The sequence below is a fragment of the Limosilactobacillus ingluviei DSM 15946 genome (assembly GCF_001435775.1).
Taxonomy (GTDB): domain Bacteria; phylum Bacillota; class Bacilli; order Lactobacillales; family Lactobacillaceae; genus Limosilactobacillus; species Limosilactobacillus ingluviei.
Map to the genome: position 1 here is coordinate 1 of NZ_AZFK01000004.1, position 57,671 is coordinate 57,671.

Below are 57,671 nucleotides of genomic sequence, written 5' to 3' on the forward strand. Positions count from 1 at the left end.
AAAAATGGTACTAACAGGATTTTACTCCCATCAGTACCAAATATTGTAGAACCCTTTTTTCTACATATCAGCCCAACGAGGCAGGAGGAAACGGCAATGCAGTATACCGGTGGTACATCTGTTTTAAATATTTTGGTCCAAGTAGGGTTTATCTTAATGACCTTACAAGCACTCAATTCCTTGCAACTGGCAAAATTATTTAAGCGCCCGCCCCAAGGGCTGCCCCTCTTGATTGTAATGGTTGCCATTGCCCTCGGCAGTACCTGTGCGAATTTCTTTTTAGACTGCTTTACGATCTTGCAGGGGGCCTTGCGAATGTTAAACTAGAAGTAACGGAAGCAGTTATTAATTAAATAGCAAGGGAGAGGAATGCCTTGGCAAAATTAAAAATAGTTGGTGGCAAGCCATTGCGCGGGAGCCTTGCCGTTGGTGGTGATGAGCAAACCGTTTTGGCCTGTCAGGCGGCGAGCTTATTGGCGACCAGGGGAACCGTTATTTTAGATCACGTTTCAAGTACGCCAGCAATTATGGCTACTAACCAGTGCTTAATGCAATTGGGCGCAAAAGTAATTTTCGAGCCGGCGACCGCGACACTCAAAATGGATGCGGGGTGGCACCTAACGCCTCTGCCCCTGCAAGTAAACAATTTCTTTTTGGCTGGCGCGATTTTAGCCCGGTGCCGGACGGTGACGTTAGTCAATTCCCCTCATGAGGCCCAGTTAGGTGAAGCCGGGACGCAATTATGCGAAAACTTAGCGGCGCTTGGCGCTCAAGTTCAAGTTGAGGGCGACCAAACCATTTTGCGCGCGGATTATTTGACGGGGCACACTTTTACCGTGACGGATTGGTCATGGCAAGTCATCGTCGCAACCTTGATGGTAGCTACGTTAACCCGGGGAATTACGGTATTTAAGGCGGTGCCCCAATTACCGGTAATTAATGAAGTGGTAGCGTTACTCAATAAGATGGGCGCTAAGATTCACCAAACGCAAGCACAAACTTTACGGGTTCAGGGGGTTAATACTTTACATGGGGCGGATTGGTACGTAATTGATGACCAAAAGCGAGCTGGCCTGTATTTATTGGCGGCCGCGGTTACGGCCGGAGATGTAGTCGTTTTAGGGGCCCATGCAGTTTATTTGCGTCCCTTGCTCCATTACTTAGAAGCTTGCGGCAACACGGTAGTAATTCAGCATAATGGGATTCGGTTAATTGGCACGCAAGTGTTGCTGCCAACGGAAGAACCGCCGGCCTTAAGGGCAATGTCACGCAGTACCACTTGGCAGGCGGCTTTATTGGCGCTGCATGCACGGCAGTTGGGGACCAGTTTGGTGACGTTGCCTGCAACGGTGGCAGAAAAAGCGATGGCGTGGCTGCCACTAACAACCAGTCAAGAGTCCCAACTTTACCAAGTAACGGGACCGGTGACTCAATTACCGGGGCAAATGGCTGTGGCTGAGCCAACGGAAGCGTTGGTTGCCTTTTGGCTCGCCCTTGCCGTTAAGCAAAATACCTGGTTGGCCCCTGCTGAGTTGTTGGGGGAAGTGGATGGAGCGTTGCTTGACGACTTATTAGCGTTAGGAGCTGAAGTAACGTTGGAATTTACTTAAGCAACTATTTGCAATTTGCTTAAGACCAAGCATAAAAAGCCATGCGTTCTTCGGGTGTGGTATAATAGCAAACGATTTAGAAAGTTTCGGAAGGAGCAACAAGATGGCAAAGGATATTGGAATTGACCTGGGGACGGCGAACGTGCTGATTTACGTCCAAGGCAAGGGGGTCGTTTTAAACGAACCTTCAGTAGTCGCGATTGATACGCAAACGAATAAGGTCTTGGCAGTGGGGTCTGAAGCTTACCGGATGGTGGGGCGGACGCCTAGTAATATTCGCGCAATTCGCCCGTTGAAAAATGGGGTTATTTCTGATTTTGATGTTACCCAAGAAATGCTGTCGTATTTCATTGGTAAACTAAGTGTCAAGGGGTTTGTTTCCAAACCAAATATCATGATTTGTGCCCCAACCAACATTACGGAAATTGAACGCAAGGCAATTATCCAAGCGGCAGAACAATCGGGGGGCGGTAAGGTTTACTTAGAATATGAACCAAAAGTCGCAGCGATTGGGGCCGGCTTGGATATCTACAAGCCAAGTGGGAACATGGTAATTGATATGGGGGGCGGGACATGTGACATTGCCGTCCTCTCTTTAGGTGACATTGTTTCTAGCCAATCGATTCGCCTGGCTGGGGATCAGATGAACCAAGATATTGCGGCCTACATTAAGGATCACCATGGTTTGGTAGTCGGGGAACATACCGCTGAAAAGATTAAGATTGAACTGGGCACGGCGTTGCAAGTCGAAGAACCAAAGACGATGCCAGTCCGGGGGCGTGATGTGGCCACAGGAATGCCCAAGCAAGTGGAAGTTAATCAAAACGAAGTTGAAGCAGCTTTGCATGACACCTTACAACAAATTGTCCGGGCGGCAATTTCGGTGTTGGAAACCATTCCGCCAGAACTGGCCAGCGACATTATTGATCGCGGGGTAATGTTGACCGGGGGGACGGCCCTTTTGCACGGCTTAGATCAACTGTTTAGTTCTTACTTAAAGGTTCCGGTCGTTGTTTCGCAAGACCCATTGGATAACGTGGCCAAGGGAGCTGGCGAGATGTTGGAACGGATGCAAGGTGATGATTCAACAGCCAAAAAACGCAAGAAGCATGGGAAGTAAGTTGATCATTCGATTGGTGCGGTGGTACCAGCTGGGCATTTCGGCCCGGCGGCCCTACCGCGTTTGTCGTTTTGAGCCGACTTGTTCGGAATACATGATTCAAGCGGTCCAACGCTTTGGCTGGCGGGGGGTCTGGCTTGGTGTCTGGCGCATATTGCGTTGTCAGCCCTTTAGCAAGGGTGGTTTGGATCCCGTTCCAGTTCGGTGGTTGCATTGGAAGAGAAAAGATTGGAAAAGGTGAAAAAGTGGCAAAAAAAGAAAAAACGATTGCGGTTAGTGTAAAAGATATTGAGCGGGCGGGCCAACTCGTCGAACAAGTCTTAATTGGGGACCGCGTAATTGGTGAAGTCGTGGCCAAAGGCGTCAAGTTTGAAGCCCATTTAATGGGTGACCAACAAACCTTTGTGGTCAAATCGCAAGAAGAAGGTTTGGAAACGATCTTGGCGCAATATCACTTGCACCAAGGTTAAAGTGAAGGAGCGAGGACTATGCATCGTTCGCAGCGCAATGAGAACGAGTCACGAATTGACTGGGGGATCATTTTTTGCGTGCTCCTGTTGGCACTGATTGGCTTGGCGGCCATTTTTGTGGCGGCAAGCCATGATAAAACACCGGTTAATGTCAGTCGAACCGTCTTGATGCAGTTTGCTTGGTACGTCATTGGGACGATTATGATCATTGTCATTATGCAATTTGATTCGGAGCAACTGTGGAAGGTGGCCCCAATTGCCTATTGGATCGGCTTATTTTTAATGTACGCAATTCTGGTCTTTTACAGTCGGGCGTACTATGTGAATACCGGGGCGAAGTCGTGGTTTGCGATTGGGTCGATCACCTTCCAACCGTCGGAAATCATGAAGCCGGCCTATATTGTGATGATGGCCCGGGTAATTACCACGCATAACAATCAATATAGTCGCCATACCGTTGAAAGTGACTGGCGATTAATTGGAAAGTTGTTCTTATGGTTGTTGCCAGTGTTGGTATCACTTAAGTTCCAAAACGACTTTGGGACCGGCTTGGTGTTTGTGGCCATTTTTGCCGGCTTGGTTTTGGTTTCGGGGGTTACTTGGCGAATCTTGGCACCGGCGATTACGATTGCGGCGGTTGTGGGGGGAAGCGCCTTGGCGATGGTAACCAGCTCGGTCGGCCGAACCATTTTGGAAAAAATTGGGTTTCAAGCCTACCAGTTTGATCGGGTTGACAATTGGTTGCATCCAGCCCAAGATACTTCCAACAGTGGTTACCAACTTTGGCAAAGCATCAAAGCGGTCGGTTCAGGCGGGATTACCGGGACGGGATTTAACAATTCTAAGGTGTACGTCCCCGTCCGGGAATCCGACATGATTTTTACCGTAATTGGTGAAAATTTTGGCTTTATTGGTGGGGTTTTATTAATTTTGCTCTACTTGCTCCTAATTTACCTCATGATCCGGGTAACTTTTGATACAAAGAATGAATTCTATGCCTACATTGCGACGGGGGTAATCATGATGATTCTTTTCCACGTCTTTGAAAATGTCGGGATGAACATTGGCCTCTTGCCGTTGACGGGGATTCCACTGCCGTTTATTTCGGCGGGGGGATCATCTTTGATTGGTAATTTGCTGGGGATCGGAATGGTAATGTCAATGCGTTATCACCACCATTCATATATGTTTAGCAATCAGAATCGGGAATTTCATTAAAAAGACTGGCAATTTGTTGCCGGTCTTTTTTTGCGGTTAAGCCTTTAAAGAACGGAAAAAATCGTGTAGAGTTAGATGCAAGCATATTCAGGTAAGTTTAAATTCAGTAAAGGGGCACGGAAAATGGCGAACGAAAAGCGGCGGCTTGTGGTTAAGATTGGGACTAGCAGTTTAATCCTTCCGAATGGTCGGGTGAATTTACGAACGGTGGATCGTTTGGCATATACCCTGGCTTCCCTAAACAACCAGGGATTTCAGGTGGCCCTGGTTAGTTCCGGGGCGATTGGGGCGGGGCTGGCAAGTTTACAATTGACCCAGCGGCCCCAAGAAATCGCTAAACAGCAAGCCTTGGCAGCAATTGGTCAGATGGAATTGATGCGGATCTATTCCCAGCGGTTTCTGGACTATCAAACGCAAGTGGCCCAAATTTTGCTGACCCGCGATGTGTTGGCCTTCCCGGTTTCCCGGCAACACGTTCTCAATACATTTGAAGTTTTGTTTGAAGAAGGGGTAATTCCGATTGTCAATGAAAACGATACCGTTGCCGTTGACGAATTGGATCATCACACCACCTTTAGTGATAATGACGAATTATCGGCAATGGTTGCCGTGCGTTTGCAAGCCGATCAACTGATTGTTTTGTCAGATATTGATGGCTTTTACGATCAAAATCCGCGGGAGAATCCGGCGGCTAAAAAGCTCGCCCGGGTAACCGAACTGACGCCGGCAATGCAAAAAGCCGCGGGTGGTAGTGGCAGTAATTTTGGGACCGGGGGGATGGTTACTAAATTACGGGCGGCGCAAGCAATGATGACAGCTGGCAAACAAATGGTGCTTTGCAATGGGGCGAATCCAACCGTTATTTTTGATGTAGTTGCTGGAAAACCTGTCGGGACTGTCTTTGGGTAGAATTTGAAAGGAAGGGAAAATGATGGAAACCTTAGTAAAAATGGGCCAAGCCGGCAAACAAGCAGCGCGGCAGTTGGCCTTATTGTCAACGGCAACCAAAAATCAGGCCTTGATAGCGATGGCCCAAGCGTTAGAAGTTCAAACTGCGGCTATTTTGGCAGCGAATCAAGCTGATTTACAGGCGGCGGCGACGATGCCGGCGAAGTTTGTGGACCGCCTAAAGTTAACCCCCCAACGGATTGCTGACATGGCAGCTGGCCTTCGTCAGGTGGCCCAATTAGCGGATCCGGTTGCCAAGTATGATCGTGGGTGGGTGACCAAAGACGGGTTACAAATTATGCAACGCCGGGTGCCATTAGGTGTCGTGGGGATTATCTTTGAAGCCCGGCCCAACGTCACGGTTGATGCTACGGCGTTGACCTTTAAGAGTGGGAATGCAGTTATTTTACGTGGGGGAAAAGAGGCAATCCAAACCAATACTTGCTTGGTCAGCATCTTACAACACACTTTAACGGCCCAAGGATTGCCGGCGGCGGCTGTCCAGTTAGTTGAAGATACTAGTCACGCTAGTGCGGAAGCAATGATGAAATTAAATGATTGGATTGATGTTTTGATTCCCCGGGGTGGAAAAGGTTTGATTCAACGGGTAGTCCAAACGGCAACGGTACCGGTGATTGAAACCGGGGCTGGCAATTGTCACGTGTATTTAGATCGCCAAGCGGATGAAGCAATGGCAGTTGCTATTGTGGTCAATGCAAAGGTGCAACGACCATCCGTCTGCAATGCGGCAGAAAAACTGTTGCTTCACCGCGAGGCAGCGGCCCGCTTACTGCCACCAGTGGCCAAAGCCTTATTGGAGCACGGGGTGGAATTGCGTGGCGATCAACGGGCTTGTCAACTAGTCCCTGAGATTAAGCCTGCGACCCCAGCCGACTGGGATCAAGAGTATAATGATTTGATTATGGCGGTTAAAGTGGTGGATTCCTTGGATGAAGCCATTGAGCATATCAATCGTCATTCGACTCACCATTCGGAAGCCATTATTACTCCTGAGCTTGCCCGGGGCCAAGCGTTCCAACAACAAATTGATTCGGCTTGTGTCTACGTGAATGCCTCAACGCGGTTTACCGACGGAAGTGAATTTGGCTTTGGGGCCGAAATTGGGATCAGCACCCAAAAGTTGCACGCCCGCGGTCCGATGGGGTTAGCCCAGTTAACGACTACCAAGTATGAAATTACTGGTAGCGGGCAGATTCGGAGCTAGAGCAAGAAAGGTGTAGATTTCCCTTGCCTTTCGCTGAAAAGCTTGCTAAGATAAGAAACAATCTTAATTCGTTTTGGGAGTAGTAGCCTGGAGTTTGTTTTACAGCGACCGTAGGGATGGTGTGACTACGGAAACAACCTTGGTGAACTGGCCTAAAAATCGTCACCCGCTGAAAAAAGTCAGTAGGCGCGTGCGTGTGGTCGCGTTAAGACTTTGAGCGCTACAATATTGTAGAATTACGGGTGGTACCGCGGAGAAGTTCGTCCTGTCGTTAGTAGTAACGCAGGGCGTTTTTGTTTTTTAATAGGCCGGCCGCAAACGAAGCAATCAGGATAAAGGAGTAAAGGTTATGGGATACGATCACTTAGAAATTGAAAAAAAGTGGCAACGTTATTGGCAACAAAATAAGACATTTAAGGCAACGGCCAAACCCGGCCAAAAGAAGTACTATGCCTTGGATATGTTCCCGTATCCATCCGGGCAAGGGCTGCACGTTGGGCACCCGGAAGGTTACACCGCAACCGATGCCATGGCCCGCTTCAAGCGGATGCAAGGGTACAATGTTTTGCACCCCATGGGGTTTGATGCTTTTGGTCTGCCAGCCGAGCAGTATGCTTTAAAGACGGGGCATAATCCTAAGGGGTTCACAAACCAAAATATTGATCATTTCCGCGATCAAATCCAATCCTTAGGTTTTTCCTATGATTGGGATCGGGAAGTGAATACTACGGATCCAAAATACTATAAGTGGACCCAATGGATTTTTGAGCAGCTTTACAAGAAGGGCTTAGCATACGAAGACGAAATCATGGTTAACTGGGCTCCCGATTTTATGGGGGGAACCGTCGTTGCCAATGAAGAAGTGATCGATGGTAAGACGGAACGTGGTGGTTACCCGGTTTACCGGGTGCCAATGCGGCAATGGGTTTTGAAGATCACGGCGTACGCGGATCGCTTAATTGATGACCTGGATTTGGTTGACTGGCCAGAAAGCGTTAAGGAAATGCAACGCAATTGGATTGGGCGGTCCGTTGGGGCAGCCGTCTACTTTAAGGTAGCTGGTCAAGAAGACAAACAAATTGAAGTCTTTACAACCCGTTGTGATACCTTGTTTGGGGCGTCTTACGTGACCTTGGCCCCTGAATTGGACTTGGTTGATGAAATTACGACGCCCGAACAAAAGGCGGCGGTGAAAGCTTATCAAGAAGCGGCTTCGCGGCGTTCAGACTTGGAACGGACTGATTTGAACAAGGATAAGACGGGGGTCTTCACTGGTGCTTATGCGATCAATCCGGTTAACGGAGCAAAGCTGCCAATCTGGATCTCAGACTATGTATTAGCCTCATACGGGACCGGGGCGGTAATGGCCGTGCCGGCGCATGATGAACGTGATTGGGAATTCGCCAAGAAGTTTGATTTGCCAATCAAGCGAGTTTTAGTTGGGGGCGACCTGATTGAAGGGGCCTACACGGGTGATGGTGAGCACGTTAACTCCGCCTTCTTAGATGGCTTAACGATTGAGGCCGCGAAGACGAAGATGCTGGAATGGCTGGAAGCCAACGGAGCGGGTCAAAAGAAGGTCAACTACCGGCTGCGGGATTGGATCTTCTCACGGCAACGCTACTGGGGGGAACCAATTCCGGTTATTCACTGGGATGATGGGACGACTTCCTTGGTACCGGAAGATGAATTACCGCTGACCTTGCCAGATACGGACGATATTAAGCCTTCTGGTACGGGGGAAAGTCCATTAGCCAACATTGAAGAGTGGGTCAACGTTTACGACGAAAACGGTCGTCACGGGTTACGGGACACTAATACGATGCCGCAATGGGCGGGCTCTTCGTGGTACTGGCTGCGGTATACGGATCCAACCAACGAGCAAGCCTTTGCGTCAAAAGAAGCGTTGGAATACTGGTCCCCAGTTGACTTGTACGTTGGGGGAGCTGAGCACGCGGTGTTGCACCTGCTGTATGCTCGCTTCTGGCACAAGTTCCTCTATGATTTAGGGGTGGTCCCAACACCAGAACCATTTATGAAGTTGGTTAACCAAGGGATGATTTTGGGTTCCAACCACGAAAAGATGTCCAAGTCGAAAGGCAATGTGGTTAATCCCGATGACATCGTGGCTGAATACGGGGCGGACACGTTACGGCTGTACGAAATGTTTATGGGACCACTGGAAGAAAGTGTGCCGTGGGATGAAAAAGGCCTGCACGGTGCCAACAAATGGGTTCACCGGGTTTGGCGCTTGTTGATTGATGAAAATAACCACTTGCGTGATCGGGTTTCCACCATTAACGATGGCAAACTGGATAAGGTTTACCACCAAACGGTTAAGAAAGTAACCGCTGATTACGAACGCTTGCACTTTAACACGGCGATTTCCCAGTTAATGGTCTTTGTGAATGAGGCTTATAAGGTTGATGACTTACCAGTTGAGTACATGGAAGGGTTAGTCAAGATGATTTCGCCACTCATGCCGCACGTGGCCGAAGAATTATGGCAAAAGTTGGGGCATGAAGAAACCATCACGTACCAAGCTTGGCCAACTTATGATGAGAGCAAGCTGGTTGAAGCCAACGTGGAAATGATTGTTCAGGTCAACGGTAAGGTGCGGGCAAAGTTGAAGATGCCAAAGGATGCCGATCAAGCGACGGCTGAGCAAATGGCTTTGGCGGATGAACACGTCCAGAAGTTTACAACTGGCAAGGAAATCAAGAAAGTCATCGTGATTCCTAACCGGATTGTTAACATCGTGGTTAAATAATCCCCAGAAGGTGTAACGGCAGTCTTGCTGTCCCGCCGGCCTTAGCGGCTCGGCAACAGAGCTCTTCTGCATTATCTGGCTTACATTTAAAAAGCAAACCGGCGGCTGGGAGAAAACCGAGTTTTCTTCCAGCCCCGCTTTTTTGGAGGAAAAAATAGTGGAACACAGTTTAGTTACCTACCCAGCGATTGTTGAACAAGGGGCCCAACAAACCCGGGTCCACTTTCCGGATTTACCGGCGGCGGATGTGGTGGATGCCGATTACTACCAAGCTTTAATGCGGGCTCAACTGGGCTTGGCGATTGTGATCATTGACTTAGAAAGCCATCATGAACCCGTCCCCGCCCCCTCGGAGCCGACAACTTTGGCGCCATTGCTTAATACCCCTGAAGCCCGAATAGAGCTGATTACGACGGACTTGGATGAATATTAATTTCTGGTGACAATGTTAAAACAAATTGCATCGGTCAGTTAATCAAGCTAAAATGGATAAGTTAATATGATGAAAAGAGGATCAGCAGAGCATGCGCGAAGATGAGCAAGTAACGGCGTCATCCACTAACGATGCCAAAGCGAAGATGCTGAGTGGTTCGGCTTGGATGACGGCTGGCAGCATTACGTCGCGGATTTTAGGGGCAATCTACATTATTCCGTGGACGACGTGGCTAGGGGCGTACAGTACCCAAGCCAATGCCCTCTATGCCCAAGGGTACAATATTTACAGCGTGGCCTTGACCATTGCTACGGCGGGGATTCCGTCCGCGATCTCAAAATTGGTTGCCCACTACAATGGGATTGATGAATATGAGGTGAGTCGACGGCTCTATCGGTCCGGAATGTATGTTTCAATGGCGATGGGGATTGTTTGCGCGACCGTGATGCTGTTTGGGGCAAATCTCTTGAATAATGGGGATGCCAATGTGACGCCGGTCATTCAGTCTTTGGCCTGGGCCGTTTTGGTAATTCCGCCAATGAGTATTACGCGGGGCTTTTTGCAAGGTTATAATTGGATGGCCCCATCGGCACTCTCCCAATTTATTGAACAGCTGTTTCGGGTTGTTTACATGTTGGCAGCGACGTACTTTATCATGAAACTCCAACCGACCCACTGGGTGCAAGCCGTGACCCAGTCCACTTTTGCAGCCTTTATTGGGGCCTTGGGAGCAATCTTGGTGCTCGGGGCAGCTTATTTGCGCCGCTTGGGGTACATGCGTCGTTTAGCCGCGGCGGGCAAGCAAGACCAAAGTGTCCAGACCCGAAAATTGATTTTTAAAATCATTTACCAATCGATTCCGTTTATTGTGATTGAAGCCGGGATCGCCATCTTTCAATTAATTGATCAGTATTCATTTAAACGGATTCTGACGTTGATGGGCGGTTTTTCCAACTACGAAATCAACACGATTTATGCGCTCTTTGCTTTTAACGCCAATAAGCTATACATGATTGTGATTTCCCTGGCTTCGGCCATGGCCGCAACCGCGATCCCATTAATGGCGATGGCGCGGGCCCAAAATGACCAGCAAAGTATGCGAGATCAGATCGAAAATGGGCTGTTGTTGTTCTACTTTGTGATGATTCCGGCCTCCTTAGGGATGGCGGCGGTGGCCCAACAAGTGTATACCGTTTTTTATCGCTACGATGCGGCTGGGGTGACAATTTTAGAGTTTGCTTCATTTATGGCTATACCGCTCGGGCTGTATACCGTTGGGGCGGCCATGATGCAAGGCCTCTCGGAAAATAAAAAAATGATGAAATTTTTGGCGATTGGAATTGGTTTAAAATTAATTTTGCAAGTTCCACTGGTCATGTTTTTAAAGGGAATGGGGCCGCTGTTAGCAACGGGGATCGCGATGTCGGTAATCAATTATTTGATCTTACATTCCTTCAATATGGAATTTACCTTACGTTTTAATCGGATGGCGAAACCAACGAACCAGATTTTAGCGTATTCGTTGATCATGTTTGCTGCGGTAAAACTTGTAATGTTAGGAATGAACCTGATAGTGGATCCGCATGGTCGCTATATGGCCTTCTTTGCGTTGTTACCGGGGATGGCGATCGGGATCGCCGTGTTTGGCTATTTAGCCCTTCGCTACCGATTAGTTGATGAAATCATGGGACCGGGTCGCGCAGCCGGGTTCCGGCGAAAATTAAGAATTACGCCAGCCTAGTGTGGTGTTGAAGAGTTGATGAGGAGCTGAATGCTCATCAACTCTTTTTCTTTTATAATCGTAACTTTGACTTCGCCCCAGATTAATTTTATAATGTAAGCGGATTCAAATAAGGAGGGGATCGCTAATGCGAATGGTGGAAGTAATTGATCATAAACGGCAAGGTCAAGTTTTGACGCCGGCTGAAATTAATTTTTTTGTTGAGGGAGTTGTTACACATACCATCCCGGATTATCAAATTTCAGCGCTATTGATGGCAATTTATTTTCAGGGAATGACTTCAGAAGAACAAACCACGTTAACCATGGCAATGATGAACTCAGGGGATCATTTGGACTTAAGTGCTATTCCGGGAGTGAAAGTGGACAAACATTCCACCGGTGGCGTTGGGGATAAAACAAGTTTACCTTTGGCTGCGATGGTGGCAGCCCTAGGCATTCCCGTCCCCATGATATCTGGGCGGGGCTTAGGCCATACTGGTGGCACGCTAGACAAGTTGGAGGCAATCCCCGGATTTCAGGTTGCCCGTAGCGAAGCGGCTTTTATTAACCAAGTAAAGACTACGGGAGTAGCAATTATTGGTGCTACTGGTGAGGTGGCCCCGGCTGATAAGCGCATTTATGCTTTACGGGACGTAACTGATACGGTTGATTCAATTCCGCTGATTGCCAGTTCGATTATGAGTAAGAAGATTGCTTCAGGGACCGATGCCTTGGTGATTGATGTTAAAACGGGTGCCGGGGCCTTTATGAAGGACGAGTCCGCAGCCAAAGAGTTGGCGACGGCGTTAGTACAAATCGGTCGGCAAGCAGGGTTAGTCTGCAAAGCAATTATTTCCGATATGAATCAACCACTGGGCAATAAGGTCGGGAATACGCTCGAAATTGAAGAAACGTTGGACTTATTAAAGGGACATGGGCCCGCAGACCTTTTGGAGTTAGTATTAACCTTGGGCAGTCACATGGTGGTGATGGGAGGAAAGGCCACCACCCTAGCCCAGGGCCGGGAAATGCTAGCAGCGACGTTAACTGATGGTAGTGCCTTGGCCAAGTTTAAAGCAATGATTGAAGCGCAAGGTGGCAACGGTCAAGTAGTTACTGACTATGCGCTGATGCCTCATGCCAAGTATCAAGTTGTCGTTTCCGCCCCGCAAAGTGGGGTGATCACGAGCTTGAGCGCTGACGGCATTGGTATTGCCGCGCTGATGCTTGGTGGCGGCCGGCAAAAAGCCGATGACCAACTGGATTATGGCGTCGGCATTGAACTGCACAAAAAGCTTGGCGATGAGGTGAAAGCAGGCGAGCCCTTGCTGACTATTCATGCGAACCAAACGGACCTGACGGAAGTAAAGGCGCGGTTAGCAGCCAGCATCACAATTGGTTCAGCGGCCACCGTTCCACCACTGATTCACCAAGTGATTGAATAGTGTGGTAAAAATGTTATGATAATCACCAAAGAAATTAATGGGGGAGTTTTAAATGCCTTGTACAACTTTACTAGCTGGGAAAGCCGCCACAATTGATGGTTCAACCATTATTGCCCGGCAAGAAGATTATGGTCAGGCGCTGAATCCACAACGGTTTGTGGTTGTCAAGCCCAGTGACCAGCCACGCCATTATGCGGCCAAAACCACCAGTTTTACGATTGACTTACCCGATAATCCGTTGCGCTACACGTCGACCCCGGATGCCGATGATTCGGCGGGGGTGTTTGGAGCAGCGGGGATTAATGCCGCCAATGTTGCCATGACGGCAACGGAGACTAGTACCACCAACGTGCGAGTACGGGGATTGGATCCATTTAATCCCGTGAGTGGGATTGGCGAAGAAGATTTTATCACCTTGGTTTTACCATACATTCATACTGCCCGCGAAGGGGTGCAACGCTTGGGACACTTACTCGAGACCTATGGGACGTATGAAGCCAATGGGATTGCCTTTAGTGATCAAGATGAGGTTTGGTACTTGGAAACAATCGGGGGCCATCACTGGGCGGCGGTGCGAATCCCTGATGATGCTTATGTGCTTGCTCCAAACCGCTTCAATATTACGGATTTTGATTTTGCCAGTGAAACGACGTTAGCCAGCGCCGACCTGCAATCCTTTATCGACGAGCATCACCTTAATCCGGATCGCGAGGGTTATAACCTGCGTCATATTTTTGGTAGTCAGACGATGCAAGATGCCCGCTATAATAATCCGCGGACCTGGTATGGCCAAAAATTATTGGGCGGAGCGCCAGCCACGGCCCCGACTGAAATGGATCAGCCCTTTTGGTGCCGGCCAACGCAACTATTGACGGTCGAAAAGATCAAGCAAGTCTTGAGCTCACATTACCAAAACACGGTCTACGATCCCTATGGGGGTGCAGCGGGCAAACAGTTCCGGCCGATTGCTTTAAATCGGAACCTGGAATTGCATATTTTACAGTTACGCAATCATGTTCCCGCCGCTCTGGCAGGCATTCATTGGTTGGCGTTTGGCCCCAATACTTTTAATGCGGTGGTCCCGTTTTATGCCAACGTGAATGACACCCCGGCGCCATATGCCCAGACAAATCAGGATTATGACCCCCTTAATATGTATTGGTTAACCAACACCTTGGCAGCATTAGGGGATCATCGGTACCAAGCCGTTGCGCCGCTGGTTGAACAATTTGAAGAAACCGTGGGGGCACAATGTCGAGCATTGCAACACCAAGCGGATGCGACTTCGTACGCAGCTGGGGAATGGCCAGCGTATTTGACCACGATTAATGAACAAATGGCGCACCTTAGTCAGCGGGAGGCACTTAAGTTACTGGGCAAGTTGGTTCAGGATGCGTTTAATCATGAGCATTTGGCGTTCTAGCAATCGTTAAAAGCAACATTATTGATCTTTAAGTTTGAAAACTTGTCATGGCGGCTATTAGTTTCTAGCCACCATTTTTTAATCCAGTTCTAATAATATTTTAAATATTATTTTTTGTAATTGAAAGCGTTTTTCAACTCGGGTATAATTAAATTGTAAATAAATGATCAAAGAAGAGGTGAGGAATATGGATAAAGCAGTTAAGAAACGTAAGTTTAAAATGCCATCGGCCTTTACGATTTTGTTCATCATTATTGTTCTGGTCGCGATGTTATCATGGTTTATCCCGGCCGGGAAGTATTCAACTGATAGTGCGGGCAACATCATTGCCCATACTTATCGAACGGTCAAGTCAAATCCCCAGGGACTCTGGGATATTTTTATGGCACCCGTGATCGGGATGGTCGGGGACGACAATACCGATGGTGCGATTTCAGTTTCGCTGTTTATCCTGGTAATTGGGGGCTTCTTAGGGGTTGTTAACAAGACCCGGGCACTAGACGAAGGGATCAGCAGCATTGTCCGCAAGTACAAGGGCAAGGAAAAGAAATTAATTCCGCTCTTGATGATCCTGTTCGCGTTAGGTGGCTCGACCTACGGGATGGCAGAAGAAACGATTGCCTTTTATCCATTGCTGATTCCAGTTATGATTGGGGTTGGCTTTGACTCGATGGTCGCTGTTGGGATTGTATTGATTGGTTCGCAAGTTGGGTGCTTGGCCTCGACGGTTAACCCGTTTGCAACGGGGGTGGCTTCCCAAACCTTGCATATTTCGCCAGGGAATGGGCTGCTATCCCGGATTCTATTATTGATTATTACGATCGGCATCAGTATTGCCTATGTTTACCACTATGCTTCCAAGATTGAAAAGGATCCGACAAAGTCAATTCTTTACAACCAACGGGAAGAAGATTTGAAGCGCTTTGCGATTCCAGAACGGACGCAAGATGAAGAAACCATGACTGGGCGGCAAAAAGCAGTTATTTGGATTTTCGGGATTACATTTTTGATTATGATCCTGGGCTTGGTACCATGGGAAAGTCTCAACAGTAAGTTCACTTTCTTTAACAGTCTAAATAAGTGGATTACGACGACCCCAGTCTTAGGGACGGTTTTCGGGAAGGATGCCGTGCCGTTGGGGACTTGGTACTTTAATGAAATCACGATGCTGTTCTTCTTGATGTCGGTGATTGTCATGTTTGTTTACCGCATGAAGGAAGCTGACTACATTGAAGCCTTTATTAACGGGATGGCCGAATTTATGAGTGTTGCCATTATCGTGGCGGTCGCTCGGGGGATTCAAGTTGTTATGAATAACGGGTTAATCACTGGGACGATTTTGCACTGGGGTGAAATGGGCTTATCCAGCCTCTCGCAAAGCATCTTTATTATTCTGACCTTTGTGTTCTACATCTTGATGTCCTTCTTGATCCCATCCACGTCCGGTTTAGCCGCGGCTACGATGGGGATTATTGGGCCGCTGGGGCACTTTGCTCACGTTTCCAGTGATTTGGTAATTACTGCTTACCAAGCTGGTTCGGGTTGGGTGAACTTAATTACCCCAACGTCTGGGGTGGTAATGGGCGCCCTGGCAATTGCCCACATTAACATCAGTACTTGGTGGAAGTGGATGGCTAAATTAATGCTCTACTTATTCTTGGCAGTTTGTGTCTTCTTAGGTATTGCAGCGGTTTTGTAAGTAGGTGGTAAGGATGACAGAAACAGTAATCACAGAAGCGATTAAAGTGCAGGCAGTGGCAGCGTTGAAGGAATTGATTGCGCAACCTTCAGCTAATCAACCAGCGGCCCCGGGGGCGCCATTTGGCCCGGGAATTCGCCAAGCGTTAGACCAGATGATGGCGTTATGCCAACGGCTGGGGTTTCGGACTTATGCTGATCCAGATGGGTACTATGGCTACGCCGAAATTGGTGAACAAGGGCCGATTTTTGGTGTCGTTGGGCACTTGGACACGGTCCCGGCAGGAGATTTAGCAGCTTGGGACACGGATCCGTTTGAGCCAGTTATTCGTGATGGTAAGATTATTGGTCGGGGAGCGCAAGATGATAAGGGACCGACGATTGCGGCCCTCTATGCCGTGAAGGCATTGTTGGACGCGGGTTATCAGTTGAAGCAAAAGATTCGCTTTATTTTTGGGACCGATGAAGAAATTTTGTGGCGTGGCATTGCGAAATATAACGAAAAAGAAGTGCCGATTGATGCCGGGATTGCCCCGGATTCTGAGTTTCCGTTAACTTACGCGGAAAAAGGATTACAACAATCCTATTTAGTAGGCCCGGGGACGGATCAGTTTACCCTGCATATGGAGAATGCCTTTAATGCCGTGCCGGCTAAAGCCGAATATACGGGACCACGTTTGGCCGAGGTGCAAGCAGCGTTAGAACGACACCATTTCGCCTTCGAAGCCACGGCTGACAAATTAACGGTCTTAGGAAAATCCGTCCACGCCATGAACGCCCCACAAGGAACGAATGCGGTCCTCCGGTTAGCAATTGCCTTGGATGAAGTCTTTGATTTTGCCCCGCTACATTTCTTAGGACAAGTCTTTAAGGAAGATGCGACCGGGGCCAACGTTTTGGGGCGGGTTGCGGATGAATCGGGGCAACTGACGTTTAACATTTCCAGTTTGGAAGTGAATGCTAAAGAAACGCGGTTACAAATCGATCTGCGGATTCCAGTGACGATTGATCGCGATCAATTAATTGCGGATTTAACGGCTAAGATTGCCCCATACGAACTTAAGTATGAGCATTTTGACTATTTGGCGCCCCTCTTTGTGCCGAAGGAAACGCCGTTGGTGCAAACTTTGATGGCAGTTTACCAAGAAAAGACGGGGGATCAAACGCCACCGCAAATTTCTGGCGGAGCGACATTTGCCCGGACAATGCATAACTGTGTAGCGTTTGGGGCAATGTTGCCGGGGGTGCCTGACTATATGCACCAAGCAAATGAACAATGGCCATTAGAAAGTATGTATCAAACCATGGATATTTATGCTGAAGCCATTAAACGGCTTTGCTTTACTGAGCATTAAAAAATAAAGACCAAGCCTGTTTTTGCGGGCTTGGTCTTATTTTTTAGATTGTTGCACTTAGTCCTTAACCGCGACTTTAACCGGGGTCGGTAGGGTAGCAACAAATTGCTGATAAGCAGCGTCTTCACCGGTTTCGGTAACGACGACTTGGTCGGTGGTAAAGTTGGCAGCAGCTAACAAGTCGTCAGCAATTTCTAATTGGTGAGTAACAGTGGCATTGCCAATTAATTCGATTTGGTAATGGTGGTGGACTGAGTGTAATAAAGTTTTCACCAAGCCCCCCGGGTTATAGACGGTAATTGGCGTCTCGAAGTGGCCTAAGGTTGGGTGGGTGAGGGCAAAAGCCAAGCTCGTTGCCGACATCCCCGTCCCACAAGCATTGGTGAAGCCGACTCCTCTTTCATAAGTCCGAACAAACAGTTCGTCTTCGCCCAAAATTTTGGCAAAATTTAAGTTAACGCCATCGGGATAGTACGGATTCGGTTGATTTAAAAAGGCCCCTAATTCCCCCATTAAGGGGCCGGTTAATAATGCTTCATCGCCAAATGCGATGAGATGAGGATTAGGGACGGCTAGGCTAGTGAAGCGGAGCCCGGGCGCAAGTTCTGGTACTAGATCATCGATGATGCGTTCACGCCCCAAATTAGTAAAGGGCAGGGCAGCGGCATTGAAACGGACGGGTGAAATTTCAACTGCAAAAGCGGGGACTTGGGTGGCAAAGTCCGTTTCTTTGCGAACTGCTAAGTCAGCCTGCCGAGTCTCGACCTTAAAGTTGGTTTGGCCGGTCTTTTCGCTTAAGTAACGCGCTACCGTCCGTAAACCATTGCCACACATAGAAGCTTCATTACCATCGGCGTTAATCACCCGCATTTGCCCCAACACACCGGGATGCTCGGAACGATTGACCACTAATAACCCATCGGCCCCATGTAAAAAACCATTACCTGGATCGGTCAAATGCTGGGCTAAGCGAATCAAGGCGGGATCACTCAGAGGGGTTGGGAGGGTGGTTTGATCAAGCAAGAAAAAATGGTTAAACGAACCGTGGACTTTTAACAACTGGGCCATAAATAAAGTTCCTTTCTTAGTTAAAAAAATGATTATAGATAACTTGCACCGCCCGATCACAATCCGCTGGATCGGTGCCAATCATGGTCGCAATTTTTGAGGCTCCCTGGTTAATCATTTGTACGGCGATTTTTTCGTGCGCCAGGGTTGCCAAAATTTCGGCCGGAATTGTTGGCGAGCTTGCCATGCCTTCTCCAACGATGGTAATCAGCGCAAATTCATTAATCCATTCTAAGCGGTCGGGATTAATGGTGGTTTGAATTTCATCACAAATCTCATCGACTAATTCTGGGGTTAGGTGATGTTGATCAAAGACAATGGTAATGTCATCAATGCCCGATGGCATATGCTCGTATGGGACTTCGTGAGCATCCAAAATTTTTAAGATTTGCAGGGTGAAGCCAGCTTCCTTGTTTAGCAAGTATTTATGCAAATAAAGGGCAGCAAAGTGCTTGCCAGCGGCGATCCCGGTAATGGGCCGGGTCGGGGTAAAATCACGGTCGGTTACGATCATGGTCCCAGGCTTATCCGGAGCCAATGTATTCTTGACGTTAATTGGTACGCGGGCGGCGATGGCTGGGAGCAGTGCTTCATCGTGGAAGACGGAGAAACCAGCGTAAGACAGCTCGCGCATTTCCCGGTAGGTCATCACTTTAATCGGCGTTGGGGAGGCAACTAACTTTGGATCGACGGCAAAAATGGCGTCAACGTCAGTAAAGTTTTCGTAACGTTCGGCCCCTAAGCCGCGGGCTAAAATAGCGCCGGTAACGTCAGAGCCGCCCCGTGAAAAGGTGGCAATGTAGCCGGCCATGGTAAACCCAAAGAACCCAGGAACGACGATTCGCTCATCTGGAGCTAACTGAAAGTCTGCCAGTAAGTGATAAGTTTCTGGGGCCACCATGGCGTTATTAGGGGTCCCCGTAACCATAATCCCAATTTCTTTAGGATCAACAAACCGGGCCTTAAGTCCCAGGTGATTTAAAATGGCAGCCAACAACTGCGCGTTTAAGCGTTCACCATGCGCCTTAAAGGTTGCGAGGCGGTAAGCAGCCGTTGGATAATCACCGTTTGGCAACTCATTTAACGCGCCTTTAATGGGCGTTAATGCGCTTGCGGGTAAATTAAAGTGCGCGGCAATGGCTTGGTAACGGTCAAAAATTTCCTTGATGATGGCTTGAGAATTTTGCTGGTTTTGGCCGCTTTGCGCGTATTGAATCAACAGATCCGTGACCTTGGTATCGTCGTGATGACGTTTGCCCGGGGCGGACGTAACGATTACTTGCCGGGCCGGATCGGCTTGGATAATGCGGACCGCTTGTGCGACAGCTGCTCCGTTTGCCAACGAACTGCCACCGAATTTAATGACTTTCATAATTATGCACTCCTTGGTAATTAACCGAAAATATTTTAATAGAATTCTAACACTATTTTTCGGTCTGACAAGTAAAAAGTGCAGATAAAACGTTGTACTAACGAGTCAGAAACAGGTTCAGACAATAGTAGAAAAACGATGAAATTAAAGCGAAATTAAAAAAGACTTGACGTCGTCGCCGAATAATTATAAACTACCAGTAAATCGAAGAGGCGCAGCCAACAAGAGTAACGATTTGGAGTTTTTCTCAACGAGGAAGAATTGCGAAAGGGGAGGTTGCCGAAGCGATCATGGATGAGAATTAAATGATCAGCTGGGTCGGCGCAGAAGATGCGTCGGACTGTCGTAGGACAATAAGAGCCTGCGGTGCGCTATCGACTTTATTCAAGGAACCCAAACTTGGTAAGCCCCGAAGTGCACCCGCTTTGGGGCTTTTTAAGTGCCTGCAGAAACGGGAGGATTTCAATGCAACAAACAACGCAACCACTAGCAGTGAATGCAGCCGGCCATTTAGAAATTGGTGGGGTTGATAGTTTAGCGTTAGCAAAGCAATATCAAACCCCATTGGTCGTCTACGATGTGGCAAAAATTCGGGAACAAATTCGGCGCTTTAAGCAGGTGTTTGAAGCCGCAGGAGTTGAGTACGCCGTTTCTTTTGCCAGCAAGGCGCTGTCGATCAAAGCGATCTACCAGGTGATGCAAGCCGAAGGTGCGCACGCGGATGTGGTGTCTGGTGGTGAAATTTATACTGCGCAAACCGCAGGATTTCCAATGGCCAGGGTCAGTTTTCATGGTAACAATAAATCCCGGGCCGAATTGGAACAAGCACTGGATGCTGGGGTCGGCATGATTGTCGTTGACAATTTTCATGAAATTGAATTGTTGAAAACATTATTAACGGAACGAAATGTCATGCAAAAGGTCATGGTGCGGATTACCCCAGGCATTACCGCCCACACCAACGAATATATTCAAACCGGTCAGGTTGATTCCAAATTTGGTTTTGATCTGGCCTCAGGGCAAGCGGATCAAGCAATTCAGGCTCTGTTAGCGGATTCGCACTTCAAAGTAATGGGTTTGCATGCCCACATTGGCTCCCAAATCTTTGACGTGCAAGGTTTTGCGGGGGTGGCACAGAAACTAGTTGAAGTGGCTAAGCACTGGCAAACTAAGTTTGATTATGTACCAACGATTGTCAATGTTGGGGGCGGCTTTGGAATTCGGTACGTCAGTGCTGATCATCCCCAAGCTCCCGAACAATTTGTGGCCACAATTGTCAGCGAGATCCAAAAGGCGACCCAGGCCGCTAACTTGCCAATGCCGGCGATTTGGATTGAACCTGGGCGGTCACTAGTGGGGCCAGCCGGTTTTAATCTTTACACGGTGGGCAGTCGCAAGGAAATTCCTGGTTACGCCCCGTTTGTGTCAGTTGACGGGGGGATGGGTGATAACATCCGGCCGGCTTTATACCAAGCGGAATATGAAACAGTGTTGGCTAAGGCCCCCCAAGCCCCAGCAGAAGAAACGGTGCGCATTGCAGGGAAGTATTGTGAGTCTGGGGATATTTTGAGTCAACACCAAGCTTTACCGAAGACCGTTCCTGGCGACGTCTTGGCAATGCTGGCAACCGGGGCCTATGGTTTCTCGATGGCTTCAAATTATAACCGGAACCCGCGGCCGGCCGTCGTATTTGCTGAAAATGGTCAGAGCCAACTGGTGGTGAAGCGGGAAAGTTACGCGGACCTGGTTCAAAATGATTTAGACTACCGAGCATAAATATACCTATTATATATTGGAGGATAAAATGGCAACTTTAGATGCACAAGCAATTATTAATTACATCGCAACAGCAGAAAAGAAGACGCCCGTCAAGGTTTACCTCAAGGGGGCGGACTTAACGGCTCTGGATTATCCTGCGGGCACTGAACCGTTTGTGGAAGCGCACAGCGGGGTCTTGTTTGGAGATTGGCAAGTAATCAAGCCATTCTTGGCTGCGCATGAAACGGTCTTTACTGGGGTGCGGGTTGAAAACAATGCCCGCAATTCGGCAGTGCCGTTGTTGGACTTAAAGGAAGTCAACGCCCGGATTGAACCCGGCGCCATTATTCGGGATCAAGTTGTGATTGGTGATAATGCCGTTGTGATGATGGGAGCGACCATTAATATTGGCGCCGAAGTTGGTGCCGGTTCAATGATTGATATGGGAGCGATCCTTGGTGGTCGGGCCATCGTCGGTAAGAACTGCCACATTGGTGCCGGGACGGTCTTGGCTGGGGTAGTGGAACCAGCTAGTGCGCAACCAGTCCGGGTTGATGATGATGTCTTGATTGGTGCCAATGCCGTTGTGATCGAAGGGGTTCACATTGGAAAAGGAGCGGTTGTCGCGGCCGGGGCGGTCGTAGTTGAAGACGTCCCAGCGGGCAAAGTAGTGGCTGGGGTCCCGGCCCGGGTGATCAAAGATGTTGATGAACAAACGTCCAGTAAGACGGGGTTAGAAGCTGATTTAAGAAAGTTGTGATTAAATGAGTTTAACAGAAGCAGAATTAATTCAGATTCGCCGTCATTTGCACCAAATTCCGGAATTGGCCTTGCAAGAAGTTCAGACCCATGCCTATCTTCGCTCGGTAATTGAACAGTTGGCGACGCCCTTCATGGAGCTTAAGACCCCGGCTGAGTTGCCAACGGCTCTCTTGGTTTTGATCAAGGGAACGGCGCCCCGCCGGACAATTGGTTACCGTGCCGATATTGATGCTTTGCCAGTCACTGAGGCCACCGGCTTACCATATGCTTCTAAGCACCCAGGGGTGATGCACGCTTGTGGTCACGACGTGCACATGACAGTGGCGTTGGGCGTCTTAAGTTACTTTGCCAGTCACCGGCCCCAAGATAATCTGCTCTTTTTCTTTCAACCAGCTGAAGAAAGTGAAAACGGTGGTAAATTGGTGTATGAAGCGGGGGTGTTTACCGGTCAGTGGCGACCGGATGAATTCTACGGCTTGCACGACAATCCTGAGCTACCGGCCGGTGCAATTGGTTGTCGCTTAGGGACTTTGTTTGCAGGGACCACTGAATTTAATATTGAAATTGAAGGGGTTGGCGGGCACGCGGCCTTTCCTCATCAGGCCAATGATGCGGTGGTGGCGATGGGCACCCTGATTACTCAAATTCAAACAATTGTGGCCCGCAACGTGGATCCCATCCAAAGTGGGGTGGTGACAATTGGTAAGGTGCAAGCAGGAACGATTCGTAATGTGATTGCTGATCACGCCCGCTTAGAAGGGACGATTCGGGGGCTGACCCAAGCCATGATTCTGACCATTGATGAGCGCTTAAAAGCCTTGTGTCAAGGTTTAGAGACGGCATTTGGGGTTAAGGTCAAGCTGACTTTAAACCAAGGCGGATACTGGCCGGTTGAAAACAACCCCGCTTTGACGAAGCACTTGATTGAATATATGCGATCAGCGCCAGCCGTCAATTATGTTGAAACGGCGCCGGCAATGACAGGGGAAGACTTTGGCTATTTATTGGCGAAATTTCCGGGGACGATGTTTTGGCTGGGGGTCGATTGTAATGCGCAATTACACTCGGCCAAATTAGCCCCACAGGAAAAGGCGATTCAGGCAGGGGTAACCGCGATTACGGGTTTCTTAACTGCCCGTATGCAACAAAACTATGAAGTAACGGCCAAATAAGGGAGGCACAACGATGGATTTAAAAGCAGCAGATTTAATGGTGGCAATTGTCACCCCGTTCACGGAAGCAAATGAAATTAATTACCCAGCGTTAGACCAACTGACGGAACATTTATTGGCAAATGGTGCCAATGGGTTTGTGATTGGGGGAACGACGGGCGAAACGCCGACCTTGTCACATGACGAAAAGTTAGCCTTGTATCGGCACTTTGGTGCTTTAGTGGCGGGGCGCGTTCCCGTCATTGCCGGGACTGGCAGCAACAATACTGCCGAAACGATTGCCTTTACAAACGAAGTGGCGACCATTGATGGGATTGATGCCGCTTTGGTAGTGGTTCCGCCGTATAATAAGCCGAACCAACGGGGGATGCTGGCCCACTTCACAGCAGTTGCCGATGCGGTTGATTTGCCAATTATGATTTACAATATCCCGGGTCGGACGGGCGTTAAGATGGAAGTAGCGACCTTATTACAATTGGCGCAACATCCCCAAATTGTCGGGGTTAAGCAATGTGCCAGTCTCCCAGAAATGCAAGCTTTGATCGAACAGGCACCGGCAGATTTTGCAATTTTCTCTGGTGAAGATGAACAAGCCTTGGTTACGAAAGTCTTGGGCGGTGCCGGGGTTATCTCTGTTGCGGGGCATGTTTACATCACCCAGTTGCGGGCCATGTACGATGCCTTAGCGCAAGGTGATGTGGCCAAGGCAGGTCAATTGCAACGTTGGTTGACGCCCCGCATGGCGGCGCTCTTTATGTATCCTTCCCCATCACCAGTGAAGGCCGTTTTAAATGCGCAAGGTTTTGCGGTTGGGGGATGTCGCTTGCCAATCGTAACGTTAAATGACGCAGAGAAACAAGAATTGGCTACGGCGTTGCAACTTCCAGCCAGCGCTTTAACTGATCAGCTACCGTTGGATCTAGGAGGTGATTTGGATGCCTAAGGTTTTAATTGCTGGTTATACTGGGGCGATGGGCCGGTATGCGACGGCTTTAGTCAATGGAATGGCTGATTTTGAAGTTACCGCTGGTTTGGCGCCACATGATGCCCCGACGGAATTGCCAGCGGGTGCCAAACGTTATCATTCATTAGCGGAAGTCGAAGCTAGCGTGGCTGATATTTGGCTAGATTTTACCGTGCCCGGAGCGGTGAAAGAAAACGTAACCTATGCGTTAACGCATGGCTTTACCCCGATTGTCGGGACGACGGGCTTGAGTCCGGCTGATGTTGCAGAATTGCAAGATTTGGCGAAGCAAAATGGGCAAGGTGGTTTGATTGCTCCCAACTTTGGTATGAGTGCGGTCTTATTAATGAAGTTTGCTAAGGAAGCGGCCACCTATTTCCCGGATGCAGAAGTAATTGAGATGCACCACGAAGATAAAAAGGATGCCCCGTCCGGGACGGCGCTGACTACCGCCCAAATGATTGCTGCCGCGCGGACCAGTCATCCCCGTCCCCACAGCAGTCAGGAAAGTGTCCCTGGGGCGTTGGGCGCGCAAGTCGATGGTGTGGCAGTTCACGCGGTTCGCTTACCAGGGTACGTTGCCCATGAACAAGTTTTGTTCGGGGGTCCCGGCGAAGCCTTGACCATTCGTCAGGATTCGTTTGACCGTTCTTCATTTATGAGTGGGGTCAAAGTTGCCCTAGAAAAGGCGGCTGATTTAAACGAGTTGGTCTTTGGACTAGAAACGATTTTGTAATGAAATAAAAAGGGGTTACAGCATGCCACAATTAGCACACGCACTACACGGGATGGGAAACCGGATTTTACAACAAACGCCACCAGCGCAAATTCGCGCGTTTGACCAAGAAATTTCGGCCGTACCAGAGCTAGTTAAATTAACTTTAGGTGAGCCGGGTTTTGATGTCCCGACGCACATTAAGCAAGCCGCCATCCAAAGTATTCACGATAATGATTCGCACTATGCGGCAGCAGCCGGGAAATTGCCACTGCGGCAAGCCATTGCAACCAATTTAAAACAACGCTATGGGGTTGATTACCAACCGGATGGTGAGGTGGTTGTAACTAATGGGGCGACCGAAGCCTTAACGGCAAGCCTGTTAAGTTTATTGAATCCTGGCGATAAAGTAATTATTCCCACCCCAGGTTATGCCTTGTATCAACCGTTAGTTGCCTACACGGGCGCCCAACCCGTGGAAGTTAATACCCGGGCGGATGGGTTTGTTTTGACGCCGGAAAAGTTAGCTGCTGTCATTGAGGCCAACGCGCCAGTAAAGGCCCTGCTGTTAAATTTCCCGGTCAATCCAACGGGCCGAACTTATCAGCAAGCTGAATTAGCTGCCTTGGCCGCGGTGGCTAAACAGTACCATCTTTTGGTCTTGGCGGATGAAATCTATGGGGATTTGACGTATGATCATCGCCATTACTCGATGGTTGAAGCTTTGCCTGAGCAAACGGTGTTGATTTCGGGGCTGTCTAAGTCACACGCGATGACGGGGTGGCGGATTGGGTATCTCGCGGGCCCGGCCGCGTTGGTTCAGCAAATTGCTAAGATGCATTCGTTTTTAGTGACGTGCATTAATGATACAGCCCAAGCTGCTGCACTCGAGGCAATTGAAAATGGCCAGGACGATCCCGTCAAGTTCCGGCAGGAATACGAGCACCGCCGGAACTTAATGATCGAAGCGCTCACGGCGGCTGGCTTTGAAATGGCAACCCCTGAGGGGGCCTTTTACCTGTTTGCCAAGATTCCTGCTCAATATGGCGATGATGATTTTGCCTTTGCGCGGGTCTTGGCCAAGCAAGCGCGGGTCGGGGTAATTCCTGGTAGCGTCTTTGGTCCTGGCGGTGAAGGGTACGTCCGGTTGTCATACGCCGCTGATGAAGCCGATATAAAAGTGGCCATGGCGCGCATCCAAGCCTTTATGGCGGCCCAAAATTAAAGTGATTAGCAAAACGAGTGAAGCAAAAGGAGACAATTATGGCAAAGGAATATGTAGTAGCAATTCTAGGGGCAACCGGTGCGGTTGGGCACCGGATGATTGAACAATTGGCAGCGTCCTCGATTCCAGTCAAGCAAGTAAAGTTATTAGCATCGGCCCGGTCAGCGGGGAAGCAAATGCAATTTCGGGATCAGATGCTGACGGTTGAAGAAACCACCCCGGCTTCTTTTGAGGGGGTGGACTTGGTATTGAGTTCGGCTGGCGGTGCCACGTCAAAGCGGTTCTTACCCGAAGCAGTTAAGCGGGGAGCGGTTTGTGTGGATAACACCAGTTATTTCCGGATGGACCCAACAGTACCATTAGTGGTTCCTGAAGTTAATCCCGAGGCCTTGGCCCACCACCAGGGGATTATTGCCAACCCGAATTGTTCAACCATTCAAATGGTTGTGGCCTTGGAACCAATTCGACAGGCCTTTGGTTTAAAGCAAGTGATTGTGTCGACTTATCAGGCAGCCTCCGGAGCGGGCCAAAGCGCATTAAATGAATTTAAGGCCCAAGCCCAAGCCTACTTAAATGGCGAAGAAATGCAGGCGGAAATTCTGCCAACGAAAGGGGATAAGCGCCACTATCCCTTGGCCTTTAATTTGTTGCCGCAAATCGATGTCTTAGAAGAAAACGGGTACTCGCATGAAGAATGGAAGATGATTCATGAAACCAAGAAGATCATGTTTGGCGACATGAATTCACCAGCCGTTAAGGTAACGGCCACTTGTGTCCGGGTGCCAGTGGCAATTGGTCACGGGGAATCCGTCTACTTTACGGTAGAAGATGAAACGGCTACGGCTGAACAAATTCGGGCGGTCTTGGCCCAAGCCCCAGGGGTAGTTGTGCAAGATGATTTAGCCAACCAAGTCTACCCCCAACCACTGCAAGCTGAAGGTAAAGGGGATACTTTTGTCGGTCGGATCCGGCCGGATTATGAAAATCCAGGTGCCTTTAACATGTGGATCGTCGCCGATAATCTGCTCAAAGGGGCGGCTTTGAATGCCGTTCAAAACGCGGAAGAATTGGTTAAGCGAGGCTTGATTTAAAGTAAAAAAGCGATGATGAAGCCAAAATTCATCATCGCTTTTTACGTTGCTAGTAGCCGTAGAGGACATCGCGGTGGATTTGATCGGCGTTAATTGCGCCCGTAGTTGTTAAGAAGGTTTGGACCGCGTCGATGACGGTTTCACTGCCAGAGAGGAAATAATCGGCAGTGTTGCCGTAGTGTTGGGTAGTTGCTAACAAAGCGGCTTGGGCTGCCTGACGATTTTTTACAATGTGCAAGTGGAAATTAGCATGTTGGGCGGCCCACGCTTCGAAATCAGCTTGGTAGAGGTGGTAATCATGGGCCGTGAAAATCAATTCAATTGGGGTGGTGGTCTTTTGGCTCAGGGCGTCTTGAATTAAGGCGCGCAATGGTGTGATACCAACCCCGCTTGCGAACATGACCAATGGATGATCAAGAGTGGGCAAGGTAAAATTGCCTAACGGACCATAGATGGTCACGGCTTCACCTGGTTGCAACTCCAAGAGCTGGGTTTTAAAGCTGCTGGGCGTTTGCCGGGTCCGGGTGGCTAACTGCAAGTAGCCAGCTTCTTCTGGGGCAGCGGGCGAAAGGGCGCGAACCTTTTTTTGGTCGGTTACGGCTTTGGTTGGCAGGCCCAGTCGAATATACTGGCCGCTTTGCCAATGGAGACCCGCAGGAATTTTAACCTTTAATTCATAGTAGTCGTTTGCGACATGAGTGAGGGATAAGACCTCACTTTGGTAGCTTGGTAAGTCAGTTGCCATGTTGAATTCCTTTCTATAATGAAGTATAGGCGCATTATACCGAACTTAATCCCCAAAAGGAAAGAAAAAAGCCTTTAAAAGCGTTTTCAAAACCTGTTAAACTGGAAGCGAGCAGAAAGCTTTTGGAAGGAGGATTATGATGAACTTTGATCAAATTATTAATCGGCGGGCGACTAATTCTGCCAAGTGGACGGTTGGGCCGAATGAATTGCCCTTGTCGATTGCCGACATGGATTTTCCAACCGCCCCTGCCATCGTGGCGGCCTTGCAAGCGAAAGTAGCCACGGGGATCTTTGGTTATGAGACGGTTCCGGTCACCTATTATCAAGCTGTGGCAGACTGGTATGCCAATGAACACGGCTGTCGCCCTCAAATTGAGTGGATGCAATATGCCAGTGGGGTGATCCCGGCGTTAGCTTCCGTCATTCGCCGGGTCACGAATCCCGGTGACCAAGTTCTCCTGCAAGCGCCCGTTTACAATATGTTTTTTCAAACCATCCGCGATAATGGTCGTCAAGTGGTTTCCAGTGACCTAAATTATGATCCAACGACGCAAAGCTATTCAATTGACTGGAGAGACTTGGAAACTAAACTGGCGGATCAACGGACGCGGTTGCTGATTTTGTGTAATCCGCATAATCCGACCGGACAAATTTGGTCCCAAGCAGACCTGATCCGCTTGGCGGAATTGAGCGGTAAATATCACGTTAAGATTTTTGCGGACGAAATCCATGGCGACATTACCTTTAATGAAACCGGCTATGTGCCATTCTTCAGCTTGCCCACTTCATTATTGCAACAAGTCATCGTGGCGGTTTCCCCAAGTAAGACGTTTAACGTTGCCTCCATTCATGCAGCGATCCTTTTGATTCCGAATGCCGATTTACGCGCGGTAATCCGGCAGGGACTGCAAAATGATGGGTTAACGGCGGTTAATTTAGCCGCCATTCCTGCTACGATTGCGGCTTATACGCAAGGCCAAGCCTGGCTGCATGAATTATTGGCCTATTTAAAAACGAATCGCGCTTGGGTGGAACAACTGATTGCAACTCAACTGGCCAGTCAAATCCAGGTGGTCCCGGCGCAGGCGACTTATTTGGCCTGGTTGGACTGCCGACAGGTGACGCGAGATACTCAGCCCTTAGCGGAATTTTTGCGCCAAACGACGGGGTTGATTTTAACGCCGGGGGCAGTTTATGGGGAACCAGGGAAAGCTTTTTTGCGGTTAAACCTGGCCTATCCGCGCGCGGTGCTTGAAGATGGACTGGCGCGCCTGGTTCAGGGGGTGGCAGCCTATCAAGAGAAATCTAGGAATTAATCCGTAGGCGTTCAACTAAATCTGTTATACTGAAACCTAATTGGGTGGTCACTTGGTGTGGCTCACCGGAATTCTGGAAAAAGGTTGTGTTAATGGAATGGATGCAGAAAAACTTTCGCAACGGTTGCAAACGGTCGCTGACTTTGTTCCCCAAGGAGCACGGTTAGCCGACATTGGGACGGATCACGCCTACTTGCCAGCCGCCTTGGTTTTAGCTGGTCGGATTGACTTTGCGGTGGCAGGCGATGTGACGCTTGGTCCCTTGCAAAATGCCACGGCGGAAATCGAACGCTTGCACTTAAGCGAACAAATTCAGCCGCGGTTGGCCGATGGGTTGGCGGCAATTCAGCCTACCGATCAAATCGACACCGTCGTGATTGCTGGAATGGGGGGCACCTTGATTGCTAAAATTCTGACGGCTGGCGCGGCGCAATTGGCAGGGGTCAAACGGTTGATTTTACAACCTAACGTTGGTGAAGCCCGGGTCCGGCAATGGTTAATGGAACATCATTATCAATTGATGGCCGAACGAATTGTGGCTGAAGACGGTCATATCTATGAAATCTTAGTAGCGGACTACACGGGAGTGCCCTTTAGCTATAATGCCCGTGAGTTGCGCTTTGGCCCATTTTTATTAGCGGCCGGGGGACCGATTTTCCGCCAAAAGTGGCAAGAAGAATTGCAGCGCGAAGCTGCGGCGCTTGAGCAAATGAAGGCAGCGAAGGAACCGCCGTTAGAAAAAATTGCCGCCTTTCAAGCCCAATTAGCGCAAATTAAGGAGGTCTTGGCATGACGACCGGCTTAGAAGTAATGGCCCGCTTTGAGCAATTTGCGGCGCCAGCGTGGGCCGAGGACTGGGATCACGTTGGTTGGCAATTGGGCGACCCGACCCGGGCCGTCCGGCGAATGTTGATTACGTTAGATGTGCGACCAGCGGTAGTTGACGAAGCAATTGATGCGGGGGTAGACCTGATCTTTTCTCACCACCCGCTGATGTTTCGACCAGCCAAAGATTTGGATTTGCGGCAGCCGCAAAATGCAATGTATGCCAAGCTCTTGGCCCATGGAATTACTGTTTATTCGGCGCATACGAACTTGGATTCAGCCCCGGGAGGGATGAATGATTGGTTAGCGGCGCAATTGGGTTTGCAAAATTTAACCGGGTTGGTCCCAAGTAAACTAAGTTCCCCCACGGGGGAACCGGTGGCCTTAGGGCGGGTAGGTGATTTGCCGGTTGCGTTATCGCCGGCAGAATTTGTTAGTTGGTGTCAGCAACATTTCCACGTCGCTGGCTTACGGTTCGTCACGCCCCCGGCGGCAGTGACGCAAATTAAGCGCGTGGCTATTGTCGGCGGAGCGGGCAGTGAATTTTATCCCCAGGTTCTGGCGGCCGGGGCCCAAGCTTACGTCACGGGGGACGTCTCGTACCACGTGGCCCAAGATATGCAAGCCGCTGGGTTGATGCTGGTTGATCCTGGTCACCATATTGAAGTGGTGTGTGTAAAGCAGCTAACGACGTTGTTTAAAAAGTGGGCTCAGTTGGCCAAGTGGCCGCTTGAAATTCAAGCGAGTCAGGTTAAGACGGAACCCTTTAAGTTTATGATGAAAGATGAGATGAAATAATCATGGCAGAAAAATATCCCGGTTTATTAGATCGTTTTTTGAGTTATGTGAAGGTAGAGACCCGTTCTGATCCGGAAAGCAACACGATTCCCACCAGCCCAAAGGAATTGACGCTGTTAAAGCAACTGATGGCGGAACTTTCCGCTTTAGGCTTAAGTGAGGTCCGGATGGGCAAACAGAATGCCATTGTAATGGCAACTTTGCCATCCAATTTAGACCATGAGGCACCGGTAATGGGCTTGCTTGCCCACGTAGACACCGCTGATTTTAATGCGGCGGGGGTAAATCCCCAGATTGTTCAAAATTACGACGGGCAACCGATTCAGCTGGGCGATGGGACGTACACGCTGGATCCTGCCGAATTTCCGAACTTACGCAACTACTTGGGGCAAACCTTGATTACGACCGACGGAACGACGTTGTTGGGAGCGGATGATAAAGCGGGGGTAGCAGAAATTATGACGATGCTTGCCTACTTGGTGGCCCATCCAGAAATTAAGCACGGGACCATTAAAGTTGGCTTTACGCCCGACGAAGAGACCGGGACGGGGGCCACCCATTTTGACGTGACCGATTTTGGAGCTGATTTTGCGTACACCGTGGATGGCGGTCCATTAGGTGAGTTGGAATATGAAACCTTTAACGCCGCCGGAGCAGAAATTACGATTGAAGGCAAGGACGTCCACACTGCGACCGCCAAGGGCGTCATGGTAAATGCGCTTCAGATTGCCATGGATTTGCAAACGATGCTACCGGCGCATGATCGGCCAGAAAAAACGACTGGCCGAGAAGGCTTTTTCCACTTGTACCAATTGGATGGAACCGTTGATCATGCTCGGATGTTGTACTTGATTCGGGATCATGATCGCCAAATGTTTGAGGCCCGGAAGCAAGCATTGCAGGCAGTCGTTACTGATTTAAACGAGCAACTTAGCAGCCAACGTGTGACCTTACAGTTGACGGATCAGTATTATAACCTCAAAGATGCCTTGCAAGGCCATATGGACGTGGTTGAATTGGCGCAAACGGCGATGAAAGAATTGGCGATTGAACCGGTGATTTATCCAGTCCGGGGTGGCACAGATGGCTCGACGATTTCGTATATGGGCTTACCAACGCCAAACTTATTTGCGGGTGGTGAAAACATGCACGCCCGGTTTGAATATGTATCGCTACAAACCATGGAGAAAGCGGTGGATGTGCTGCTGAAAATGAGTGAATTAAACAGCCAACGAACTAAATAGTTGGGGGCTGAACTTTTTGGGAGGTGTTGGTGATGACAAAGCGGTATGAGGCCCGGCTGCGTCGGATGGTCCGGAAATTGGCGATTGCCTTGTTATATGGGATTTTATCAGCGATCGGGGTTAATTTTTTCTTGACCCATGCCAATTCGTACTCATCAGGACTGTTGGGGATTTCCCAATTAATACAAGCAATTGGCTTAACGATGGGGCTGCATTTGAATTTGGGGCTGCTGGTGTTCATTTTTAACGTTCCGCTATTTATCTTTGCTTGGCGGGTCTTTGGACTGAGCTACATTTTCTATTCGGGGTTGGCCGTAATTTTTAATGTCATTGCTTTGGCGTTGATTCCGGTGGTGAAGTTGGTCAGCGATCCGTTAACCAATACCTTGGTCGGCGCGGCCTTAATTGGGTTGGGAATTGGTTTGTGCTTTAACAATGGCTTTACGACCGGGGGCATTGATATTGTCGTGACTTATTGTCAACGGAAGTTTCATAAGAATGTCGGCTTCTTTGCCAACGTCGTAAATGGGGTCATTTTATTAGCGACGGTGATTGCCTTTGGTCCCAGTCGGATCGTGTACAGTTTGATCGGGATGTTGTTAACCAATTGGTTGATGGACTACGTCTTCGTTTCGCAAACGGACGTCAGCGTAACCATTTTTACCAAGCAGGCGGATAAGTTGATTCCCGCGTTGAAGACCTTTGCGCATGGGGCCACGGTAATGCACGGGATCGGTGCGTATACGGGGGATGAGACGGATGTAATTATCGTGATTACCCCCCGGAGTCAGTTGGTTGGTCTACGTAAAATGGTAAAGACCATCGATCCCCGGGTCTTCTTGAGTATTCAACGGACCAGCGTTGAATTAGGGATCTATCGGCGCCACTCATTATAGTTTTAAGGGTACTAAAAAGCGGTTAGTGAGCTAAGTTCACTAACCGCTTTTTATATTGATCAACCAAGTTGGTTAACGTTCTGGATTGGCATGCACCGTCATAAACGTCCAAACATTGGCCGCCACTAAGGCCACCACGGCGCCTAACACGGCACAAAGTTGGAAATCAGCCGTTAAACCTTCCAATTGACTGCCAATGTAGCCTAATACCATCCCTAAGATGGCGCCCCAAAAAAGCACCATCAAATTTTTAAAAATCGTCTTCATACTTTTTCACTCCCTTAGTGGATACGTTCATTGTAGCACAAATTTTTCGGCAACGGAAAGGCCAATCCAAACGAAGCAACGGGCAACATTTGGAATTAATGATATACTGGCTAATGGAAAGATTTTTAGGAAGGGGCATGTGGCATGGTTCCCATTAATGTAACTAGTGCGTACAGTTTGCTAGAGAGTACGATCCAACCGGCTGAATTGGTTAAAGCGGCTCAACAACAAGGTTACTCGGCAGTAGCTTTGACGGATCGCAACGTGATGTATGGGGCGATTGAATTCTATCATGCGGCAAAAGCGGCGGGGGTCACACCTCTTTTGGGCGTTCAATTTCAACTGGCCGGTTTAGAACTAACGGCGTATGCCAGGGGGAATCAGGGCTATCAACAACTGATCAAGTTGTCAACCCGTTTGGCAACGAACCAAGCGTTGACCGTAACCGAATTTTTAACCGAAGTGGATCAGCTGGCTGTGGTAATTGCACCAGCCACCATCTTGCAAGCTTTGCAACAACCGGAGTTAGCAGCGGCGTTGGAACAGCTGATTGAGCAGCCGGCGCAAATGCGTTTTGCAGGGATTACGCTGACTTTGGATCAGGTCCAACGTACGGCGTTAGTCAATTGGGCGACCAAGCATCAGGTCGCGTTAATCGCGTTTGACCCGGTTGAATATTTGGCGCCAACGGATTATTTTGCCACCCAGGTTTTGCGGGCTATTAAGAGTGGTCACCGTATTAAAGAGCCATTGCGGTTGGTTAACCAAACGGGGGAGCATTTTTTAAAGCCGGCCCAAGCCTGGGCCAGGGCATATCAAACGGTCGGGTTGGCGCAAGCGGCCGCCAATACGGAGCAGTTGGCAGCCGCCTGCCAGGTTGAAATCACCTTTCAAAGTCCGGTCTTGCCAACGTTTAAAGTTCCCGCTGGGCAAAGCCAGGCTGACTATCTGCGCCAACTGTGTGAAGCGGGGTTGCAAGCACGCGGGCTCACGGCAGCAACGTATCAAGCTCGGTTAGACCATGAATTAACCCAGATTCATAACTTAGGGTTTGACGATTACTTTCTGATTGTTTGGGATGTTATGCACTTTGCTCATGAACACCAGATTACAACTGGCCCGGGGCGCGGGTCGGCCGCGGGTTCGCTGGTCGCGTATGCACTGGCGATTACGGACGTCGATCCCTTACGCTACCACTTGCTGTTTGAACGCTTTTTAAATCCCGAACGGGCCCAAATGCCTGATATTGACTTGGATTTACCGGACAACCGGCGTCAAGAAGTGCTGGATTATTTGCATCAACGCTATGGGCACCAACGAATTGCCCAAATTATTACCTTTGGGACCTTAGCGGCAAAGCAAGCCATTAAGGACGTGGCCCGGGTCTTTATGTTGCCTGCCTACTTGGTGAGTGAGTTGAATACCATTTTAGCTAACATTCAAGTGCGGACCAAATTAACGATTGATGAGGCGTTGCGTAAATCCCAAGCGTTGGTGAATTTGATGAATGATCAACCCCAAATTGCACTTTTAATCAAGGTTGCCAAACAATTGGAAGGCTTGCCGCGGCATGATTCAATTCACGCAGCCGGGGTCGTCTTGTCGCAAGCCCCCTTAGCGGAATTGGTCCCCTTGCAAGGCGGCCAAGATGGCGAATTGTTGGTTACTCAATACGCGAAAGAAACCGTAGAAGCCGTGGGACTATTAAAAATGGATTTTTTAGGCTTGCGGAACTTATCAATCATGGATAAGGCCTTGTGTTTGATTCATCATCACCAGCCCCAGTTTAATTTAAAAAAGGTCGATTTAAATGATCCGGCAACGCTGCACTTGTTTGCGGCTGGTGATACCGACGGGATTTTTCAATTTGAGTCGCGCGGGATTCGGCAAGTCTTGACCAAGTTGGCCCCGGACCAATTTGAAGAGCTGGTGGCAGTGAATGCCTTATATCGGCCGGGTCCGTTAGATAATATTACGCACTTCATTGCCCGCAAGCAGGGACATGAGAACTACCAGTTGCCAGATGCCAGTTTGGCGGCGATTTTGGGACCCACGTATGGGATTTTGGTATACCAGGAACAAGTCATGCAAGTGGCGGCCGTCATGGCTGGCTTTTCGCTTGGGCAAGCCGACTTGTTGCGCCGGGCCATGAGTAAGAAAAAGCAAGCGACAATGGATGCAATGCGGTCCCGGTTTTTAACTGGTGCCAAGGAAAAAGGGTACGCCCCCCAATTAGCCCAGCAGGTCTTTGATTACATTGACCAATTTGCTAATTACGGATTTAACCGGTCGCATGCGGTGGCGTATTCGAAAATGGCCTTTGAGATGGCGTATCTAAAGGTTCATTTTCCAAACGAATTTTTCGTTGCCTTACTGTCCATTGAACCGAATATTGCTAAGCAACACCAACACTTTGCCAACGCCCAACAGCATGGGGTCCGTATCGTTGGTCCGCGGATTAATGTCTCGCAAGCCGACTTTAGTCTGGCAAGGGGGGAAATCATCGTCGGCTTTAGCGCCGTTAAAGGGCTCCGCGCTGATTTTATTCAGGCCATTTTAGCGGCACGCCAAACGGGACCGTTTCAGGATATCTATGACTTCTTAGCCCGACTGGCGCCGCGGTGGCATAAAGCGGCCCTGTTAGAACCGTTATTTGCCGTGGGCGCGTTTGATGGTTTGGGGTATAACCGGGCAGAGCTATTGGTGGGGCTTCCCGGACTATTAGCTGGCAGCGAATTTACCTTTCAAGATCCCAGTTTGCAACCTTTGATTGAGCGGCGCCCTGAGTTGCCGTTGGGCGAACGGCTCGCTAAGGAAAGTGAGTACTTAGGGGTGTACTTGTCGGGGCATCCGGCGAGTCAATACCAAGCGTTACGGCAACGGCTAGGGGGCGAATTGGTTGCTGACTTAGGACCGAATCAAAAGGTAACCTTAGTAGTTTTGCTAACCCGCATTCGAGTGGTTAATACCAAAAAGACCCATCAGCAAATGGCCTTTGTGACCGCTAGTGATGAGAGTGGCAGCATTAATCTGACCGTTTTTGCTCGCCAATTTGCTCAGTATGAAAAGTTGTTGAGTCGCCCTAACCAAGTGGTCGTGGTAGCTGGGCAGGTTGAATTACGCAATGATGAATTAGAAGTGATTGTCAATCAATTACAGCCGGCAAATCAATTGCAGACAGGAACTGCGCCCCAGCTGGCTGATCGTCGTTGGGTCCTGCGCTTGTTACCGGAGGTTGCCGAACGCGGGCGCCAGCAAATTAAAGCCATCTTGCGGGCCCACCCTGGTAATTGCCCGGTGGTAATTTATGAAGAACAGACGAACCAAGCGCGCCAATTAACGGTCGGCGCGGCGGCGGATGAGGCGACGCGGGCCGCTTTTAATGCGGCCTTGGGTAGTGCCAACGTTGTTTTGCAGCTTGTGCCACCACTAAAAAAATAATGGCATAGACCGCAAAATGGTGGCGCTTACACGATAATTTGCCGAGAAAAATTAAAGACACCCCCAATAAAACGTGCTATGATAAACAATGTGTGATTGAGGGGGCAACCCCAGAAAATGCTGTAACGCAAAGGAGAGAGATCACTTATGAAGAAAACCAAGATTGTCAGCACTTTAGGGCCGGCAAGTACGGATGTCGACACGATTGTTAAGTTGATTAATGCGGGGGCCAACGTCTTCCGTTTCAACTTCTCCCACGGTGACCACCCAGAACACTTGGGCCGGTTGGAAAATGTTCACAAGGCCGAAGAAATTACCGGGAAGAAAGTTGGGATCATGCTCGATACCAAGGGGGCCGAAATTCGGACGACCGTTCAAAAGGAAGGGAAGATCGAATACAACATTGGTGACCAAGTACGAATCTCAATGGATGCTAGCTTAGAAGGGGTTCACGACAAGATTGCCGTAACTTACCCAGGGCTGTACGATGATGTGAAGGTTGGCGGCCACGTCTTATTTGATGATGGACTGATCGATATGTTGGTTGACGAAAAAGACGATGCCAACAAGGAATTAGTTTGTCACGTTTTGAACCACGGAATTCTTGGTTCACGCAAGGGGGTTAATGCCCCGGGCGTTTCGATTAACTTGCCAGGGATTACGGAAAAGGACTCCAGTGACATTCGTTTTGGTCTGGATAACGGGATCAACTTCATCGCTGCTTCCTTTGTCCGGAAGGCCCAAGACGTCTTGGACATTCGTGAATTGCTCAAGGAAAAGAACAAGGAAGATGTCTTGATCTTCCCAAAGATTGAATCCCAAGAAGGGATCGACAACTTTGAAGAAATTATCGAAGTTTCTGATGGGTTGATGGTACCACGTGGGGACATGGGGGTTGAAATTCCAGCTGAAAATGTGCCACTGGTGCAAAAGAACATGATCCGGCGGTGCAATGAATTAGGTAAGCCGGTAATTACGGCGACGCAAATGCTGGATTCCATGCAAGAAAACCCTCGTCCAACCCGGGCCGAAGTTTCTGATGTTGCCAACGCTGTCTTTGACGGAACGGATGCAACGATGTTGTCCGGGGAAAGTGCCAACGGTGACTACCCAGTTGAATCCGTTGCCATGATGGCCCACATTGATGAAAAGGCTGAAAACAACCTGGACAAGTTCGGCCGGGAAGTCTTTGACTTTGACAAGTCTGACGTTACGGAAACGATTGGGTCAGCGGTTGCTAACGCGGCGCGGGACTTGAACATTAAGACGATCGTTGCTTCAACGAAGTCTGGCTACACGGCACGGATGATCTCCAAGTACCGTCCATCAGCTGATGTATTAGCGTTGACTTACGATGAACGGGTTCAACGGAGCTTGATGATCAACTGGGGGATCCAACCATTTGTGGTGGATCGGCCAGAAAGTACTGATGAAATGTTCCGGGTAGCTGGCGAAAAGGCTAAGGAATTAGGCTTTGCGCAAGCTGGTGACTTGATTATTGTAGTTGCCGGGACGCCAGGCGGAAACACCGGGACGACGAACTTAATGCGGGTTTTACAAGTTAAGTAAGCCGTCAAAATAGAGTTGAGAAACGGGTAGGAAATGTCCTGCCCGTTTTTTCAATCACCGGGACCGCTTTAAATTTGCGCGGGGCTTGTGTAAAATATGGTAAGTTAATACTGGAGCTGGCAAAACTGGAGGGAATTTGAATGAATGAAGCATTAGGAAGCGTGGTTTCGGCGGTAATGGTCGATGAGAATCAGGACTATTACTTTGTGCAGCCTGCGAGAAACGGGCAGACTTACCGCTTGGCAAAAAGTGAGGCCCCCCAGGTTCTGCACATCGGGGGATCGGTCAAGGGGTTTGTTTATGAAAACGCCGACCATCAATTACAAATGACGTGTGCCCATATTCCAACGGTGCAAGTTGACCACTATGACTTTGGCACGGTGGTTGGCGTGCGACGTGATTTGGGAGTCTTTGTTGATATTGGTCTGCCAAACAAAGACATTGTAGTCTCACTCGATGATTTGCCAAACTTAAAGCACTTATGGCCACAACCGGGCGACCGTTTATTATTGGCCTTGCGGGTCGATGATCATGATCGGTTATGGGGGCAGCTCGCGGATGAGGAAATCTTCCGGACAATTGCAGCTAAACCAAGTCGCCAATTGATTAATCAAGATGTTACGGCGACAATTTACCGCTTAAAATTAGCGGGGAGCTTAGCGCTAACGGCGGATTATCATTTAGCCTTTATTCACCCTAGTGAACGAGACCAAGAGCCGCGCTTAGGCCAAGTTGTGAAGGGCCGGGTAATTGGTCTTTCCAGTCATGGGGGAGTTAACTTATCGCTCAAACCCCGGGCTTACCAGGCGATTAATGATGATGCGGCCCAAATTCTGGCCCTGTTAAAGCACAGTCAAGACCATCAACTTCCCCTGACGGATAAGAGTTCGCCGGCGGAAATTAAGGCGTTATTAGGGATTAGTAAAGGACAATTTAAGCGGGCCGTAGGGCATTTACTAAAGGCGCGACTGGTTAATCAAATCAATGGGAAGTTAATTTTGCTCAAGGAGCCAAGCGATGACTGATTTAAAAGCTCCCGTGACGGATTTTTTGGCGCAATTGGCGCAACGGCGTTCAGCCAGTACCGTCGAGAATTACGCCCGCGATCTGCGGCGGATGCAACAAGTGCTGCTTGAGCACCAGCTTGAGAATTGGGGGGCCGCTGATCAATATGTCTGGTTGGAATGGTTGAACCAATTGTCGACAACGACCAGTTTAGCCAGTCGTCGTCGCTATCTGTCCAGTTTGCGCCAATTCTACCGGTTTTTACTGAATGAGCACTTGGTCGAACAGGATCCAACCCGGGATTTAAAGTTACCGCCGTTGGTTGCCACGCCAACGCCGCACTTGTCCGAACCAGCAATGGTCCAGCTTTTGACCGCCGTTAAGGATACCACGCCATTAGCGCTTCGTGATCGGGCACTGTTGGAGCTTTTGTATGCGACGGGGGTAAAGGTAAGTGAATTGTTAACGTTGGATGTGACCGATTTAAACTTCGAATTAGGCTTTTTGACCGTTCGCGATCATTTGGGGCAAGCGCGCTTGCTCCCGTTAAGTCCGGTCGCGCAACATTGGTTGCAACGCTATCTTCAGGTGGCCCGTCCTTTGCTTCAGCAGGATGGCCGTTCAGCCGGCGTATTTTTGAATGCCCGCGGGGGGCGGCTGAGTCGGCAAGCAGTTTGGCAACTTTTAAAAACGACTGGGCAGGCCGCGGCCTTGACGATCGAAGTGACGCCGCAAGTGATGCGGGAGAGCTTTACGGCCCACTTGTTGGCGCACCAGGCGGATTACCTGGTGGTGATGCAGTTGTTAGGTAAACAGTTGCCGCAAGCGCCACTGGTCCCCTTTAGTCGGGTTAAAGCGGTATATCAAGCAACGTTTCCACGTTACCAAGAGGAAGGTTAAATGTTAGTAAAGTACCGGAAAGATTATCAAAAAATTGTGTTGGGCTTACTTTCTTTTAGTCCCGATCTAGATAATTATGATCGTTTGCAAGAAGAAATTGATTGGTCTAATTCAGCGCATCAACCAATCTATTTATGGCGGGCACCGTATTCTGAACAATTTATCGGCGTGGCGGTGTTAGAAGAGGGAACCGATTATATTTTATTGCGCCGTCTTTCGTTTACGCCAAGTGAACGCTCAGGGAAAAACGTTTATGATTTTTTGTCGGCCATTGCCAAGCATTATGAGCCTAAGCGCTTAATGGGGACCTTAGCGACACAGCCCCTCGTTACCAATTGGGCGCGCAGTACGGTCTTTCGGGTTCAACCAACAGAGGAGGAATAAACGTGGCAACTGAGGTGATAACAGAACCGCAAAAACCATTTGTGCACCTGGCTGATTTCGATGGCCCCCTTGACTTGTTGCTCCACTTGATTCGTAAAGATGAAGTGGAGATCTATGATATTCCGATCGAAAAAATTACTAAGCAATACGTGGCGATATTAGAGGCAAATCAAAAATATCAATTAGAAATTGCTGGTGAATACTTTGTCATGGCATCGACGCTAATGCGGATTAAGAGTCAAATGCTGCTACCAGCGCCACCAGTCATGGTTGATGATGAAGCAGAATTCGAAGATCCGCGGGAAGAATTGGTTGACCAATTGTTGGAATATCAGCGCTACCAAGCCGCAGCCAAGCACTTAGAAGCTAAAGCAGCCGCCCGGCAACGGGAGTATACCCGGGAAGCGATGGCAGCGCCAACTGAAATAATTGCTCACCAAGTTCAGCCAGGGGTCACAATCGAAGAATTGCGGGGGGCGTTTGAAGCGTTGCTAAAGCGACGTCAGATTCCGGAATTGCCGGTCGCTGAAACGGCGCCGGAAAAAGTAACGGTTGCCGAACGAATTGACTATATCAAAGCGCAACTAACCCATCCGGTGCGGTTTGTTGATTTATTTGCTGACCAATTGACTCGTGATAATTTAGTCACCACCTTTCTGGCCTTGTTGGAACTATGTCGCCATCAGGTGGTTCAAGTTACCCAGTCAACGGCATTTGGCCCTTTGATTGTAACGAAAGGAAATAAATTTGATGGACAACCAAGCGAAAATTGAGGCGTTGCTTTTTATCGCCGGTGATGAGGGAATTACCCTCGGGGATTTAGCGAACTTAACCGGCTTGTTGAAACCGGCAGTTCACGGGATTTTGGGGCAATTGGCAGAAAAATATGCCCAGGACAACCATTGTGCGCTTAAATTACTGGTCAGTGCGGATACCTATCGTTTAGCAACCAAAGGTGAATTAGCACCAGTGGTAAAAGATTACTTTGAAACTCCGCTAACGGTCCCGTTAACGCCAGCCTTATTAGAGGTGCTGGCAATTATTGCGTACCGCCAGCCCATTACGCGGCTTGAAATTGATGATTTACGGGGCGTTCAAAGTTCGGGATCAATTCAAAAATTAGTCATGCAGGGGCTGGTAGAAACCCGGGGGCGGTTGAACGTACCGGGTCGGCCCTTCCGCTATGGCACCACCACGGCTTTTTTGGATTACTTCGGGTTGGCCGAGTTGAGTGAGTTACCGCCATTAAGTGAGCCGGCGGCTGAAATTATCGACAGCGAACAATTTGCGCAAGCCTTAGCCTTGCGACGACAAAAACTGGAGGGGGAAAACTAATGGAACGGTTGCAAAAAGTGATTGCGCATGCGGGGGTGGCTTCGCGCCGCGCCGCGGAAAAACTAATTTTGGCTGGACGCGTCACGGTGAACGAGCAAGTGGTGACAGAACTGGGAACAAAGGTCAAAAACAGTGACCAAGTTAAAGTTGATGGTGTTCCTTTGCGTAAAGAAGCACCAGTTTACTTTATGTTAAACAAGCCCCGGGGGGTTATTTCATCCGTCCATGATGAAAAAGGTCGCCGGACGGTTGTGGACTTATTTACTGAAGAAGGGGTAACTGAACGAATCTACCCCATTGGGCGCTTAGATTATGATACAACCGGGTTGTTGTTGTTAACGAATGATGGTGAGCTGACCAATCAGTTGATGCACCCCAAGTTTGAGGTTGACAAGGTTTATATTGCTAAGGTCAAAGGATTGGTTACCAATGATGCGTTGCGTCAATTACGGACGGGGGTTAAAATTGACGGTCGGATGACGGCCCAAGCCAAGGCGAAGGTGGTGGAAGTGGCCGCAGATAAGAAGCATTCCTTAGTGAAGTTAACGATTCATGAAGGGCATAATCACCAAGTTAAAAAGATGCTCCAAGCGGTAGGCCACCCGGTGGTTAAATTGCACCGGGAAGAATATGCTGGCCTGACGTTGGCGGGGTTACCGTCGGCGGGACAATGGCGTGAATTGAAGCCCGTGGAAGTTAAGTACTTACGCCAACTATCAGGGGAAAATTAAAGTTAAATTGCGTTTTAAGGTTAAGAATGCTATAGTTAACGACAGATTAAAGAAACGAGTTGTCGTACAGTAGGGTCACATCTCAAGGGACAGCGAACTGGCGGTTGGTGCAAGCTAGGCAGGATGATGATCACGAATTACCCGACAAAGACCTCGACCGGGCCCGACTGGTCCCGTTATCCACCAGTAAAAGAGGGGATTTTCGGCAATCCCTAGCTAGGTGGTACCGCGGAAATTTCGTCCCAGCAAGCGTAATGGCTTGCTGGGATTTTTTAGTTTAAATCAACTGGGGAGGAGATTTTATGACCAAGCAGATTCGTTTTTTTGAAGCGAGCGTAATTTTGATTTTGATGTTAATTATTTTGGGGACCAGTGTTATTGGTTTTCAAATGACACCGACCGTACCGGTATTAGCGGTCATTGGCTGCTTAATGGGGTGGCTGCGATGGCGGGGCTTCAGTTGGGAGGAACTAATGGCTGGGATCAAGGCAGGAATTTCAACGGCCATCATTCCGATCTTTATTTTTATGTTGATTGGGACTTTGATTGCGGTTTGGATTCAAGCCGGGGTTATTCCAGCTTTAATGTTGGTTGGCTTTCGGCTAATTAATGCCTCTTTTTTTCTTCCTTCCGTTTTTATTGTTTGCTCTTTAGTTGGTTCTGCCATCGGGAGTGGGTTTACCACCATTTCAACAATTGGGATTGCCCTGCTTGGAATGGGCAGTGCAATGGGCTTTTCGCCCGCTTTGACGGCTGGCGCAATTATTTCAGGGGCCGTCTTTGGGGATAAGATGTCGCCCTTATCGGATTCAACAAATTTAGCCGCAGCAATTGCGGGGAGTGATTTATTTGCCCACATCAAGAACATGTTGTGGACGACCTTACCGGCTTTTGCACTTTCGTTACTTGCCTACACATTTTTAGGCTGGTCGCACCATGCCATGCCGGCGACGCAGGTGGCCGGGACTTTAGTAACACTGCAGACGACGTTTTCCATTTCGGGGTGGACGATGTTGCCAATCCTGTTAATGCTGGTTTGTTCGTGGCGAAAGTTGCCAGCAATTCCGACGTTATTTTTAAACATTGCGGTAACGATTGGTTTAATTTTTATGACAGAACGGCAATTTACCCTGGCCCAATTGACGACGCTGATTCAGCGAGGATATGTTGCGAAAACCGGTGATGCGACCTTGAATACGCTTCTGAGCCGGGGCGGAATTGATAGCATGATGGGAACGGTGGCGCTGATCATTACTACCCTGGCCTTGGGGGGGATTTTAATGAATTGCAAGATCATTGATCACGCAATGGCGCCCATTGCCGTCCGGTTAAAGACCCCGGGCCGCCTGGTTTTGAGCACGATTTTAGCCGGAATTGGGATTAATCTGTTTGTTGGTGAACAGTACCTTTCCGTGATTTTGCCCGGTAATGCGTTTAAGGCTAGCTTTACGCGGTTAAAGTTAGCGCCGTTAGCCTTGAGTCGGGTGCTTGAAGACGGTGGGAGTGTGATTAACTACCTGATTCCTTGGGGGGTTGCCGGTTCATTTGCGGCGGGGACCTTGGGGGTGCCAGTGACAACCTTTTTGCCATTTGCCTTTTTTAGTTTATTGTCACCATTGTTTTCGGTCTTAAGTGGGGTGACTGGCTGGGGGCTGAAAAAGCAGGCGACGGTGGAAACGGTTTGATTTCGGCTTGCAAAAAGTAAGCGGTAGTGCTATAGTTAAACCGTAAAAATATAAATTAGGTTTGTCTTCAAGGCAGGGTGCAATTCCCGACCGGCGGTATAGCCCGCAACCCGTATTTACGGTGGAACCTGGCGCAATTCCAGGTGCCGACAGTATAGTCTGGTAGATAGAAGATTGCCATCATCAAATAAACGATGACGGACTGGGGGCAAATTGGCTTGTCGCCAGTCTTTTTATTTGGACGGCTTGGATACCTACACAAGAAGGCGACCTCACAGGAGGTTTGGTCTGATGACAGTTTCACATTCACGCTTGCAACGCTACACAGTGACAGCTTGCTTTGGTGCATTAGCCTTTGTTTTGATGTTGTTTGAATTTCCGGTAATTCCGGTTGTCTCGTACTTAAAGTTGGATTTCTCCGATTTGCCAGTCTTGCTGGGAACCATTATGTATGGGCCGATAACGGGAATTGTTATTACGGTAATTAAATTATTGCTTCATGGGGCAATGCGGGGCTTTTCACCAGTTGAATTTCTCGGCTTATTTGCCAGTTTCTGCTCTTCGGTCGCCTTATTGATTCCAGTGGCTTGGTTTTTCCGGCGGGGAAGTCACCGGTCGTTTAAAGCAGCCATGTGGTGGAGTGCCGTGGTCGGCACGCTTCTGTTAACGGTTGTGATGACGTTGTTTAACCTGTACGTTTTAACCCCCATGTATATGAAATTGTTTGCTTGGCAGCCTAATTTACCGATTCCAGAATTAATGGCCGTTGGGGTGTTGCCGTTTAATTTAATTAAGGGAATCGCGGTCAGTGCGGTCTTTGCCTTTTTAGCAAGTCGAATGAAACATTTGTTACATTTGGCTGATTAGTGGGTTTTCTCGCTAAGTTGCTTTATAATTATCATAGCGTATTTAAAAGTTAGCGCGCTCCGAGGGTAGTCTGTCGGTTCGCGCTTTTTTTATAATATCTTCAGTGCTAGTAAACGGGGGAGAAAAATGAGTTATTTACTAACGTTGTTTGACAAAACGCCGCGGCGGATCCGGGTCGTAGAAGGCATCCTCCAAGCCAAACGGACAGTAACTAACTTGTTTTGGGGCCAGTGTTATGGTTTGCTGCCGTATTTGGGAGCGGACCGGCATTTAAAGCGGGCGACCTATGACACGTGGCTTCAATCCCAAGCAGCGAAGGGGAATCTGCTCATCGACCAACAAATGGCTTGGCTTACCCCGCAGGGATTATCAGTCAAGCAAGCGTGGCAAACCGAACATTATCAGCCACAGTTTGGACAATGGACGTGGTTAGCGAACTGGCAACAGTTAGCCAATCGAGTCCTATTAGCCTTGCAGTTGGTCTCGGAGTACCGACATCATAACCGCCGCTTTGCCCCCTTACCGGTCAGTTTTAAGGATAAGGTCGCGGTGCGGCAATGGTTTTTGCAGCAGTCTTCGTTAATTGGCCAGGAGTTGTTAAAGGAATTAACGAGCTACCTTACGGCTTTGGAAAAAGCTGATCCGCGGTTGGCTGATTTATTTGTTTTTCAATTGATTGGGCACGAGACGGCGGGATGGACGGAAGCAGAAGCGGCCCGCCGGTTAGCAGTAGCTCGCCAAGACTTGTTTTGGATGGAACGTGATATGTGGTTGTTTTTAGCCCATTCTTTGTGGCAGCAAACGGGGACGTTGGCGGCACTGGTTCAACCTTTATTGGCCCCCAGTCCGTTGCCGAAAAGCGTTCAAACAACCGTGGAAGCTTGGCAGCGGGGGTATTCTTTGGCTGAAATCAGTCGGTTTCGGCATTTAAAAATCGGGACCGTCCGGGAACACCTTTTACAGGCAACGATTCTTGTGCCCGAACAGGTACCGGTGATGAAGGTGTTGCCCCCGCAGATTGTGGCGAGGTTTGCCGAGCAATACCAAGGATCGGCGTTAACGTGGCAGTTCCAGGCCCAAACGAATGATCCTGGGCTGGAATTTTTCTACTTCCGTTTGTTGCAGATTAAGGCGGCCCAGACAGTTGGAAAGGAAGGAGAAGATGAATTTGGATCTCACCGCTAGCTTACGGCAACATTTTGGGTTTACTGCTTTTCGGCCCGGCCAAGAAGCAACTTTGACTCGGATTCTTAACGGGCAAGATACGTTGGCTATTTTACCAACCGGGGCAGGTAAAAGCTTGTTGTACCAACTGCCGGCTTATCATTTAACGGGAACCATCCTGGTAATTTCGCCACTGATTGCATTGATGCAAGATCAGGCCGACCGAATTGCGCGCCAGGGCGATTATCGGGCGGTCGTCTTAAATTCGACGGTTGAAATGCATGATCAAGCGGCGTTACTGGAAACGTTAGGTGACTACCGCTTTATTTTTACTTCTCCTGAAACCCTGGCACGCGGCCCAGTCCTTGGGGCTTTACGGCAATTAAAAATAGCCCTGTTGGTGGTGGATGAAGCCCACTGTATTTCGGAGTGGGGCCCTAATTTTCGACCGGAATACTTGACGTTAAAAAACGCGCGGCAAGCGCTAAAGCCGGGGGTGACCCTTCTATTAACGGCAACGGCACCGCCCCAAATTGCCCAGGATATTTTAACCAAAATGGCGATGGCCCCAGAACAAGTGGCTACGGTGCGGCAGTCGGTGAACCGGGCCAATTTATTTCTAGCGGTCCATCCGGTTGCCGATCCGCTGGCCAAACAGCACTATTTGCAAGCGCTGTTGCCTCGCTTGGGCGGCCCCGGGGTGATTTATTTTTCGAGTCGCAAGCAAGCAACGGCGATGGCCAACTGGTTGGAACAAACGACTTCTTTACAGGTGGCCGCTTATCACGCTGGCTTGGAACCAGTCGTGCGTTACCGTTTACAGACACAATTTATGCAGAATCAAGTTGACGTCATTTGTGCGACAAGTGCATTTGGAATGGGGATTGATAAAAACGATATTCGCTACGTAATTCACTATCATATGCCAGCTGGTTTAGCCGCGTATACGCAAGAAATTGGCCGGGCAGGGCGCGATGGTCAGCCAGCTTTGGCTTTGCTTTTGTACGCGCCAGGTGATGAAAGTTTGCCGGAATTGCTGACCCAAACGGAATTACCCGCCCCAGCGGTGTTGGAAGAGGTAATGGCGGGCCGGGTCGCTCCAACGGTCTTAGGCCCGAAGGCGGATGTGATTAATTTCTATTTGCATCATGGCGTTACGCCCCAGCAATTACAGCAATTGATGGCGCAACAGTCACGCTTGGCTCAGCAACGGATCAATGAGATGCTGGGGTATGTGATGACGACTGCTTGTCGCCGGCAGTATTTATTGCATGCCTTTGGCGAAAAACCAATTGAGCAAGCGCTTTGTTGTGATCGCCATCAAAGTAATTGGCAACCACAAGAACTGGGGCTGGGCGCGGTTAAAACTTTTGCCACGGTTGAGCGGAGTTACAATTGGCGTCAGCAGCTGGCCCACTTTTTCGCTTGTTGACCTGGGCAAAGAGGCGCTAGTATCTGGGGGGGATTTCTGCTAAAATTATTTCATTAGGCCCGCGAGGAGGGAGAACGATGAAGCGTCGCGAAGACGAACGAAATGTAGATGAAAATCTGTGGGATAAAACCTTTGAAGACAACCAAGACTTGGGGCGTGACGGACATTTGTCGCGGTTGGAACACCGGAAGCAAAGTTCGGCGGCCTCGCGGTTTACGACTATTTTGGTGGTACTGATTATCATTTTGGCGGCAACCCCGGTGCTGTATTGGATTAATCATGAAAAGTCTTTTAATCACCCAGCGCCTAAACTAGAACAGGTGGCCAAAGGCTCAACTGATCATAAAAAAAAAGTGGCTTCGTCTTTGTCGACAGCAAGTCAAAAGCGATCTGCCGCGACCAAGCTGAGTCGCGCCAAGGACAGTTCTAGTACGCGAGCGCATTTGGCAGCTAATACCACGCAGTCGGCGGCTGAATCCAGTAGCTCGAGCAGTGCCAGTTCCGTGAACCGCAGTGATGCCAGCTACGTACAAGTTCAAGCGGGACAAGGAATTTATCGGGTGGCGGTCAATAATGGCTTGACGGTCGAACAATTAGCTCAGTTGAATGGAATTTCACCGACGACTAAATTATATCCGGGTCAACAACTGCGGGTGAAGTAGCGAGATGATTCAAAGAGGAGTGAAGATTTTGAAGGGGTTACAAGTTGCAATTGATGGACCGGCTTCGGCGGGAAAGAGTACGGTTGCTAAGCAAGTTGCCAAGCGGTTTGGCTATATTTATTGTGATACAGGAGCCATGTATCGTTCGGTAACATTGGCGGCCCTGAACCAGGGAATTGATGTTCATAATCAAGCCGCCGTTGCTGCTTTGGCACAGCGAATCAAGATTGGTTTTGAACCAGGGGAACCGGAACAACGGGTCTTTGTTGATGGCAAAGAAGTGACGGCCGCGATTCGTTCCAATGAGGTCAATGCGAACGTTTCCGCCGTGGCAGCCATTCCAGCGGTTCGTGAAGAGATGGTTGCGCAACAACGTCAGATTGCAGCAGCTGGTGGGATTGTGATGGACGGCCGCGACATCGGAACCACGGTCTTGCCCAATGCGCAAGTAAAGATCTTTTTGGTGGCTTCAGCTCATGAGCGGGCTCGGCGGCGGTTTGAAGAAAATCAGCGCAAGGGCATTGCAACGACGACCTTGGCGGAATTGCAAGCGGCGATTGAACGACGGGACAAGCTGGATTCTGAACGGTCCGTGTCCCCGCTAACCCAAGCGCAAGATGCAATTCGCTTGGATTCAACCCACCTGTCAATTGCCCAGGTGGTTGATGAGATCAGCGCGATTATCAAAAAAAGTGAAGCAAATTAGGCTTTTTAGCTAGTCAAAATCGTTTTTATCTAGTAAAATGGACGCTAGAGTTGATTGTTGCAAGGAGGATATTTTTAGATGGCTGAAATCGAAAACAATAACGCGATGTTAGAAGCACTTGACAGCATCAAGCAAGTTAATGTAGGTGATGTTGTTAAGGGGAAGGTACTGCAAATCGATGACGATCGCCAAGCAATCGTCGGGATTGAAGATGCCGGTGTTGAAGGGATTGTTCCTGCCAACCAATTGTCCACGAAGCCAGTTGATGACATTAACGATGTCGTTAAGGTAGGGGACGTCCTGGATCTGGTTGTTATCTCCAAGATTGGCAGCGATAAGGAAAACGGTAGCTACCTGCTTTCTCACCGTCGCTTAGAAGCCATGAAGGTTTGGAACGAAATCCAAAAGAAGTTTGAAGCAGAAGAAACGATCACGGCTAAGGTAACCCAAGCGGTTAAGGGTGGTCTGGTTGTTGATGCTGGGGTTCGTGGTTTCGTACCAGCCTCAATGATTACTGATCACTACGTTGAAGACTTGAAGCAATTCGTTGGTCAAGAATTAGAATTCAAGATCGTTGAAATTGAACCAAGTGAAAACCGTTTGATCCTTTCCCACAAGGAAATTGTGAAGGAACAACACGAAGCAGCCGCTAAGAAGATTTTTGCGGAATTGGCAGCTGGTGACGTTGTTGAAGGTAAGGTTGCACGGATGACCAACTTCGGGGCCTTCATCGACCTTGGCGGTGTGGATGGTTTAGTCCACGTTTCCGAAATTTCTTACGATCACGTTGACAAGCCAAGTGATGTTTTGACGGCTGGTCAAGACGTTAAGGTTAAGGTCTTAAGCGTTGATCCGGAAAAGGAACGGATTTCCCTTTCTATCAAGCAAACGTTGCCTGGCCCATGGGATGACATTGAAGAAAAGGCTGCCGTTGATACGGTATTGGATGGGACGGTTAAGCGCCTGACCAGCTTTGGGGCCTTTGTTGAAGTCTTCCCTGGTGTTGAAGGTTTGGTTCACATTTCCCAAATCTCTCACAAGCACATTGCTACGCCAGCTGACGTGCTGAAGCCAGGTCAAGAAGTGAAGGTCAAGGTTATCAACGTTGACCCTGCTCAACAACGGCTTGGTCTTTCCATCAAGGCCTTAGAAGAAAAGCCTGAAGGGGAAGAAAACAACAACCGTGGGAACCGCGGCTCCCGTCGTCCACGGCGTAACAACTACGCTGCTGACGCTCCGGAAGAAGAAAGTGGCTTTACCCTTGGTGATTTGATCGGTGACGAATTAAAGAACGCCGGCAAGTAAGCCAAGTTTAATCATTGATAAAGGGGCGGTGACGGATTGGTCGCCGTCCTTTTCGTTTAGAAAAATTATTCAGCTGCCCGGTGTTTTACTGACGGGCGCGGCTGAGTGAAAACTGAGTTTATATTTGAAAGGAGTGTTTGCGAATGGCAAATCCAATGGTAGCAATCGTTGGGCGACCGAATGTTGGGAAGTCGACCCTGTTTAACCGGATTGTCGGGGATCGGATTTCGATCGTTGAGGATACCCCTGGGGTAACGCGAGACCGAATTTATGCTCATGCGGAATGGTTAGGGAAAAATTTTAGCCTGATTGATACCGGGGGAATTGATTTGTCAGACCAACCGTTGGTTACTCAAATTCGCCAACAAGCGGAAGTGGCGATTGATGAGGCCGACGTAATTGTCCTAGTGGTTAACGTTGAAAATGGGGTGACGGATGCGGACGAGCAAGTTGCCCAACTGCTTTATCGGTCAGACAAACCAGTGGTGTTGGCAGTTAATAAAGTTGATAATCCCGAGCGGCGTGCGGATATTTACGACTTTTATGCCTTAGGCTTAGGTGAACCGTACCCGGTTTCCAGTGTCCATGGCGTTGGATTAGGGGACCTGTTGGATGAAGTAATTAAACATTTCCCGGAAGAGCAGGCCGATGTTGATGATGATACGATTCGTTTTAGTTTGATTGGGCGGCCAAATGTTGGTAAATCTTCGATGGTTAATGCCATTTTAGGTGAACAACGGGTGATTGTGTCTGATATTGCCGGGACGACCCGGGATGCTATCAATACCCATTTTGTTGGGGCTGACGGACAAAAGTTTATTATGGTTGACACCGCGGGTATTAAGAAGCAAGGTAAGCTTTATGAAAATACGGAACGCTATGCCTTGATGCGCTCAATGAAGGCGATTGATGATTCAGATGTCGTATTGGTCGTCTTGAATGCCGAGGAAGGGATTCGGGAATTAGATAAGCATGTGGCTGGGTATGCGCATGAAGCGGGCCGGGCAGTAATTATCGTGGTAAATAAGTGGGATACGATTCCGGACCGGGATCAGCGAACAATGACGGATTTCACGAATTTGATTCGCCATGAGTTCCAGTACTTAGCGTATGCCCCAATTATATTTGTGTCAGCGAAGACTCACCAACGCTTAAATAAGCTGCCAGCCATGATTCAAACCGTTGAGAAGAATCACCAACGGCGAATTCAATCTGCGGTCTTAAACGACGTCTTAATGGATGCCCTGGCGGCTAATCCGACGCCGACCGTGAATGGCAAGCGTTTACGGGTATACTACGCGACGCAGGTTGCAGTTGCGCCACCAACCTTTGTGATCTTTGTCAATGATCCTGACTTGATGCACTTCTCATACCAACGGTATTTGGAAAATCGTATTCGGGCCGCCTTTGATTTTACCGGGACGCCAATTCATGTTATCAAACGCCAACGGAAGTAAGCGTTTTATTATTTGTCAAGGGGAAAAGCCTTTAAAATTTATGAAAATTACCCCAAATCGAGTTTTCAAAATCATTTGACAAAAAAATTTAGTAAGATCTGCTCAAAATGCCTTGCTATCAACGTTTTACTATGCTAATCTAGGTTTTGAAATGAAGTGTTTCGGCGCTTGTTTCGTTAGGATCGTTTGGGGTCCTAACATTCATACGCCCGGCCTCAGCCGGCGCGAATGTTGGAGGTGAAACAACATGGCAAACAAGGCAGAATTAGTTAACGACGTTGCAAGTGCAACTGGTTTAACCAAGAAGGACGCTACGGCTGCTGTAGACGCAGTGTTCAGTTCAATTCAAGCTTCCCTCGCTAAGGGTGACAAGGTTCAATTGATCGGCTTCGGTAACTTTGAAGTACGCCAACGGGCAGCCCGTAAGGGTCGCAACCCACAAACTGGTCAAGAAATCCAAATCCCTGCAAGCAAGGTCCCAGCTTTCAAGCCGGGTAAGGCTTTAAAGGATGCTGTTAAGTAATTTTTTACTTAAAGCATGGAGTAGCTTGGCTACTTATGATCCTGCGTTCATGTGTTGAGCGCAGGATTTTTTTATGGTCAAAAATGAATTCGATTACATTTTTAATCTAAATTAAAATTGACTCATTATTTTCTAATTTTAGCAAAGGTACAATTGAACGTTTGCGAAAAAAGATGATTCCAATGTTCACATTTCGCGCTTTTTCGGTATACTAGTAGTAACACAGTGAAAGGAATGTGATGATAAATGTCGAACGCTTTAATGACGAACTCGTTATATGTAAATGTGGAACGCAAGGTAGCCCGCCTTGATTTTAACCACGACTACCCAACGAGTGTAATTTCTCTGCTAAGCTCTCCGGACGTCTGCGAATTAGTTGCGGCTTTCTTGAAGGAAGATAAGCGACTGGCAATGGCTGGCAGCTTAGAGTCACTCCCAGCCAAGGAATACCTGGCAGTTTTTGCGAAAGTGATGATTGATGATCCAACGGCTTACGATCAATTTAGTAAGGAAGAAATCTTAGCCAGTTTGGAACGTTTTTATTCGTTTTACCGCTCCTTATTACGGGTTTCAGTTATTAAAGCAGACAATAATCACATTCTTGGGCAAGAATTTAAGCAAATCGACCGGCGGTTTAATGAATTAGTGTTACAGTGCTACCGGATGTTGGAAGAAAAGTTGCAAGGGTTTGGCAACCGGACCTTCCGGGAAGTCAGCGCCGGGACGAACGCCAGTCTGTTGGTTCGCCACCACGTCTGGGCAGCCCCAGAACGCTACCAAGCCTTAAATCAATTTGACTTTATTGACAAGGTTATGTTACGACCACCGTTGTTGATGCATACGATTTCTAATAAGCGGAAGGGCCTTTTTACGGCCGTTGATTACAACCCGATCGATCATTTCAATGGCAAGGCTGGCGAATGGTACTGCTACCCTGCTAAAATTGGGGAGACCTTGGCCTTTATCTATTTCCAATTAGATTACTTAGTCAACGGCTTGGCTTTGGCGAACCTCTTTGAATTGGCTCCCAAGGAAGATGTGATCGGGCATAAACCAGACGTCATCTTATTGTTTGGGGTCCCAGAAACCGAAGGGATGGTCAGTCACTACCACCACGATGATGAAAATGGCATTTGGGTTGGGGAAGTTCCGTACACGGACGATACCACCTACTTTGGTTACATGAAGAAAATGTGCTTGACGTTGCATAATTTACACCAAATCAACCACGGTTTGCTGCCAATCCATGGTTCAATGGTGAAGATTCGCTTCAAGAATGGCAAGCAAAAGACGGTGGTCTTCTTCGGTGACTCCGGCGCCGGCAAGTCCGAATCGATTGAAGCGTTACAAGAAGTGGCTGATGACCAAATTATTGCGGTTGATACCATTTTTGACGATATGGGCTCTTTTAAGGTTACAGCCGATGGTAAGGTTGTGGCGCAAGGGACCGAAACGGGGGCCTTTGTGCGCTTGGATGATTTGTCAAGCTCGGTGGCCTTTAATAACATGGACCGGGGGGTCTTCTTAAATCCAGAACGTAAAAATGCGCGGGTAATTATCCCTGCGGCGCCATTTGCCGAAGTGGTTGCGCAACATGATATCGATATGTGGTTGTATGCTAACAATTACGATGATGGCGTCGGGGTGCACTACTTTGAAGCTGAAGCAGCTGCCAAGGAAGTCTTTATCGCTGGGAAGCGTAAAGCCCTAGGGACGACGGATGAAGTCGGAATGACGACCACTTTCTTTGCTAATCCATTTGGGCCGGTGCAAGAAGAAGCTAAGACGCGGCCCGTAATTGACAAGGTCTTTGCCGCTTTGTTTAAGCAAGGGGTTCCGGTTGGTGAAATTTACACCCACTTGGGAAATGATAAATCGCCAGAAGCTTTGCATGCTTCAGCGCGGGCGTTGCTGAAAGATTTAATGGAACAGTAATTTATTGAAAATGAAGAGAACAGGGCCTGGGAAAGCGAGCGCGCTTCAGTATTGGCCCTGTTTTTATGTGCCGAAATAGTGGTAACTTAACTTAAAGCCGCGTAAAATAATAGGATAACAATTAATGAGGGGGACGAGAACGCGTGAGTGAATCATATGCCGAAAAAATGTTGAATGCGATTGAAAGTGGCCAATTAGAGGAAGCCAAGAAAGCCTTTGCCTGGGCACTGCGTGAAGATGATGATGAGATTTTATTTAATCTGGCGGAGCAATTATATGCCTTAGGTTTTTTACATCAAGCTCAACGCACGTACTTAAAGCTTTTGCAGCGTTATCCGGCGGAAGATGAATTACGGACAGCTTTGGCGGAGATTGCAATTGATGAGGGGAATAATGATGAGGCGCTGGCTTACTTGGCTCAAATCAAGTCTGATTCACCGGCCTATCTTCAGTCGCTTCTGGTGGCGGCCGATTTATATCAAACGGAAGAACAGTTTGAAGTAACCGAAGAAAAGCTGCAAGCAGCCTACCAACTGGCCCCAACGGAACCAGCCGTTTTGTTTGCCTTAGGGGAGTACTACTATGCGACCGGCTTGTTTACGCCAGCGATTCAATACTATTTTGCCTTGATTCAAGCCGGAGTTGCCGAGTTTGCGCGTGTCGATATTGCCGGACGGTTAGGAATGGCATATGCGCAAAGCGGTAAGTTTGATCAGGCACTGGGGTATTTAAAGCAAGTGGCGCCGGGATACCTAACCAGTGACTTACGGTTTCAAACTGGCTTGACGGAATTAAATTTAGGCGATTTAAAAGCCGCCATCGTGACCTTAAAAGAACTGATTGAAGATGATGATCAGTATGCGTCCGCTTATCCGGCCTTGGCGCAAGCATATCTCCAAGAAAATCACGTCAGTCAAGCCCTGAAGGTAGCGCAAGAGGGACTGGGGGTTGATGAATATAATGAGCAGTTGTTTGCTTTGGCAGGGGATTTAGCGGGCCGCTTGGGTGAAACGACCTTGGTGGAGAAGTACCTGACGAAAGCGCACGAGTTAGATCCAGACAACTTGGCTATTACCCTTAAACTTAGCAATTATTACCTCAGCCAAAATGATCATGAGGCCAACCTAGCTGTACTGACGACAGTGAACAAGGCAGCCGTAGATCCGCAAGTCGAGTGGAACTTAGCGCAATCGTATCAAGCCCTTGAAAAGTTCGATGCTGCGGCGCAAGCTTACGAAAACGCCCGGCCGACTTATTGGGAAAATCTGACTTTCTTAAAACAACTGTTAGGCTTTTATCAAGAAAATGGCGACCAGGCCTTACTTTTGGACACTTTGGAGCATGCACTGACTTTGGCACCAGATGACCCAGAATTGACGGAGCTAGAGGCGCAGTACCAAGCGTTCTAAGTTTAAAATTGGAGAAACACCATGACGGCAACGTTTCGCTTTGCCCAGCGGGCGGATTTACCCCGCATCGTGGCGATCTACAACGAAAGTATTCCAGCGCATCAGGCCACGGCGAGATTTAGTAATTTTGGGTCGACAACTGGGGTAGTTGCACTTTGAAGTGGGGTGCGACGACCCCCGTTTTTTTAAAAATCATGTATAATTAAATTAATGCTACCTGGTATACCAAAGGAGGAATTTAAATGCCAACTTTTTATTGTTATCAGCGCTGTTCCACGTGCAAAAAGGCCGAGCGGTGGCTAGTTGAGCATGGGGTGGCCTTTGACAAGGTTGATTTGGTAGCGACACCACCGGCAGAAGCGGATTTGTTGCGGTGGCTAACGGCCAATCAAGCCCGGGGGTTGCGGTACTTCTTCAATACCAGTGGCCAGCATTACCGGCAATTGGGACTGAAGGATCAATTAGATACGATGACATTGCAACAAGCCGCCCAACTGCTGGCCAGTGATGGCAAATTAATCAAACGGCCTTTAATGGTAGAGGGGGAGCACGTTACGGCGGGATTTAAGCCTGCCGTATACGAGCAAGAGTGGCTGCCATAATATCTATGCAAAAGCGCAAATCCAAAGGGGGAAGATCGCTGTCAAGGCTTGATAAATAATATCATCAGAGTATAATCATACCAGTTAAAGCTTTTATTTTTTAATTCTTATTCATTTTGGAGGAGTGTTACTTATGGACGAAAGCACTAACAGTAAGGTCAAAAAGATTACGACCTTCGGGTTGGTGACGATGATTATTTCCACCATTTTTGGGTTTGGGAATGTTTCCAACGCATATTTACAAATGGGCTACGGGGCCATTTTTTGGTACGCCTTAGCCGGGATTTGTTTCTTCTTCCCGTGTGGCCTGATGATGGCCGAATATGGGTCTGCTTTTAAGGATGCCAAGGGGGGAATTTACTCTTGGTTAGCCGGTTCAATTGGTGAGAAGTGGGCCTTTATCGGGACCTTCGTTTGGTTGGCGTCGTGGATCATCTGGATGGTGTCCACCGCGTCACGGATTTGGATTACCTTCTCGGCCTTGATCTTTGGTAAGGATACTACGACCAGTTGGACCTTGTTGGGGATGAACTCAACGCAAACCATTGGGGTCTTGGGGATTATCATGATTTTAGCGGTAACCTTCCTGAGTTCCAAGGGGATGAATGCGATTGCCAAAATCGGTTCCTTAGGGGGGATTTTCACGATCGTGGTTAATGTGATCTTCGTGGTGGTCTCCTTTATTGTGCTCTTTGCTAACCACTTCCGCTTGGCAGAGCCGATTCACGGGGCCAGCACCTTCATTACTTCCCCGAACCCAGCTTTCCAAACGCCGATTGCTTTGATTTCCTTTGTGGTTTACGCCGTCTTTGCCTACGGGGGGATGGAATCCTTGGGGTCGGTCACTGACAACATGGATCAACCGGAAAAGACCTTCCCACGCGGGTTGATCATTGCTTCTT

53 protein-coding genes, 2 riboswitches and 1 other annotated feature (1 of these 56 running past the window's edge) are annotated in these 57,671 nt (G+C 48.8%); of the genes, 49 read left to right on the forward strand and 4 right to left on the reverse strand.

The genetic code is table 11. The features are described 5' to 3' along the window. Nucleotides 1-96 precede the first annotated feature (96 nt). The 15 genes from FC43_RS00485 to FC43_RS00550 all read left to right on the forward strand — a co-directional run bounded on the left by FC43_RS00485 (nucleotide 97) and on the right by FC43_RS00550 (nucleotide 17,437). Nucleotides 97-327, forward strand: coding sequence for a DUF1146 family protein (locus tag FC43_RS00485; RefSeq protein WP_019205296.1), 231 nt, complete (start codon nucleotides 97-99; stop codon nucleotides 325-327). A 47-nt stretch (nucleotides 328-374) separates the two neighbouring features. Further along, nucleotides 375-1,610, forward strand: a complete 1,236-nt coding sequence (locus tag FC43_RS00490) for a hypothetical protein (protein WP_056953301.1) — start codon at nucleotides 375-377, stop codon at nucleotides 1,608-1,610. Nucleotides 1,611-1,713: 103 nt separating this feature from the next. Then, complete coding sequence (gene mreB, locus FC43_RS00495) at nucleotides 1,714-2,730, forward strand: rod shape-determining protein (RefSeq protein WP_056953302.1); 1,017 nt, start codon at nucleotides 1,714-1,716, stop codon at nucleotides 2,728-2,730. Next, on the forward strand, nucleotides 2,720-2,971 hold the full coding sequence (yidD, locus tag FC43_RS10700; protein ID WP_081583783.1) for a membrane protein insertion efficiency factor YidD: 252 nt from the start codon (nucleotides 2,720-2,722) through the stop codon (nucleotides 2,969-2,971). Before mreB ends, yidD begins: the two co-directional genes overlap by 11 nt. 4 nt (nucleotides 2,972-2,975) lie before the next feature. After that, nucleotides 2,976-3,200, forward strand: coding sequence for a DUF2969 domain-containing protein (locus tag FC43_RS00500; protein WP_019205299.1), 225 nt, complete (start codon nucleotides 2,976-2,978; stop codon nucleotides 3,198-3,200). An 18-nt stretch (nucleotides 3,201-3,218) separates the two neighbouring features. After that, complete coding sequence (locus FC43_RS00505; RefSeq protein WP_056953303.1) at nucleotides 3,219-4,418, forward strand: FtsW/RodA/SpoVE family cell cycle protein; 1,200 nt, start codon at nucleotides 3,219-3,221, stop codon at nucleotides 4,416-4,418. A gap of 123 nt (nucleotides 4,419-4,541) precedes the next feature. Beyond that, entirely contained in the window at nucleotides 4,542-5,327 is a 786-nt protein-coding gene (proB, locus tag FC43_RS00510) for a glutamate 5-kinase (protein WP_019205301.1), read from the forward strand. 22 nt (nucleotides 5,328-5,349) lie between these two features. Then, entirely contained in the window at nucleotides 5,350-6,591 is a 1,242-nt protein-coding gene (locus FC43_RS00515) for a glutamate-5-semialdehyde dehydrogenase (protein ID WP_275453105.1), read from the forward strand. A 66-nt stretch (nucleotides 6,592-6,657) separates the two neighbouring features. Continuing rightward, nucleotides 6,658-6,862 (forward strand) — a binding site (T-box leader). Between the two features lie 78 nt (nucleotides 6,863-6,940). Next, entirely contained in the window at nucleotides 6,941-9,361 is a 2,421-nt protein-coding gene (leuS, locus tag FC43_RS00520; protein WP_056953306.1) for a leucine--tRNA ligase, read from the forward strand. Between the two features lie 157 nt (nucleotides 9,362-9,518). Beyond that, entirely contained in the window at nucleotides 9,519-9,794 is a 276-nt protein-coding gene (locus tag FC43_RS00525; RefSeq protein ID WP_235807562.1) for a type II toxin-antitoxin system HicB family antitoxin, read from the forward strand. Nucleotides 9,795-9,885: 91 nt separating this feature from the next. Then, nucleotides 9,886-11,535 (forward strand): putative polysaccharide biosynthesis protein, encoded by a 1,650-nt coding sequence (locus FC43_RS00530; RefSeq protein WP_056953307.1) that lies wholly within the window; start codon nucleotides 9,886-9,888, stop codon nucleotides 11,533-11,535. 127 nt (nucleotides 11,536-11,662) lie between these two features. Continuing rightward, nucleotides 11,663-12,961 (forward strand): pyrimidine-nucleoside phosphorylase, encoded by a 1,299-nt coding sequence (locus FC43_RS00535; protein ID WP_056953308.1) that lies wholly within the window; start codon nucleotides 11,663-11,665, stop codon nucleotides 12,959-12,961. Nucleotides 12,962-13,013: 52 nt separating this feature from the next. Continuing rightward, entirely contained in the window at nucleotides 13,014-14,384 is a 1,371-nt protein-coding gene (locus tag FC43_RS00540; protein WP_056953309.1) for a C69 family dipeptidase, read from the forward strand. Between the two features lie 187 nt (nucleotides 14,385-14,571). Continuing rightward, a complete protein-coding gene (locus FC43_RS00545) occupies nucleotides 14,572-16,083 on the forward strand; it encodes a YfcC family protein (protein WP_019205308.1) in 1,512 nt (503 codons plus the stop codon). 13 nt (nucleotides 16,084-16,096) lie between these two features. After that, on the forward strand, nucleotides 16,097-17,437 hold the full coding sequence (locus FC43_RS00550) for a M20 family metallopeptidase (RefSeq protein ID WP_040469676.1): 1,341 nt from the start codon (nucleotides 16,097-16,099) through the stop codon (nucleotides 17,435-17,437). Nucleotides 17,438-17,494: 57 nt separating this feature from the next. Here the strand turns inward: FC43_RS00550 and dapF are convergent, their stop codons facing one another. Together dapF and FC43_RS00560 are read right to left on the reverse strand one after the other, a co-directional pair. Beyond that, nucleotides 17,495-18,505, reverse strand: a complete 1,011-nt coding sequence (gene dapF, locus FC43_RS00555; RefSeq protein WP_056953311.1) for a diaminopimelate epimerase — start codon at nucleotides 18,503-18,505, stop codon at nucleotides 17,495-17,497. 16 nt (nucleotides 18,506-18,521) lie between these two features. After that, a complete protein-coding gene (locus FC43_RS00560; protein ID WP_056953312.1) occupies nucleotides 18,522-19,877 on the reverse strand; it encodes an aspartate kinase in 1,356 nt (451 codons plus the stop codon). Nucleotides 19,878-20,076: 199 nt separating this feature from the next. Continuing rightward, nucleotides 20,077-20,260, forward strand: a riboswitch (Lysine riboswitch). Nucleotides 20,261-20,342: 82 nt separating this feature from the next. Between FC43_RS00560 and lysA the strand changes: the two genes are divergently transcribed. The 7 genes from lysA to FC43_RS00595 are packed head-to-tail and all read left to right on the forward strand — an operon-like array spanning nucleotide 20,343 to nucleotide 27,564. Further along, on the forward strand, nucleotides 20,343-21,653 hold the full coding sequence (lysA, locus tag FC43_RS00565; RefSeq protein WP_056953313.1) for a diaminopimelate decarboxylase: 1,311 nt from the start codon (nucleotides 20,343-20,345) through the stop codon (nucleotides 21,651-21,653). Between the two features lie 28 nt (nucleotides 21,654-21,681). Continuing rightward, complete coding sequence (gene dapD, locus FC43_RS00570) at nucleotides 21,682-22,395, forward strand: 2,3,4,5-tetrahydropyridine-2,6-dicarboxylate N-acetyltransferase (protein WP_056953314.1); 714 nt, start codon at nucleotides 21,682-21,684, stop codon at nucleotides 22,393-22,395. Between the two features lie 4 nt (nucleotides 22,396-22,399). Next, nucleotides 22,400-23,569: an N-acetyldiaminopimelate deacetylase gene (locus FC43_RS00575; protein ID WP_056953315.1), complete on the forward strand. Its 1,170-nt coding sequence runs from the start codon at nucleotides 22,400-22,402 to the stop codon at nucleotides 23,567-23,569. Between the two features lie 13 nt (nucleotides 23,570-23,582). After that, nucleotides 23,583-24,512 (forward strand): 4-hydroxy-tetrahydrodipicolinate synthase, encoded by a 930-nt coding sequence (gene dapA, locus FC43_RS00580; protein ID WP_019205315.1) that lies wholly within the window; start codon nucleotides 23,583-23,585, stop codon nucleotides 24,510-24,512. Beyond that, a complete protein-coding gene (gene dapB, locus FC43_RS00585; protein ID WP_056953317.1) occupies nucleotides 24,505-25,269 on the forward strand; it encodes a 4-hydroxy-tetrahydrodipicolinate reductase in 765 nt (254 codons plus the stop codon). The genes dapA and dapB overlap by 8 nt, the downstream gene beginning before the upstream one ends. A gap of 22 nt (nucleotides 25,270-25,291) precedes the next feature. Next, the gene (locus tag FC43_RS00590; RefSeq protein ID WP_019205317.1) at nucleotides 25,292-26,473 is read left to right on the forward strand and encodes an aminotransferase class I/II-fold pyridoxal phosphate-dependent enzyme; all 1,182 of its coding nucleotides are present in this window, start codon (nucleotides 25,292-25,294) and stop codon (nucleotides 26,471-26,473) included. Nucleotides 26,474-26,511: 38 nt separating this feature from the next. Beyond that, entirely contained in the window at nucleotides 26,512-27,564 is a 1,053-nt protein-coding gene (locus tag FC43_RS00595) for an aspartate-semialdehyde dehydrogenase (protein WP_019205318.1), read from the forward strand. 49 nt (nucleotides 27,565-27,613) lie between these two features. Here the strand turns inward: FC43_RS00595 and FC43_RS00600 are convergent, their stop codons facing one another. After that, nucleotides 27,614-28,309 carry an FAD-dependent oxidoreductase gene (locus FC43_RS00600; protein WP_056953318.1) on the reverse strand — a complete coding sequence of 232 codons (696 nt, stop codon included), beginning with the start codon at nucleotides 28,307-28,309 and terminating at the stop codon, nucleotides 27,614-27,616. A 136-nt stretch (nucleotides 28,310-28,445) separates the two neighbouring features. Here FC43_RS00600 and FC43_RS00605 point away from each other — a divergent pair, with 136 nt between their 5' ends. The 5 genes from FC43_RS00605 to FC43_RS00625 all read left to right on the forward strand — a co-directional run bounded on the left by FC43_RS00605 (nucleotide 28,446) and on the right by FC43_RS00625 (nucleotide 33,390). Next, nucleotides 28,446-29,627 carry a MalY/PatB family protein gene (locus FC43_RS00605; protein WP_056953319.1) on the forward strand — a complete coding sequence of 394 codons (1,182 nt, stop codon included), beginning with the start codon at nucleotides 28,446-28,448 and terminating at the stop codon, nucleotides 29,625-29,627. 97 nt (nucleotides 29,628-29,724) lie between these two features. Further along, nucleotides 29,725-30,420: a tRNA (adenine(22)-N(1))-methyltransferase gene (locus FC43_RS00610; protein WP_019205321.1), complete on the forward strand. Its 696-nt coding sequence runs from the start codon at nucleotides 29,725-29,727 to the stop codon at nucleotides 30,418-30,420. Continuing rightward, entirely contained in the window at nucleotides 30,417-31,250 is an 834-nt protein-coding gene (locus FC43_RS00615) for a Nif3-like dinuclear metal center hexameric protein (protein ID WP_019205322.1), read from the forward strand. Before FC43_RS00610 ends, FC43_RS00615 begins: the two co-directional genes overlap by 4 nt. Continuing rightward, entirely contained in the window at nucleotides 31,250-32,494 is a 1,245-nt protein-coding gene (gene pepT, locus FC43_RS00620) for a peptidase T (protein ID WP_156648211.1), read from the forward strand. Before FC43_RS00615 ends, pepT begins: the two co-directional genes overlap by 1 nt. Before the next feature lie 32 nt (nucleotides 32,495-32,526). Then, entirely contained in the window at nucleotides 32,527-33,390 is an 864-nt protein-coding gene (locus FC43_RS00625; protein ID WP_056953321.1) for a YitT family protein, read from the forward strand. Between the two features lie 72 nt (nucleotides 33,391-33,462). Here the strand turns inward: FC43_RS00625 and FC43_RS00630 are convergent, their stop codons facing one another. Beyond that, nucleotides 33,463-33,657, reverse strand: a complete 195-nt coding sequence (locus tag FC43_RS00630; RefSeq protein ID WP_019205325.1) for a DUF2929 family protein — start codon at nucleotides 33,655-33,657, stop codon at nucleotides 33,463-33,465. 144 nt (nucleotides 33,658-33,801) lie between these two features. Here FC43_RS00630 and FC43_RS00635 point away from each other — a divergent pair, with 144 nt between their 5' ends. From FC43_RS00635 to yjeM, 22 genes are all read left to right on the forward strand, one after another. Beyond that, nucleotides 33,802-37,098, forward strand: coding sequence for a DNA polymerase III subunit alpha (locus FC43_RS00635; protein ID WP_056953322.1), 3,297 nt, complete (start codon nucleotides 33,802-33,804; stop codon nucleotides 37,096-37,098). Between the two features lie 147 nt (nucleotides 37,099-37,245). Further along, the gene (gene pyk / locus FC43_RS00640; RefSeq protein ID WP_056953324.1) at nucleotides 37,246-38,667 is read left to right on the forward strand and encodes a pyruvate kinase; all 1,422 of its coding nucleotides are present in this window, start codon (nucleotides 37,246-37,248) and stop codon (nucleotides 38,665-38,667) included. A gap of 140 nt (nucleotides 38,668-38,807) precedes the next feature. After that, complete coding sequence (locus FC43_RS00645) at nucleotides 38,808-39,692, forward strand: CvfB family protein (protein WP_019205328.1); 885 nt, start codon at nucleotides 38,808-38,810, stop codon at nucleotides 39,690-39,692. Next, complete coding sequence (locus FC43_RS00650) at nucleotides 39,685-40,572, forward strand: tyrosine-type recombinase/integrase (protein ID WP_056953325.1); 888 nt, start codon at nucleotides 39,685-39,687, stop codon at nucleotides 40,570-40,572. Before FC43_RS00645 ends, FC43_RS00650 begins: the two co-directional genes overlap by 8 nt. Continuing rightward, entirely contained in the window at nucleotides 40,573-40,956 is a 384-nt protein-coding gene (locus FC43_RS00655; RefSeq protein ID WP_019205330.1) for a hypothetical protein, read from the forward strand. It begins immediately after the preceding gene. A gap of 2 nt (nucleotides 40,957-40,958) precedes the next feature. After that, complete coding sequence (locus FC43_RS00660) at nucleotides 40,959-41,729, forward strand: segregation and condensation protein A (RefSeq protein WP_056953326.1); 771 nt, start codon at nucleotides 40,959-40,961, stop codon at nucleotides 41,727-41,729. Then, nucleotides 41,707-42,291, forward strand: coding sequence for an SMC-Scp complex subunit ScpB (scpB, locus tag FC43_RS00665; RefSeq protein WP_019205332.1), 585 nt, complete (start codon nucleotides 41,707-41,709; stop codon nucleotides 42,289-42,291). The genes FC43_RS00660 and scpB overlap by 23 nt, the downstream gene beginning before the upstream one ends. After that, complete coding sequence (locus FC43_RS00670; RefSeq protein WP_019205333.1) at nucleotides 42,291-43,022, forward strand: pseudouridine synthase; 732 nt, start codon at nucleotides 42,291-42,293, stop codon at nucleotides 43,020-43,022. The genes scpB and FC43_RS00670 overlap by 1 nt, the downstream gene beginning before the upstream one ends. A gap of 302 nt (nucleotides 43,023-43,324) precedes the next feature. Next, nucleotides 43,325-44,707 carry a Na+/H+ antiporter NhaC gene (gene nhaC, locus FC43_RS00675; protein WP_056953327.1) on the forward strand — a complete coding sequence of 461 codons (1,383 nt, stop codon included), beginning with the start codon at nucleotides 43,325-43,327 and terminating at the stop codon, nucleotides 44,705-44,707. A gap of 59 nt (nucleotides 44,708-44,766) precedes the next feature. Next, nucleotides 44,767-44,886: riboswitch (FMN riboswitch) on the forward strand. A gap of 112 nt (nucleotides 44,887-44,998) precedes the next feature. Further along, nucleotides 44,999-45,574, forward strand: a complete 576-nt coding sequence (locus FC43_RS00680) for an ECF transporter S component (protein WP_019205335.1) — start codon at nucleotides 44,999-45,001, stop codon at nucleotides 45,572-45,574. A gap of 126 nt (nucleotides 45,575-45,700) precedes the next feature. Further along, on the forward strand, nucleotides 45,701-46,759 hold the full coding sequence (locus FC43_RS00685) for a helix-turn-helix domain-containing protein (protein ID WP_056953328.1): 1,059 nt from the start codon (nucleotides 45,701-45,703) through the stop codon (nucleotides 46,757-46,759). Beyond that, nucleotides 46,737-48,170, forward strand: a complete 1,434-nt coding sequence (locus tag FC43_RS00690) for a RecQ family ATP-dependent DNA helicase (protein ID WP_056953329.1) — start codon at nucleotides 46,737-46,739, stop codon at nucleotides 48,168-48,170. Before FC43_RS00685 ends, FC43_RS00690 begins: the two co-directional genes overlap by 23 nt. 77 nt (nucleotides 48,171-48,247) lie before the next feature. Continuing rightward, nucleotides 48,248-48,832, forward strand: coding sequence for an SAG1386/EF1546 family surface-associated protein (locus tag FC43_RS00695; RefSeq protein ID WP_056953330.1), 585 nt, complete (start codon nucleotides 48,248-48,250; stop codon nucleotides 48,830-48,832). Between the two features lie 25 nt (nucleotides 48,833-48,857). Beyond that, a complete protein-coding gene (gene cmk / locus FC43_RS00700) occupies nucleotides 48,858-49,538 on the forward strand; it encodes a (d)CMP kinase (protein ID WP_056953360.1) in 681 nt (226 codons plus the stop codon). Between the two features lie 78 nt (nucleotides 49,539-49,616). Then, complete coding sequence (rpsA, locus tag FC43_RS00705; RefSeq protein WP_019205339.1) at nucleotides 49,617-50,843, forward strand: 30S ribosomal protein S1; 1,227 nt, start codon at nucleotides 49,617-49,619, stop codon at nucleotides 50,841-50,843. 143 nt (nucleotides 50,844-50,986) lie between these two features. Then, entirely contained in the window at nucleotides 50,987-52,300 is a 1,314-nt protein-coding gene (gene der, locus FC43_RS00710) for a ribosome biogenesis GTPase Der (RefSeq protein ID WP_056953332.1), read from the forward strand. 247 nt (nucleotides 52,301-52,547) lie between these two features. Next, complete coding sequence (locus FC43_RS00715) at nucleotides 52,548-52,823, forward strand: HU family DNA-binding protein (protein ID WP_019205341.1); 276 nt, start codon at nucleotides 52,548-52,550, stop codon at nucleotides 52,821-52,823. A gap of 246 nt (nucleotides 52,824-53,069) precedes the next feature. Beyond that, complete coding sequence (locus FC43_RS00720; RefSeq protein ID WP_056953334.1) at nucleotides 53,070-54,758, forward strand: phosphoenolpyruvate carboxykinase (ATP); 1,689 nt, start codon at nucleotides 53,070-53,072, stop codon at nucleotides 54,756-54,758. Nucleotides 54,759-54,925: 167 nt separating this feature from the next. Beyond that, nucleotides 54,926-56,167 carry a tetratricopeptide repeat protein gene (locus FC43_RS00725; protein WP_056953361.1) on the forward strand — a complete coding sequence of 414 codons (1,242 nt, stop codon included), beginning with the start codon at nucleotides 54,926-54,928 and terminating at the stop codon, nucleotides 56,165-56,167. Between the two features lie 21 nt (nucleotides 56,168-56,188). Next, nucleotides 56,189-56,326 (forward strand): hypothetical protein, encoded by a 138-nt coding sequence (locus FC43_RS10965; RefSeq protein WP_156648213.1) that lies wholly within the window; start codon nucleotides 56,189-56,191, stop codon nucleotides 56,324-56,326. An 83-nt stretch (nucleotides 56,327-56,409) separates the two neighbouring features. Then, nucleotides 56,410-56,769, forward strand: a complete 360-nt coding sequence (locus FC43_RS00730; protein WP_056953336.1) for an arsenate reductase family protein — start codon at nucleotides 56,410-56,412, stop codon at nucleotides 56,767-56,769. Nucleotides 56,770-56,902: 133 nt separating this feature from the next. Continuing rightward, nucleotides 56,903-57,671, forward strand: partial view of a glutamate/gamma-aminobutyrate family transporter YjeM gene (gene yjeM, locus FC43_RS00735; protein ID WP_056953338.1) — the 5' portion only. It continues 734 nt past the right edge of the window; the window shows 769 of its 1,503 coding nt (coding positions 1-769); the start codon lies at nucleotides 56,903-56,905; the stop codon falls past the right edge of the window.

What these genes read in the sequence shown, in the direction of transcription:
- FC43_RS00485 (WP_019205296.1), top strand. Translation starts at nt 97, where the DNA reads ATGCAGTATACCGGTGGTACATCTGTTTTAAATATTTTGGTCCAAGTA.
- mreB (WP_056953302.1), top strand. Translation starts at nt 1,714, where the DNA reads ATGGCAAAGGATATTGGAATTGACCTGGGGACGGCGAACGTGCTGATT.
- yidD (WP_081583783.1), top strand. Translation starts at nt 2,720, where the DNA reads ATGGGAAGTAAGTTGATCATTCGATTGGTGCGGTGGTACCAGCTGGGC.
- FC43_RS00505 (WP_056953303.1), top strand. Translation starts at nt 3,219, where the DNA reads ATGCATCGTTCGCAGCGCAATGAGAACGAGTCACGAATTGACTGGGGG.
- proB (WP_019205301.1), top strand. Translation starts at nt 4,542, where the DNA reads ATGGCGAACGAAAAGCGGCGGCTTGTGGTTAAGATTGGGACTAGCAGT.
- FC43_RS00515 (WP_275453105.1), top strand. Translation starts at nt 5,350, where the DNA reads ATGGAAACCTTAGTAAAAATGGGCCAAGCCGGCAAACAAGCAGCGCGG.
- leuS (WP_056953306.1), top strand. Translation starts at nt 6,941, where the DNA reads ATGGGATACGATCACTTAGAAATTGAAAAAAAGTGGCAACGTTATTGG.
- FC43_RS00530 (WP_056953307.1), top strand. Translation starts at nt 9,886, where the DNA reads ATGCGCGAAGATGAGCAAGTAACGGCGTCATCCACTAACGATGCCAAA.
- FC43_RS00535 (WP_056953308.1), top strand. Translation starts at nt 11,663, where the DNA reads ATGCGAATGGTGGAAGTAATTGATCATAAACGGCAAGGTCAAGTTTTG.
- FC43_RS00540 (WP_056953309.1), top strand. Translation starts at nt 13,014, where the DNA reads ATGCCTTGTACAACTTTACTAGCTGGGAAAGCCGCCACAATTGATGGT.
- FC43_RS00545 (WP_019205308.1), top strand. Translation starts at nt 14,572, where the DNA reads ATGGATAAAGCAGTTAAGAAACGTAAGTTTAAAATGCCATCGGCCTTT.
- FC43_RS00550 (WP_040469676.1), top strand. Translation starts at nt 16,097, where the DNA reads ATGACAGAAACAGTAATCACAGAAGCGATTAAAGTGCAGGCAGTGGCA.
- dapF (WP_056953311.1), bottom strand. Translation starts at nt 18,505, where the DNA reads ATGGCCCAGTTGTTAAAAGTCCACGGTTCGTTTAACCATTTTTTCTTG.
- FC43_RS00560 (WP_056953312.1), bottom strand. Translation starts at nt 19,877, where the DNA reads ATGAAAGTCATTAAATTCGGTGGCAGTTCGTTGGCAAACGGAGCAGCT.
- lysA (WP_056953313.1), top strand. Translation starts at nt 20,343, where the DNA reads ATGCAACAAACAACGCAACCACTAGCAGTGAATGCAGCCGGCCATTTA.
- dapD (WP_056953314.1), top strand. Translation starts at nt 21,682, where the DNA reads ATGGCAACTTTAGATGCACAAGCAATTATTAATTACATCGCAACAGCA.
- FC43_RS00575 (WP_056953315.1), top strand. Translation starts at nt 22,400, where the DNA reads ATGAGTTTAACAGAAGCAGAATTAATTCAGATTCGCCGTCATTTGCAC.
- dapA (WP_019205315.1), top strand. Translation starts at nt 23,583, where the DNA reads ATGGATTTAAAAGCAGCAGATTTAATGGTGGCAATTGTCACCCCGTTC.
- dapB (WP_056953317.1), top strand. Translation starts at nt 24,505, where the DNA reads ATGCCTAAGGTTTTAATTGCTGGTTATACTGGGGCGATGGGCCGGTAT.
- FC43_RS00590 (WP_019205317.1), top strand. Translation starts at nt 25,292, where the DNA reads ATGCCACAATTAGCACACGCACTACACGGGATGGGAAACCGGATTTTA.
- FC43_RS00595 (WP_019205318.1), top strand. Translation starts at nt 26,512, where the DNA reads ATGGCAAAGGAATATGTAGTAGCAATTCTAGGGGCAACCGGTGCGGTT.
- FC43_RS00600 (WP_056953318.1), bottom strand. Translation starts at nt 28,309, where the DNA reads ATGGCAACTGACTTACCAAGCTACCAAAGTGAGGTCTTATCCCTCACT.
- FC43_RS00605 (WP_056953319.1), top strand. Translation starts at nt 28,446, where the DNA reads ATGATGAACTTTGATCAAATTATTAATCGGCGGGCGACTAATTCTGCC.
- FC43_RS00610 (WP_019205321.1), top strand. Translation starts at nt 29,725, where the DNA reads ATGGATGCAGAAAAACTTTCGCAACGGTTGCAAACGGTCGCTGACTTT.
- FC43_RS00615 (WP_019205322.1), top strand. Translation starts at nt 30,417, where the DNA reads ATGACGACCGGCTTAGAAGTAATGGCCCGCTTTGAGCAATTTGCGGCG.
- FC43_RS00625 (WP_056953321.1), top strand. Translation starts at nt 32,527, where the DNA reads ATGACAAAGCGGTATGAGGCCCGGCTGCGTCGGATGGTCCGGAAATTG.
- FC43_RS00630 (WP_019205325.1), bottom strand. Translation starts at nt 33,657, where the DNA reads ATGAAGACGATTTTTAAAAATTTGATGGTGCTTTTTTGGGGCGCCATC.
- FC43_RS00635 (WP_056953322.1), top strand. Translation starts at nt 33,802, where the DNA reads ATGGTTCCCATTAATGTAACTAGTGCGTACAGTTTGCTAGAGAGTACG.
- pyk (WP_056953324.1), top strand. Translation starts at nt 37,246, where the DNA reads ATGAAGAAAACCAAGATTGTCAGCACTTTAGGGCCGGCAAGTACGGAT.
- FC43_RS00645 (WP_019205328.1), top strand. Translation starts at nt 38,808, where the DNA reads ATGAATGAAGCATTAGGAAGCGTGGTTTCGGCGGTAATGGTCGATGAG.
- FC43_RS00650 (WP_056953325.1), top strand. Translation starts at nt 39,685, where the DNA reads ATGACTGATTTAAAAGCTCCCGTGACGGATTTTTTGGCGCAATTGGCG.
- FC43_RS00655 (WP_019205330.1), top strand. Translation starts at nt 40,573, where the DNA reads ATGTTAGTAAAGTACCGGAAAGATTATCAAAAAATTGTGTTGGGCTTA.
- scpB (WP_019205332.1), top strand. Translation starts at nt 41,707, where the DNA reads ATGGACAACCAAGCGAAAATTGAGGCGTTGCTTTTTATCGCCGGTGAT.
- FC43_RS00670 (WP_019205333.1), top strand. Translation starts at nt 42,291, where the DNA reads ATGGAACGGTTGCAAAAAGTGATTGCGCATGCGGGGGTGGCTTCGCGC.
- nhaC (WP_056953327.1), top strand. Translation starts at nt 43,325, where the DNA reads ATGACCAAGCAGATTCGTTTTTTTGAAGCGAGCGTAATTTTGATTTTG.
- FC43_RS00680 (WP_019205335.1), top strand. Translation starts at nt 44,999, where the DNA reads ATGACAGTTTCACATTCACGCTTGCAACGCTACACAGTGACAGCTTGC.
- FC43_RS00685 (WP_056953328.1), top strand. Translation starts at nt 45,701, where the DNA reads ATGAGTTATTTACTAACGTTGTTTGACAAAACGCCGCGGCGGATCCGG.
- FC43_RS00690 (WP_056953329.1), top strand. Translation starts at nt 46,737, where the DNA reads ATGAATTTGGATCTCACCGCTAGCTTACGGCAACATTTTGGGTTTACT.
- FC43_RS00695 (WP_056953330.1), top strand. Translation starts at nt 48,248, where the DNA reads ATGAAGCGTCGCGAAGACGAACGAAATGTAGATGAAAATCTGTGGGAT.
- rpsA (WP_019205339.1), top strand. Translation starts at nt 49,617, where the DNA reads ATGGCTGAAATCGAAAACAATAACGCGATGTTAGAAGCACTTGACAGC.
- der (WP_056953332.1), top strand. Translation starts at nt 50,987, where the DNA reads ATGGCAAATCCAATGGTAGCAATCGTTGGGCGACCGAATGTTGGGAAG.
- FC43_RS00715 (WP_019205341.1), top strand. Translation starts at nt 52,548, where the DNA reads ATGGCAAACAAGGCAGAATTAGTTAACGACGTTGCAAGTGCAACTGGT.
- FC43_RS00720 (WP_056953334.1), top strand. Translation starts at nt 53,070, where the DNA reads ATGTCGAACGCTTTAATGACGAACTCGTTATATGTAAATGTGGAACGC.
- FC43_RS00725 (WP_056953361.1), top strand. Translation starts at nt 54,926, where the DNA reads ATGTTGAATGCGATTGAAAGTGGCCAATTAGAGGAAGCCAAGAAAGCC.
- FC43_RS10965 (WP_156648213.1), top strand. Translation starts at nt 56,189, where the DNA reads ATGACGGCAACGTTTCGCTTTGCCCAGCGGGCGGATTTACCCCGCATC.
- FC43_RS00730 (WP_056953336.1), top strand. Translation starts at nt 56,410, where the DNA reads ATGCCAACTTTTTATTGTTATCAGCGCTGTTCCACGTGCAAAAAGGCC.